This window comes from Rhodococcus sp. DT1 (genome assembly GCF_049844875.1).
Classification (GTDB): domain Bacteria; phylum Actinomycetota; class Actinomycetes; order Mycobacteriales; family Mycobacteriaceae; genus Rhodococcus.
Genome location: NZ_JBNCLW010000002.1, coordinates 55,022 through 112,692 on the forward strand (window position 1 = coordinate 55,022; position 57,671 = coordinate 112,692).

The following is a 57,671-nucleotide window of genomic DNA, read 5'->3' on the forward strand; positions in this document are numbered from 1 at the left end:
GCACTTCGTCCGCGGTGAACTCGTCTGGGGGGAGGAGAGCGAATACCTTTCCCGCGACTTCGGTGTGCCGTTCGTGACCCCACGTCTCGAGTACAACGGCCTGTTCGCCCCACGCTCGGAGGTCGGACCCGCTTTCGACGTTCCGGTCTCGGAGATCATCGACTTCCTGGTCGAAACCGCGCAGTACCTGACTCTGGAGAAGAACGAGTACCTCCAGGAATCACTCGAGATGACGGTTCAGGTCAGCGCATTGCCCCGCCGGATCATCGAGAACACCTTCGCTCGCCCGGGACAGTTCCTCACCAGAGCGGCACTCGAATACCGGCTCGAACGGACCTTCGGGAGTCTCGACGTTCTCGACGGCTGGACCGAACGCACCGACCCGAACGGCAGCGTGAGCCGGGTTCGTGCGTTCCCTCCGCGACTGGTCCACATGATGGCCGGCAACTCTCCGAGCGCCGCGATGACCACGATCGCCGACGCGGCCCTGACGAAAGGCATCAACCTCTTCAAGATGCCGTCTGCCGATCCGTTCACCACCGTGGCCGTGCTGCGCACGATGGCTGATATCGCTCCCGATCATCCCGTGCTCCGTTCGATGTCCGCGGTGTACTGGCGAGGCGGTGACGAGGCCGTCGAAAACGTGCTCTACCGCTCGCAGTACTTCGACAAACTCGTCGCGTGGGGCGGTGGCTCTGCCATCGAGAACGCCGCGAAGTATGTGGGTCCGGGGTTCCAGCTGATCTCGTTCGACCCCAAGGTTTCCATGTCGATCGTCGGACGTGAGGCGTTCGAGTCGGAGGAGACACTGCGTGAGGTGGCCGAACTTGCCGCCCTCGACGCCACGATCTTCAACCAGGATGCGTGTCTCGCGGCCCGCCACATCTGTGTCGAAGGCGACGACGAGCAGGTGGACCGGTTCTGTGCGCTGCTGCACGAGCGACTGGGCGTGGACCGCGATTTCGCGGAAGCATTCGGGCCGAAGCCCGGCGCCGAAATCCGGGACGCGGTCGAGGGCATGCGATTCCTCGAACCCGAATACCGGGTATGGGGGACGTTCGACGGTAGTGGTCTCGTGGTGCGCTCCCCGGAGATGGTGGACTTCCACCCGACCGACAAGACGGTCAACGTCATCCCGGTCGCGGCGATGCGCGAGGCCGCGTCCTACGCCACAGTCGCGACGCAGACCGTCGGCGTCTACCCCGCGTCACGGAAGGCCGAGATCCGCGACCTCCTCGCCACTGCCGGGGTCCAGCGCATCGTGCGACTGGGCAGCGCCCTGAAGGGCAGCATGGGTGGACCCCACGACGGCATGTATCCGCTGCACCGTTTCGTCAACTGGGTGGTGGACGACGATGCCTGAACAGCGGTCGAGCGGGATGGCGCAACGGGTTCTCGGATCCTCGGGTATCCGTGTGAGCGAGTGGTGCCTGGGGACCATGACCTTCGGAACGGAATGGGGATTCGGTGCCGATGAGGCGACCAGTCGCGAGGTCTACGACGAATATCGGGCAGCCGGCGGAAATTTCGTCGACACCGCCAACAATTACACCAACGGTGCGAGCGAAGAGATCCTCGGCCGGTTGATCGCCCCCGAGCGCGATGCCGTGGTCGTGAGCACCAAGTACACACTGCCGACCGACCCGCACGACGCGAACTCCGGCGGGAGCAACCGCAAGAGTCTGCGGCGCAGTGTCGAGACGAGCTTGAGGAGGCTGGGCACCGACTACGTAGACATGCTGTGGGTGCACGCATGGGACCGCTGCACACCGGCGGAGGAAACTCTCCGCGCACTCGACGATCTGGTGCGTTCGGGAAAAGTGCTGGCCCTCGGCATTTCCAACACACCGGCATGGGTTGTCTCCCGGTCGGACGCGATCGCGGAACTCAGAGGATGGACGTCGTTCTGCGCGATGCAGATCGAGTACTCGCTCGTCGCGCGGACGCCGGAGCGGGAATTGCTGCCCATGGCGGACGAACTCGGGCTCGCGGTGAGTGCCTGGAGTCCCCTCGCCCGCGGCGCCCTGGCACGCGAGCACACCGACGAGAGCCTGGCTCGGCTGTCGGGCCGTGTGCGACGCGTGCTCGAGGTGACGCGCTCGATCGGACAGGAACTCGGGCACTCGCCGGCGCAGGTGGCGCTCGCATGGGTGAGGCACCGGGGACCGATGGTCTCGATCGGAGCCCGGACCGTTGCGCAACTGCGGGACAATCTCGGTGCCGCCTCGGTGGTGCTGAACGACGCGCACCTCGCGCAACTCGACGATGCGTCACGGATAACGTTGGGCTACCCGCACGACTTCCTCCATGAGCGCCGTGCGTTGCTCGCCCCGGATGCCTTGCCGCCGTTGGGTGCAACGAGGCAAGATTCGGAGGGCTCTGCGCGACGGCGGCACAGCGGTACCCGCCCGGGCGGACAGCAGACAGCATCGGCGGCGCGATAGCCGCGGCACTCGAAGACGACTGCGTTCTTCGACAACTCCCGGAAGGCAACATCATGGAGACGCTCGACCATTGGATCGGCGGCGCGGCAGTACCACCCGCCGGCGGTGAGTACCTCGCGGTCACCGATCCCGCGACCGGCCGGACCGTACGGCAGGTCGCGCGAGGTGATGCCGCCGACGTGGACGCAGCCGTGCGGGCCGCGGTGAAGGCGACCGCCCGATGGCTGGCCATTCCCGCGCTCTCTCGGGGGCGGCTTCTCGTCGATCTCGCCCGTGCGATGCGGGCCGACGCATCGGTCCTCGCGGCACTCGAGATCAGTGAAACCGGAAAGCCGGAGAAGGTCGCGCTCGCGGAGGTGGAGAATTCCGCGACTTATTTCGAGTTCTACGGCGGGCTCGTCGGCATGCCTGCGGGCGAAACCCTGGATGTGGCGCCCGACCAGCACGTGTTCACCATTCGTGAGCCGTTCGGTGTGATCGGCGTGATCACCCCGTGGAACCTTCCGCTCAACCAGTCCGCACGCGCGTGCGCTCCCGCCCTGGCGGCGGGAAACACGGTGGTTGTCAAGCCTTCCGAGAACACTTCCGCCTCCAGCGTGCGGCTCGCGCAGTTGGCCACCGAAGTGGGCTTCCCCGAGGGCGCCTTCACCGTGGTGCTCGGTACGGGGGCCGAAGCCGGGGCGGCGCTCGTCCATCATCCGGATGTCGCCAAGGTTGCCTTCACCGGTTCGGTGCCCACCGGACGCGTGATCGCCGGTATCGCGGCCGACCGGGTCATCCCGGCCACCCTCGAACTGGGCGGCAAATCCGCGAACATCGTGTTCGCCGACGCCGACATCGATGCGGCGGTGGCGGGAGCGGTGCAGGGTTTCACCGCGAATACGGGGCAGGTGTGCTCGGCCGGAACCCGCCTTCTCGTGCAGCGCGACGTGCACGACGAGGTGGTGACCCGACTGGTGGACGCGGTGTCCCGCATCCGCGTCGGCCACGACATGGGCCCCCTCATCACTCGAGACCAGTTCGAGAAGGTGCAGGAATACTTCAAGATCGCCGAATCGGAAGGTGCGCGTGTAGAAACCGGCGGCACGGTGTCGGCATTCGCCGCCGAATCCGGCGGCTTCTACATCGACCCCACCGTGTACAGCGGAGTAGACAACGCGATGCGCATCGCCCGGGAGGAGATCTTCGGTCCGGTGGTCGTGGTCATCCCGTTCGACACGGCGGACGAGGCGATCGCGATCGCCGACGACTCCGACTACGGGTTGGTCGCGGGCGTATGGACGAGGGACATTTCGCGTGCCCTCACCGTCAGCGGGCGCCTGCGCACCGGCCAGGTCTTCGTCAACACCTGGTCGACCGGGTCGGTGCAGACACCGTTCGGAGGCTGGAAGCACAGCGGGTACGGCCGCGAAAAGGGTGTGGAAGCGCTCCACCACTACGGCCAGGTCAAATGCGTCACAGTCAAACTCGATTCGGCCCGGCTCTGAAGCCGCCGGCCACGAAGGGATCACCGATGTCTCCAGAGGGCACCACCGTGCGGAGCGGCGTCGCCGCAGCACACGAGACGGTCTACAACGCCGGACTCACCGAACGCAGGGATGTGCTGGGCGACGAGTATGTCGATGCGGCGCTGACCCGCAACGCGGGCACGGACGGGGAAGCCCTCCAGGGCTACGTCAGCGAGTTCGTCTGGGGCGGTGTGTGGACTCGCGACGGCTTGGGACGGCGCGACCGGTCCCTCGTCACGGTGTCACTGCTCATCGCGCTCGGGCAGCACACCGAACTTGCGACCCATGTGCGCGCGGGACTCCGGAACGGGCTGACCCGCAGGGAGATATCCGAGGCGGTACTCCACGCCACCGCGTACGTCGGCGCGCCGGCGGGACTCGCCGCGATGCGGGTCGTCCAGGCGACACTCGTGGAACAACTGGGACCGCTCGACGCAGCGGAGTCCGGCACCTCCTCCGCCGAGGAGGCGACAGTATGAGTGCGACGTCGGTACGCCGCCTGGGGCACGTCGGTCTCGGTGCTATGGGCCGCCCGATCGCGCGCAACTTCGCGCGCAGCGTCCGGCCACTGGTGGTACGCGATGCCGACATCGACTCTCAGCAGCGTTTCGTCGACGAGCATTCCGGAGTCAGCGGTGCCGCGGGATTCGCCGACTTCTCCGACTGTGATGCCGTGATCCTGGTCCTGCCGACCAGCGACATCGTGGACGCCGTGGTGCTGGGTGAGGACGGCCTGCTCGCGCATCTCCGTCCGGGCGCCGTGCTGATCGATATGGGCTCGAGCGTGCCCACGCGCACACAACGCCTCGCCCGGATCGCCGGAGAGAAGGGGATTTCGGTCGTCGACGCGCCGGTCAGCGGCGGGGTGGCGAAGGCCGAACAGGCGGCCCTCGCCGTGATGGTCGGTGGTGACACCGCTGTTGTCGACAGGGTCCGCCCGTTGTTGCAGGAGACCGGACAGGAGATCATCCACGTCGGTGCGGTCGGTTCGGGACACGCGGCCAAGGCGCTCAACAACCTGCTGGCCGCGAACAATGTCCTCGTCGCGGCCGAAGCCTTGCTCGTGGGCAGGAAGTTCGGCATCGCGCCGGAAACCCTTCTCGCGGTGCTCAACGCGGGGAGCGGCCGCAATCAGGCCACCGAGACGAAGTACGAGAAGTTCGTGCTGTCGCGGACCTTCGATTCCGGATTCGCCGCCGCGTTGATGCGCAAGGACATCGGCATCGCGCTCGACCTGGCGCACGACCAGGGGATCGAGCCGGTGCTGGGAGAGGCCATCGGCCGAGTCTGGAATGCCGCGGTCGACGCCCTCGAACCGGGGGCAGACCAGACCGCGGTGGTGCGCTACCTCGAACAGGCACACGGCGTTTCGCTGGGAGACGCCGCGGCCGAGCAGAACTAGCGCGCCACGGAGACGGAGTAGGTCGTCAACGCAGGACGGTTCCGCCGTCCACGTTGACGACCTGCCCGTTGATCCAGGACCCGTCGTCGGACATCAGATACGCGACCATGCTCGACACATCGGCAGCTTCCCCGAGGCGGGTGCTGCGCGTGCGCGCGAGCATTCCGGCGAGCAGGTCGGGCGGCGCGCCTTCCCGGATCTCGTCGGTCAGGATCAGGCCCGGTGTCACCGCGTTGGCGCGGATGCCTTCGCGTCCCCACCGCGACGCGACATGGCGTGCGAGAGCGTTGATCCCCGCCTTCGTCGCAGAGTATGCAGGCCGTTGCGGATCACCGGTGAACGAGGCGATCGACGAGGTGTAGACGATGGCACCGCCTCCGCGTTCGAGCAGCAGGGGAACGGTGTGCCGCGTGACGAGCATGTGGCCGCGCAGATTGACGGCGACCGTGCGGTCCCACACGTCGAGGTCGATGCTCACCACGTCGGAATCCTTGGTGACGGCGGACATGTCGCCGGCGTTGATGTGGACCGCGTCGAGTCCGCCGTAACCGTCCACCGTCGACGCTACGAGGGCCCGCACGGAATCGTCGTCGGAGATGTCGAACTGCGCCGCGGTCGCCTCACCGCCTGTTGCGCGGATGGAGGCGGCGGTGCGCTCGGCTCCCTCCGCATCGATGTCGCCGACGACGACCCGGGCGCCTTCCCTGGCGAGGCGATGCGCGGAGTCGGCGCCGAGTCCGGTTGCGGCACCCGCGATCAGTACGACTTTGTCTTTCAATCCGTCCATATGAACATCCCTGCTTTTCGCGTCGGTCCAGAAAACCGGAAACCCGTGAATCCGAACCTACCTAGAGCAAGAACAAAGTTCTAGTGTGTGAGAACAATGTTTCCGTTTCGTCGGCGGGGGCCGGCGGTCGACGAAGAAGGCGAGAGTCCGTGACCGAAACCCAGGAACTGTTGATACCGAGCACCCACGCGCGCGCCCACCCGGACCGGCCCGCGATCGTCATGGCGTCCAGCGGAGAGACCGTGACCTACGCGCAACTCGAGGAGCGTTCGATCCGGTTCGCGCGAGCACTCCGATCCCGGGGACTGCGCCCCGGCGACCACATCGCGATCCTCATGGAGAACAACCGCCCGTTCCTCGAGATCTGCTGGGCAGCACAAAGATCAGGCCTGTACTACACGGCGATCAACCGGCATTTCAGGGCCGGTGAGGTCGAGCACGTGCTGAGCGACTGCGGTGCGGTCGCCCTCGTCAGCAGCGAGGGAATGGCCGAGGTGATCGAGAATCTCGACCTCGGTGCCATTCGGGTGCTCGTGTCGGCGAGCGGGTCGATCCCGGGATTCGAACACTACGGCGACGTGCTTCGCAGCGAGTCGGCCGAACCCCTCGAGGCCGAAATCGAGGGCCGGGAGATGCTGTACTCGGGTGGCACCACGGGCTTTCCGAAGGGCGTGCGCAAACCGTGGCCGGGCACGCCACTCGGTGATCCCTCGTGCGCACCCGTTCTCATCGCCCGTGGTCTTCTGCGCCACGGTCCGCGTCAGGACGTCGTCTATCTCTCGCCCGCTCCGCTGTATCATGCGTCGCCACTGGTCTTCTCGATGTCCTGGCATCGGCTCGGCGGCACTGTCGTCGTGATGGAGAACTTCGACGCGCGCACGTGTCTCGAGTTGATCGAGAAGTACCGGGTCACCGACGCGCAGTTCGTCCCCACCATGTTCGTGCGGTTGCTCAAACTGCCCGACGACATCCGCGCTCGGTACGACACGTCGAGCCTGCGGGAGGTCGTCCACGGTGCTGCCCCCTGCCCCGTCGCCGTCAAGCAGCAGATGATGCAGTGGTGGGGACCGATTATCCACGAGTACTACTCGGGTACAGAGGATGTGGGCGCGTCCGCGATCTCTCCCGAAGAGTGGCTGTCGCATCCCGGTTCGGTGGGCCGGCCGATGCAGGAGTGCCACATCGTGGGCGACGACGGTCGAGAGCTTCCCCCGGGGGAGGTAGGCGTGGTGTATTTCGCGGGCGGTCGAGCGTTCGAGTACCACAACGATCCCGAGAAAACCGCGTCCATCACCAACGAGCAGGGGTGGCGGACATTGGGCGACATGGGATATCTCGACGCCGAGGGCTACCTCTATCTCACCGATCGCCAGGCATTCATGATCATCTCGGGAGGGGTGAACATCTATCCGCAGGAGACAGAGAACCTCCTCGTCGGTCACCCCGCGGTGGTCGACGCCGCCGTGATCGGCGTTCCGGACGACGAAATGGGAGAAGCCGTCAAAGCTGTGGTCCAGTTGGCAGATCCGGCGTCGGCAAGCCCGGAACTCGAGTCCGAGCTCATCGACTTCTGCCGTAACGAGCTGGCTTCCTTCAAATGTCCTCGCACGGTGGACTTCGTCACGGAGCTTCCACGCGACCCCAACGGCAAGTTGTACAAGCGCCGACTACGCGACGGGTACTGGGCGGGACGCGAATCCCACGTCGTCTGACCGGGAGACGGACGCCGGGGCTACGCACCGAGTGCGTCGCCCCGGCGTCCGGGGCCGCGACTTACGTACGCGCGTCGATCGCGGTGTCGAGCACGCCCAGGTCGGCTCCGAGTTCGGCGACGGTCGCACGCACGACGGCAATGTCTTTCGACAGGAACTCGCCGACAGCGCTGCGGAACTCCGCGACGGAACCGCGCATCGCGATGTTGCCCATGACTTTGCACGACGAACTCGCGTGCGGAAGTGCCTCGAAGAGCGATTTCTCGTCGAGGCCGAGCCGGCGGCCGAGTTCTGCCGCCTCCGCCATCAGGCCGATCTCCGCCGCGAACAAGGCATTGTTGACCAGCTTGACCCGCTGGCCACTGCCGCTGGGTCCGACGTGGATGACCGGGTCACCATAACTCTTCAGCACCGGCGTCACGGCAGAGACGGCCTCGTCCGGGCCACCGACGAACAAGGTCAGCGCACCCGCCGCGATGTCGTGCGGTCCACCGCTGACCGCAGCGTCGACGACCGATACCCCGTACGGGGCCGCCTCGGCGGTCAACGTCTCGATGGAACGAGGGCTGATCGTCGTGTGGACGATCAGGGTCGAGCCCTGTGGCATACGAGCGAGCACTCCGTCGTCGAGACATACCTGCCGGACTTGGGCGTCGGTGAAGACGCAGACCGCGACGATGTCGGCGCCGTCGCCGATGTCGGAGATGTCCGCCACCGGCCGGGCCCCGGCCGACTCGAGAGCCGATCGGGTCTCCTCGTTGCGCGCCAGAGCCCGCACGTCGTGGCCGTTCGAGACGAGACGCCCCACCATGGGCAGGCCCATGCGGCCCGCGCCGACGAAATGCACTGTGGTCACCGCGGATACTCCATCATCTCGAGGGTGGCGTCGGCTGCGGTCAGCGCGGCGCCGGGGGTGACGCCGGCTGTGTCGGCGATCTCCGCGATGTGCCGCACATCCTTGCGCAGAAGTTCACCCGCGTGCTGCGCGATACGGTCGAGTGTCCCGCCTGCCGACACCACGCGTCCGAGGGCGAAGCTGTTCGCGGTGCCGTTCGCGACGACCTCACCCAGGCGCGCCGAATCGATCCCGAGGGCCGCACCGAGTTCGAGGGTGCTTGCCGCAGCGGACAGGTTCGCGGTGAACAACAGGTTGTTGAGGAGCTTGGTGACCTGGCCGGCTCCCACTTCGCCGAGATGCACGACAGGGTTGCCGTAGGTCGAGAACACCGGACGGCACTTCTCGACGGTCTCGGCATCGCCTCCGACCATGACGAGCAAAGTGCCTGCGGCCGCGCCCATTCCGCCGCCACTGACCGGCGCGTCGACGACCGAGACGCCGCGTGTGCCGGCGATCTCGGCGAGTTCCCTGCAGGTATCCGGGTGGATCGTGCTGTGGATCGCGATCACGGCGCCTTCACGGAGTCCTTCGAGGAGCCCGTTCTCTCCGGCGACGATCTGCCGGACGTCGTCGTCACCGACCACGCACAGGCACACCAGGTCGCTCACCGCGGCGAGCTTCGCCGGTGACTCGGCGTAGGTGGCGGCAGTGTCGGCGTACGGTTCGAGGGACGCGGGCCGGCGAGCCCACAGTGTGGTCTCGAAACCTGCTTCGACGATACGGCGGGCCATCGGCCCGCCCTGACTTCCGAGCCCGATGAATCCGACACGCATCACCGAACCTCCTTACCGTTCGTGGTGGTCATGACCTGAAATCCGCCGGCCGGGTGCGGCCCTCGATGCACTCCTCGAGGAACGAGATCACGCGACGGTGGTAGGCGGGCGCGGCGTAACCGATGCTCAGGTTGTGCCCACCCGACGGCTCTACCTGCACCTGCACGCGGGGTGCCTCCGTGAACATCGCCGCAACGTCGTCGAGAGCGGACGGGTCGTTGCGCCAGACCTTTTCGTACTCGGCCGCGGTGAAGTGCACCGGTACCCGGACCTCTGCGGCGAGTGCAGGGAAGTTCTCCTGGGGCCAGGACGCCGTCACGACGCCCTCGTACGCCGGGGTGGACGACGCGATCTTCGCGCCGCCGATGATGTCGGCCGGGTAGAGATCGGCCGGGGTCCAGAGCAGTTCGCCGACGCCGCGGGCGTTCGCGTACCGATCCTTGGTGCCGAAGATGTCGGCCGCGAGCGCGTGATGCTCGCGTCCGGTGCCCGACAGTTCGAGGCCGAGGATGTCGCCGTTGCGATCGTCGACTGCCATCCGAATCGTCAACTCGCTGCCGACGGAATGTCCCCAGAGGAACACACCGGCACCGCGCGATCCCGAGCCGAGGAAACCGTCGATCGCCGCAAACGCAAGCTCCACCCGGCGAGCGGGTTCGGACATGCCCTCGTGATGCGGGCGGGAAGACCCGTAACCCGGACGGTCGAGCGCCAGCACGGTGAATCCCTGCGCCACCGCCTCTCTCATCAGCGACAGTTCCGGATGGTCGGGGCAATCCCAGTACACGGACCGGGCGGCACCACCGTGCAGCGCGACGATCACGGCACGGGGTGCATCCGCCTCGATGAGGAGGCCGGACATCGGGATGCCCTCGACATCGACGACGCGAGAGACGGGTGAGACGCCTCCCGCGCCGTCGACGCGGGCCTCCTCGATCGGTGAGGTGCGGGGGTGAGCGGCCATCACGACTCGCTCCGGAGCAGCATCGCGCTGCCCGGGGTGAGCCCGCCGCTGCTGACGACGGCGACACGCGCATCGCGAACCTGCCGGTCGCCCGCGTCGCCGCGCAACTGTGTGACCGCTTCGTGGACGAGACCCATGCCGTGGGTGCGGCCGTGCGAGAGCTGGCCGCCGTGCGTGTTGAGAGGGAGGATGCCGTCGCGCGCGATGTTCTTTCCTCCGTCCAGGAAGTCCTTCGCTTCGCCGATCCCGCAGAAGCCCAGTGCTTCGATCCAGGACAGGGCGTTGAAGCTGAATCCGTCGTACAACTGGGCCACGTCGACGTCCTCCGGACGAAGCGAGGTGCGTGTCCACAGATGCGCTGCGGGCCCGAGGACCTGCGGTTCGTGCGTGAGGGTGCTCTGGTCCCACTCGATGCGCTCGACGATCTGGGTCCCGACCGCTTCGACGCGGATGGCAGGACGGGCGAGGTCGCGCGTCGTTTCGGCCGCGGAGACGATGACCGCGACGGCACCGTCGCACGGGACGTCGCAGTCGTAGAGCCCGAAGGGCGTGGTGACCGGGCGTGCGGACAGATAGTCGTCCATGGTCATCGGGTCGCGATAGATCGCGGTCGGGTTGAGTGCTGCATTCGCCCGCTGGTTCAACGCGATCCAGCCGAGGGTCTCGCGCGTCGTCCCGTAGCGATGGAAATGCCGCTGGGCGTTCTGGGCGAGTGTGTGTGCCGCAGAGCTTGCACCGAAGGGCATCATCCAGCTCGTGGTGCGTCCACCGGACGGGGTGATGTCGCCCGAGCGCATCATTTCGCTGTAGGTCGACTCCCACAACGTCCGGTAGCAGAGCACGTGGCGTGCGAGCCCACTCGCCACGGCGAGCATCGCGGCGATCACCGAGCCGCTGGGACCGGGGGTTTCGAGCCCACCGTTGAACCAGGTGGGGCGCAGGCCGAGCGCGGACTCGAGCGCGCCGATGCCGCCCTCGCCGAACCCGACCAGGGGCCCGGCACCCGGATAGGTCGACAGGCCGTCGATGTCGTCCATCGTCAGGCCGGCATCGGCCACGGCGCGCTCACAGGCTTCGACTGTAAGGGCGATCGGATTGACCATCATGCGGCGTCCGATGTCGGACATGCCGACGCCGCTGATGGCGACTTTGTCCTCGAACTTGTCCTGAGTGACAGGGGGACGGATGTGGAACCGGATCTGGTCCGGTTCGATCTCGTCCGTCGGCAGGGGAGCAGGGGGACCCTGCTCCGCTACCGGGCGGAACAACGGAAGCCAGACGTCACCGTCGGCTTCGAACACGACTTCCATGCGCATGCCGAGCTCGAGTTGCTCGGCATCACATTCCACCGTGTTGGTCGTGAGCCGCACCCGGGGGTCTTCCTCGAGTGCGACCTGCGCGATGACGAACGGCGTAGGGAGCCCGGGCAGACCGAAGCGGTGGTTGACCGTGAATCCGATGAGGGTGGCGTAACCCGAGACGACGCGCACCCCCATCTGTTTCCCCCGGCAGTAGCGGCAGATCGGCTGAGGAGGATGGATGAGAGCCGAGCACGACTCGCATTCCTGTATCCGCAGCAGGCCGTCCGCGCCTGATTTCCAGAAGAACTTGTTTTCCAGGGTCAGCTGGGGGAGGGGACGTCCGGAGGCTTTCGCCGGCGTGTCCTGTGTCCCTGCGTTCCCTGATTCCTGATCGACCACCGCTGTGTCAGCCACTTACCCGAGCATCCTTACTTCTTTGCCGTGATGGGTGCTGCGAGTTCCTGTTCGTCGATCAGGACCTGCAGCTTTTCCAGGGTCGCGTCGAGTCCGGGGCCGATCCGCTTGCCCGGCGTGAACGTTGCGGGCAGATGCCGCATGCCCTGGATGACTCCGATCGAGTCGTAGTGAACCGTGTTCTCCGCATCGCATGTGTAATCCGGCATGCGATCGAACACGGCGATCAACATCCGCTTGAACACCGTCCGTGCCAGGTTCGACCCGATGCAACGGTGCACACCCAGTCCGAAACTGAAGTGGCGGTTGCCCTTACGCTCGATGTCCACCGAGTTGGGCTCGTCGAACAGGGCCGGATCGCGGTTGGCCATCGCCCACGACAGCCAGACACGTTCGCCTTCTTTGACCTGCGCACCGCTGAACTCGCAGTCCGCAGAGAAGGTTCGTCCGTCACCGGGCGTCGGAGAGAAGTAGCGCAGGAACTCCTCGGTGGCGCTGTCGAGCAGGGCGTCGCGTTCGTCGCTGAGACGAGTGCGCTCGGTGGGGTTCTCGCCGAGCCATTCGAGTGCGTGCGCGGTCAGCGCGGTGGTGGTGTCGAAGCCGCCGCCGATGAGCAGGCTGAGGATGCCCAGCAACTCCATGTCGTCGGGCTTCTCGCCGAGCACCTCGACGTCGGCGATCGCGTTGATCAGGCCCGGGCGCGGTTTCTCCCGGATCTCGAACAGGTTGGTGAGCAGGTCGATACCCATGTTGCGGTGAAGCTCACCGATGCGTGCGATGTCGGGGGAATCCGGCGGGGTGTAGATGGCCGCGTGGACCGGCTCGCAGTAGACCTCCCACTTCTTGATCGGGATTCCGAGCATCGCCAGCGTGATGACGGCAGGCACGACGTTCGCGAGGTCGTCGACGAAATCGATTCGGCCGCTCTCGATCTTCTCGTCGAGGCTGGCCTGCACGACCTCGTCGATGATCGGGATCCACTTCTGGATCGCAGCAGGGGAGAGATACGGGTTGAGGAGTGCCCGGAATTCGCGGTGTTCCGGGTCGTCCATTTCGAGAATTCCGCCGCGCACGCCGGAGGCGCGCTCGGCGGTCGGGATCATGATGCCCTTGTACCCGCGACGAACGCCCTTGATGTCGTGGTCGTTCGACACATTGGGTGAACGGACGATGTTGAACACCTCGTCGCTACCCGCGGCGACCCAGTGGCCTCCGTGGGTGTCCGACCATGCCATGGGGCACTTCGACTGCATTTCCTCCGTGATCGGCAGGAAGTTCTCGCGGTACTCGGCGGCGTGCCGGTCGAAATTGAAGACCGGGGTGCGGTGGGAATTGTCGGCAACGACGTCGTCGACACTCATGGTTTCCTCTCTGACGCTTCGATGGACGGACTGTTCGAAACGTTGATGGTCAGGAGATCTGGATTGCCTGCTCGGGGCACGACCGCGCGGCTTCCCGCACGTTCTCCTCGAGGTGGGCGGGTACTTCCTCGACGACGGCTGTGGCATGACCGTCGATTTCGCTCAGTTCGAATACCTCCGGTGCCGCCATGGCGCACAGGGTGTGCCCTTGGCAGCGCTCGGGATCGACCTTCACCTTCACGATATTTCCTCCCGGTTGCGGTTGAAATTGGTTGGCGCCCGGATATTCCCACGACCACCGGGGAAAGTCCCGCGCACTGTGACGGTCAGATGTGGAAGTCGTACCACTTCAGGTACCCGCCACCGTCGACGCGCATCTGCATGCCCGTGACGTAGCGCGACTCGTCGGACGCGAGGAAGAGCACCATGTTGCTGGAGTCCTCGGGCTCGATGTACGGAATCGGCATGGCCTGCTGGACACCGAACACAGGCTCGGCGTCCGCGCGGGTCGGGTGCTCGAGGTCCGGGCGGAACGACCGGTACATGGGCTCGCTCTGCAGCATCTCGGTGTTGCAGTTCGTGGGATGCAGTGCGTTGACACGGATCTTGCGGGGTGCCAGATGGGTCGCCAGTTCGTGAACCAGCTGGGCGATGGCACGCTTGGAGAAGACGTACGCGACGCCGCCGAGATCCTTGCCGGGTACGTCGACCTTGGCTATGTCCATCAGGGCGGCGGTGGAACCGGTGGCGATGATGGAGCCGCCCTCGGTGAGATGCGGAAGCGCGGCGTGGATCGCGTTGAGCGTGCCGACCAGGTTGGTGTCGACGACATCGGCCCACGCCTGGGTCTGCGGCTCGCCCTTCATGCCGGCGACACCGGCCTGCGCGACGACGATGTCGACCTTGCCGAACTCGGCCAGCCCCTGCTCCAGGGCGGCTTTCACCTGCGCGGCCTCACGCACGTCGGCCTGGACGGCGACGATGCGCCGGCCTTCCTTCTCGACGAGCCGGACGGTCTCTTCGAGATCTTCCGGGGTCGCCATGGCGTACCCCATCGAATCGATGTTCCGGCAGATGTCGACAGCGATGATGTCGGCGCCTTCGGATGCGAGTTTGACTGCGTGACTACGGCCTTGACCACGAGCTGCGCCGGTGATAAACGCGACCTTGCCTTCAACACGTCCCACGGGAGAATCCTTTCGGAGGGGTATCGGCCGGGAGGATTCCGGCCGAGCGGAACCGGCACCTCGAGGGGCCGGAGTGGGTGTTCTAGGTGTTGCGTCCGCCGTTGACCCCGAGGATCTGCCCGGTGATGTAGCCGGCCTCTTCCGAGATCAGGAAGGAACATGCGGCGGCGATGTCCTCGGGGCGTCCTGCCCGCCGGACCGGTGTGCGCTGGATGTGGTCTTCGATGGTTCCGCCGAGCAGCCCCTTCTCCTCGGAGCGGCGCAGCATCGGAGTGTCCACGAAGCCCGGCGGTACGGCATTGACGGTGATGCCGCTGGGCCCGTATTCGAGCGCGAGGGATTTCGTGAGGCCGTTGACCGCTGCCTTGGACGAGACGTAGGCGGACATGAACTGCTGGCCCGACTGCGCGCTCGACGACGAGATGTTGACGATGCGTCCCCATCCGGCCTCGATCATGTCGGGCAACGCGGCCTGGACGCAGTGGAACACGCCTCCGAGATTCACCGCGACGACCTTCTGCCAGGTGTCGTAGTCGATGTTCTGAAAGCGCTTGTACAGCTCGAGTCCCGCGCCGTTGACGAGGATCGTGACGGGTCCGAGTTCCGCGCGGATCTCGGCGAACGCGGCCTCGACCTGCTCACGGTCGGACACGTCGACCTTGTACTCGAACTCGTCCCCGGTGGGGTTGAGATCGAGTACGGCGACCCGATGGCCGTCCTTGCGCAAGCGTTCGGCGATGGCGCGCCCGATTCCGGAACTGCCTCCGGTGACGACGGCTGTCCTCATGCCCATGCCTCGTCCCCGACGATGGTGGTGCGGCGCATCAGGCGCTCGGACGACGGATCGTAGGGAAGGGCGCGGTGCAGCATTCCGGTGTTGTCCCACACCACGAGGTCACCGACGGCCCATTCGTGCGAATAGCAGAAGCGTTCCTGCGTCGTCCACGCGAGCAGTTCGTCGAGGAGTTCGCGGCTTTCTTCGGGGCGCATCCCGACGATGTGATCGGCGGTGGCTCCGATGACCAGTGACCGCCGGCCGTCGCGACGTTCCCACACGAGTGAGGACTCGTGGGGTTTCAGTGCGCGCCACCGGGCGACCATCTCTTCCGGCGGGTCCGGATGGACGAGACGCTGAGCGGCTTCGAAGCTGTGCACGACGCGCAACCCCTCGTAGCGCTTCTTCTCCTGCTCGGGGAGATTCTCGTAGGCCGCGTACGTGCTGGCGAATTCGGTGCCACCGCCGACCATCGCCACGTGCCGGGCCGTGAGGGTGGTGGCTTTGGCGGGCACCTCGTTGGTGGTGTCGTCGATGTGCCAGTGGAACGTGCCCTTGAGGTACTCGGCCGACGGAGTCTTGGCCGGGTCCAGCGAGACGGTGAAGATCTCCTGTCCCGGTGCCGGTGTCACGACCTTGCCGAGCTTGCGGCTGAAGGCCAGCTGGGCGTCGTCGTCGAGGTTCAGCCCCCGGACCAGCAGGACGCCCCTCCACTTGAGTGCTTCGAGCAGCTGCGCAACGACGGTGTCGTCGTCGAGGCTGTCCAAGCCGGTCACTTCTACGCCCAGCGACGGACTGAGGGCTGTAGTCTGAATCACAAGAATCTCCCTTCCGGATGCGAGAACCATACTCTCGCGCAATTGCAGGTCGCAAGACCCGGACGAACGCCGCCACGACGGCGAATCCGAGTTGGGGCTCGTGGCGCAAATCACTTTCGGTCTATCTTCGCGGCTGGCCGGTTGCTAGAGTTCTCCCTCACAGAGTCAATAATTCTCATTGAAGAGAATGATGTTTTCATCCATGTGAGGAGACGGAATGTCAGTGCAGGACAACGGGTCGACCGCTGTGGCCGACGGCGCAACCTCGAACGGTGTGACGAAGCGCCTGCTCATCGACGGCGAGCTGGTCACCACCGATCGCACGTTCGCGTCCTACAACCCGGCGACCGGCGACATCGTCGGCCATGCTCCCGACGCCGGGGTGGAGGAAGCGGAAGCCGCCATCAAGGCAGCGCGTCGCGCATTCGACACGACCACGTGGTCGACCGATGTCGAATTCCGCGCCAAGTGCCTCGACCAGCTGTACCAAGCCCTGCGCGACAACGTCGAGGAGCTGCGCGAGCTGACCATCGCCGAGGTGGGTGCGCCGCGCATCCTGACCCACGGCAACCAGCTCGATGCCCCGATCGAGATCGTGAAGTACTACGCCGAACTCCTCCGGAACACACCGTTCACGGAAGAACTCGGCGAGGTCGAGTTCCGTGGACAGCCCCACCGTCGCTGGGTCGAGAAGGAAGCCGCCGGCGTCGTCGCGGCGATCGTCGCCTACAACTACCCGACACAGCTCGCGATGGCGAAGCTGCCGGCCGCGCTCGCCGCAGGCTGCACGGTGGTGCTCAAGGGCGCACCCGACACCCCGCTCGTCACGCAGGCACTCGCCGAGGTCATTGCCAACCACACCGACATCCCCGCGGGCGTGGTGAACATCCTGTCGTCGTCGCAGATCGCTCCCGGCGAATTGATGACCACCCACCCGGACGTCGACGTGGTCACCTTCACCGGCTCGACGCCGGTCGGCAAGAAGATCATGGCGGCGGCAGCCGACTCCCTCAAGCGGGTCTTCCTCGAACTCGGCGGCAAATCGGCACTCATCGTCCTCGACGACGCGGACGTCGCGACCGCCGCCCAGTTCGCGGCCTTCAGCATCTGCTCGCACGCGGGCCAGGGCTGTGCCCTCACCACTCGCCTGCTCGTGCCGCGGTCGAAGCACGACGAGATCGTCGCGCACGTCGCCGGTGTCATGCAGCACGTGCCGTTCGGTGATCCGTCGGACCCGAAGATCTACATGGGCCCGGTCATCAGCGAGAAGCAGCGCGAAAAGATCGACGCCATGGTCAAGCGCGCCGTCGACGAGGGCGCGACCCTCGTCACCGGCGGCGAGAAGGTGGATCCGGGCTGGTTCTACAAGCCGACCCTGCTCGCAAACGTGGACCCCGACAGCGAGATCGCGCAGGAAGAGGTGTTCGGACCGGTCCTGGCTGTCATCCCGTTCGACGACGACGACCACGCCGTCGAGATCGCCAACAACTCCAAGTACGGACTTTCCGGTGGCGTGCTCAGCGCGGACGACGAGCGAGGCATCGCCATCGGGCGTCGCATCCGGACCGGCACCTTCAGTGTCAACGGCGGCAACTACTTCAGCCCCGACGTCCCGTTCGGCGGTTACAAGCAGTCCGGTATCGGTCGCGAGATGGGCGCCGCGGGCCTGGCCGAGTTCCAGCAGCTGAAGGCATTCTCGGTGGTGGTCAAGTGAGGCCGCTCGAAGGAGTCCGTGTCGTCGAGGTCGCGATGTACGGCTTCGTCCCCTCGGCGGGCGCGGTGCTCGCCGAATGGGGCGCCGACGTCATCAAGATCGAGCATGCGGTCACCGGCGACCCGCAGCGCGGCCTCCGTCAGACCGGCACCATGCGCGTCGAGGGCGACCCGAACCCGAACGTCGAGCACGCCAACCGAGGCAAGCGCAGTCTCGGACTGGACATCTCGATTCCCGAAGGCCGCGAAGTGCTGCTCGACCTCGTACGCGGCGCCGACGTCTTCCTCACGAGTTTCCTGCCGAGGGTACGTACCAAGCTGAGCATCGATGTCGACGACATCCGTGCGGTGAACCCGAAGATCGTCTACGCGCGCGGCAGCGCACTCGGGCCTCGCGGTATCGAATCCGACAAGGGTGGCTACGACATGACGGCCTTCTGGGCCCGCGCCGGTGTCGCCGCGACCCTCACCCCGGCCGGAACGGAAGGGATGATCGCTCCTCCCGGACCCGCGTTCGGCGACACCATCTCCGGCACCAACCTCGCCGGTGGGATCGCCGCAGCGCTGTTCAAGCGTGAACGAACGGGTGAGCCGTCCGTGGTCGACGTCTCGCTCCTGAGCAGCGGCGTGTGGGCCATGGGCCACACGATCGCGCTGTCGGCGCACCTCGGCGTGCACATGGAGGCGCCGAAGGCCGGCGGGCACGGATCACCGCGTAACCCGTTGTCCGGTGTGTACGGGACGGCCGACGGCCGGTACGTGTCGTTCGTGATGCTCCAGCCCGGTCGCTTCTGGGCCGACGTGTGCCGGCACATCGACCGGCCGGACCTGATCGACGATCCGCGCTTCGCGAATGCGGAGGCGATCGGTGAGAACACCGCCGAGGCGGTCGCGATCCTCCGTGAGGTCATCGGCAGCAAGCCGCTCAGCGACTGGACTCAGCGTTTCGGCACCCTGTCGGGGCCGTGGGCGCCGATCCAGGACTCGCTCCAGGTGGTGAGCGACCCCCAGGTCCGGGCGAACGAGTACCTCATCAAGGCAGGGGAACTCGAACTCGTATCCAATCCCGTGCAGTTCGACGTCGCCGCTCCCGAAAGTGGCCCGGCGCCCGAGTTCGCTGCCCAGACCGAGGAGATTCTCCTCGAACTCGGGCTGGACTGGGAACGCATCATCGAACTCAAGACCGCGGGCGCAGTCACCTAGTTCGCAAGGAGGGATCATGCCCTACATCGCTTCGATCGGAACGTATCTGCCCTGCTGGGGATCGTCGGACAGCAGGGTCGCCGGTGACGACGAGGATGCCGTCACCCTCGCCGTCGAGGCCGGTCGTGCCGCACTCGAAGCGGGCGGATCCGCCGAGTACGTGGTCGTCGTGAGCCGGGACCTGCCGCTGATGGAGAGCAGCAACGCGGCGGTCCTGCTCGCGGGGCTCGGACTCGACCCCGAGCTCGAGGTGACCGAGCGTCTCGGTGGCGCACCGGCCGCACTCGACGCTCTGGGATCGGCTCGCCCCCGCACGCTCGTGATCGGCGTCGATATCGAACCTGCCGGGGCCGCAGCGGTACTGACGTCCGATCGCGGTCTGCAGGTTCGCACGGCTGCACGGGTCTCGCGCAGCCTGCCGGTGCGGACACGGAGTGCGTCCGGCGACATCCACGACTACGGCGATCCGCGGCTGCTCGCGAAGCGCGGCTACCTCGCCTCGCTGTCGACGGCGTGGGTGGAGTCCCCCGCGATCGTGGCCGGGGTGACGTCGTCGGAAACCGGCCGTCTCGCGGCGACGCGGAGGCTGGACCTGCCCACCACAGGGGCGAGTTCGGGTCTGTTCGCCCTCGCGGCCATGGCCGAAGCCGGCATCCCCGGGCCACTGGTCGGCGTGGAGCAGGCAAGCCTGTCGGGGCTGACGGTCGCCGACGGGGCGGTACAGGTGAACCGGCGGGAACGGCCGCCTCGGCCGAGACCGGCCTCCATCAGTACCGCCGAAGGGGAGATTCCGATATCCCTGGCCGCGTACGAACGAGCATTCGAGGCGAAAGTCCGCTGGGAGGCAGGTCGTTTCGCGGACAGTGAGACTCTCGACTTTCCGCCCCGCTACCGCGTCGACGCCGACGGAACGCTGAACACCGGGTATCTACTCGTCGATCTTCCCCGGACCGGGACGGTGTACACCGAGGTCACCGTGCACATCCCGGTTCCGGGCCTGAGTACGCCCTATTCGCTGGTCGTCGTCGAACTCGACGACGTCGGAGTCCGCGCGCTGGTGCGGGTTACCGGAGCCGAAGCCGGCACGGCCGACATCGGTGACCGCGGCAGGCTGGTGTTGCGCCGGGTCGCTGTGCGGTCGGGCGTCCCGGATTACGGCTATGCGTTCGAGCCCGACGATGTCGGTACGGATGCGGAGGAGGCGGCATGAGAAACGTCGCAATCGTCGGCGCAGGAATGACCCCGTTCGCCGAGCACTTTGCGCTGGGTATGCGGGATCTGCTCCCGATGGCGTACTCCGAATGCGCCGCGAGCGTCGACAAGGGGATCGACAAGTCCGACCTGCAGGCCGCGTGGTTCGGCTCGATGGGCACCACGGACGGATTTCCGTCCGGCATCCTGGCGGACACGCTCGGGTTGCCGGAACTGCCGGTCACGCGCGTCGAGAATTCCTGTGCCACCGGGCACGACACGATCCGCAACGCGATGTTCGGGATCGCCTCGGGGGCGTACGACATCGCCCTCGTCATGGGTGCCGACAAGATCCGTGAGACGGCGTCGAAGGGCATGTTGTGGGAATGGGAGGCGATGACCCGGGACATGGCGTGGGACTACCCACTGGGTCTCGCCCAAGCGGGCTTCGCACTCCACGTCCGGCGCTACCTGTACGAGTCCCCTGCCACCCGTGAGCACATGGCGATGGTGGCGGTGAAGAACCATCGCAACGGATTGACCAATCCGAAGGCCTGCCGGCGATTCGAACTGACTGTGGAAGAAGTGCTCGCCGCGGACACCACGGTCACGCCGTTCGGGGTCTACGACTGCGCGCCTCAGAGCGACGGTGCCGCCGCGCTCATCCTCGTCGCGGACGACGTGGTCGATCGCTTCACGGACCGTCCTGTGTGGATCCGCGGTACCGGACTCGGCCTCGACTCCGTGATGCACCAGCACAAAGGGGATCTCACCACGCTGCCGGCGACTCGGCGTGCCGCGAAGCAGGCGTTCGCCGCGGCCGGGCTCGGTCCGGCGGACGTGGACGTCGCGGAGGTCCACGACTACTTCACCGGCATCGAACTCATCAGTTACGAGGATCTCGGTTTCGCGGAGAAATTCGAAGCGTTCAAGTTGCTGGAGTCCGGGGCCACCGATATCGGCGGTTCCCTTCCCGTGAACCCCAGTGGGGGTCTCAATACGAAGGGTCACCCACCCGGCGCGTCGGGGGTGGCGCAGTGTGTCGAACTCTTCGAGCAACTACGGGGACAGGCCGTCAATCAGGTCGATGGAGCGCGAATCGGACTTGCGCACAATGTCGGAGGTCCGACAGCGGTTGCCGCCGTGACGATTCTGGAGGGGCCCGCAACTCGATAATCTCTGCCACCCGGACAGCCCGCGCCCACGCCACGTGGGTGTGGGCTGTTCGACGTTGCACGACTGTCTCGCTTCGACGTGTGTCGGCCGAATATGTTGCAGCACTGCAAGATTGCCGTTCTGTATTCTTTGCACACCATTCACCTTTCTAGTGAATCCGTATTGCCGTGCTCACAAACAAGACTTAATGTGTGGGTCATCACATGGAGTGCTCGGGTGGGTCTTGTTCTGTGTCGCCGCGTCCCACGGCTCCGGCAGCACGATGAAAGTTGAGTGTGGATGATTCTCACGATTTCGAAGAAAGTGGGCCGCAGCCTGCTGGTCGTCCTTCTGGTGACGATCGCGGTTGTCGCACTGCTCGGTCTTGCTCCGGGATCTGTCGCACAGGTCATCCTGGGCGAGAATGCAACACCCGAGGCTGTCGCCGCGATGGACGCCAAGCTCGGCCTCGACCAGCCGTTCTGGGCGCAGTACACGGGATGGCTCGCCGATGCGGTGCGCGGTGATCTCGGAACATCGCCGCTGACAGGGCAATCGGTCAGCGAGGCCATCGGTGAGCGACTTCCGGTGACGCTGCAACTCGCCGCTATGGGCTTGATCATCGCTCTCCTCGTCGCGCTCGTCATGGGCGTGGTTTCGGCGTCGCGCCCGGGTAGCAAGGTGGACCGCGGGATGAACGCGCTGTCGGCGGTCTTCCTGTCGGTGCCGGCCTTCATCGCCGGCCCGGTACTGATCTACTTCCTCGCGATTCAGCTCAACATCTTCCCGGTGATGGGATGGTCCCGGATCGAGGAAGGACTCGGTGAGAACCTGCGTGGCGCTCTGCTGCCGGCGCTGGCGATCGCGCTCACGGAGATCGCGGCATTCCACCGTCTGCTCCGCACCGATCTCATCGGCACGCTGCGTGAGGATTTCGTCGCCGCGGCCCGAGCCAAGGGAATGCCGTCCTGGTACGTGATGTTCCGGCACGCGCTGCGCCCCTCGTCCTTCTCGCTGATCACCGTCGCGGGCATCAACCTCGGCCGCCTCATCGGAGGCACGGTCATCGTCGAAACATTGTTCGGGCTCCCGGGTCTGGGGCAACTCGTTGCGTCGTCCATCACGTCGCGTGACGTGATCATGGTCCAGGGCATCGTGGTGTTCATCGCGGTCGTCTACGTGGGAATCAACACCCTTGTCGATCTCAGCTACCAAGTGATCGACCCGCGGGTCAGGAAGGTGGTCGGAGCATGACCCAGGTCGCGTTGGAGAAGAAGGACGAGGGGCGCCCCGTCGACGAGGTAGCCACGAAACTTCCGGATGTACCCGCGGTCAAGAAGACCCGGTCGATTCTGGTGTACCTGTCGATCGCGTGGCTGGTGATCATCATCGGTGCGGCGGTCTTCGCCGGACTCCTGCCCCTCGCTCCGTACAACATCCCGATCGGTCCGCCCCGCACGCCACCCGGCTTCGGTTCGCTGGACACGCTCCTCGGAACCGACACGCTCGGACGGTCCCTGCTCTCGCGCGTCGTCTACGGCGCCCAGGTGTCGCTCGTGATCGGTGCCGTCGCCGGCACAGTCGGCTTCGTCGTCGGCTCGCTGTTCGGGATGATCGCGGGATACTTCGGCAAGCGTGTCGACGCCGTGATCTCGCTCGTCGCCGACGCCATGCTCGCGTTTCCGCCGCTCATCCTGCTTCTCGCCCTGGCGTCGATCCTGACTCCGAGCGTCCAGACGATGCTCTTCGGGCTCGGCTTGCTGGCGATTCCGTCGTTCATCCGGTTGTCCCGAGCGAACACCCTGGCGTGGTCCTCACGCGAATTCGTCAGAGCGGCAAAGAACATGGGTGCGGGGAACGGGCGCATTCTCTTTCGGGAGATCATGCCGAACGTTCTCGCCCCGCTGGCGTCGTACATGCCGATCGTGATCGCTGCCCTGATCGTCGCCGAGGGTTCTCTGAGCTTCCTCGGGCTGGGCATTCCACCACCCCAGCCCAGTTGGGGCGGCATGATCAACGACGGTAAGGACGCCATCGCGACGTCCCCGCACCTCGTCTTCGTGCCTGCCCTCGTCATCTTCTTCACGGTGTTCGCTCTCAATCAGGTAGGCGACCACCTCCGCACCAAGTACGACCGGACGCTGCACGACTGAGTTGGCCTCGAACCGGTTGTATTCGAACATTTTCCACATGAGAGGTCGAGAATGATACGACACAGACGTCTGGTGGCCGCGTTCGCGGCCGCATGCTCTGCCGCACTGGTGCTGGGGGCATGTGGGAGCGGCGATTCCGCTTCCGCTTCCAACGCCGCCCAGAGCACCGTGGACGCGGGCGACCCCGTAGCCGGTGGTACCGGACGCATCCTGCAGATGGGTGAACCGCGCTCGCTCGACCCCGCGGCGCTGTCCAACACCTGGGCCCACCAGCCCACTCTCGGCAATGCCCTCTACGGCACGTTGATGGTCACGGCCAACGACACGCTCGAACTCGAGTACAAGATGGCGACCGACTTCTCGACTGCCGACGGCGGAAAGACCTTCACGCTGGCGTTGCGGCCCGACCTCGCGTTCAGCGACGGTAGCCCGCTCGACGCCGCGGCCGTGAAGTTCAATTGGGACCGGCTCAAGGAACCCGCACTGGGATCCACAACGATCCGGCAGGCTGTGCAGATCGAATCGACCGAGGTGGTCGACCCGACGACGATGCGTGTGACGATGGTCGAGCCGAACCCCCAGTTCGGCCAGGCGCTCGTTGCCGGCGCACTCAACTGGATCGCATCCCCGGCCGCACTCGAGAAGGGCGCTGCGGCATTCGACGAGAATCCCGTCGGAGCAGGACCTTTCAAGCTCGTGAGCTGGACGCGTCAGGACTCGATCGAGCTCGAGAAGAACGCCGGGTACTGGGACGCACCGAAGCCCTATCTCGACAAGCTTGTGATTCGCACCGTGGCCGACGCCAACCAGCGTTCCAACGCGATGACCACCGGTGGGGCCGACCTCACCACGGAGACGAGCTGGACCAACATCAACAAGGCCGAGGCCGCCGGCCTGCAGTACCTTGTCGCGTCGACCGGTGGTGGCCAGTTCGCCGGTATGAATCAACGCCGCGCACCGTTCGACGACGCCCGGGCACGACGTGCCGTGTCGCTCGCTGTCGATCTCGACGCCGTGAACACCGTGGTCTACAACGGTGAGGGCGAAGTGCCGAAGACCTTGTTCCCCGAGGATTCCCCGTACTACGCCGATATCCCCTTGAGCACGACGGATGCCGCCGAGGCACAGCGTCTCTTCGATGAGCTCGCCGCGGAGGGCAAGCCGGTGTCGTTCACCTTCCTGTCCTACCCGACAAGCGAGAGTCGCGTGCTGGGTGAGGCAATCCAGGCTCAGCTCAGTGCATTCCAGAATGTGGAGATGAAGGTCGAGGTAGCCGATTTCCCCGCGGTGACAGCACGTGCGGGTGCCCGCGACTTCGACATGCTCGTCTCGTCCACGATCACCCAGGATCCGGATTACGCGCTGACCATGGCGTTCGACTCGCAGTCGAGCGGAAACTTCATGGGCGTGAACAATCCGGAACTCGACGCCGCGCTCGAGCGCGGCAGGTTCGGCCAGACCGCCGAGGAGCGCAAAGCGGCGTACGACGAGGCACAGCAGATCATCGCCGACACGGTGGTGGGTCTCTGGTACGTCCGGGCGTTGCCGTCGGTGACCTTCGGCAAGAACCTGCACGGCGCACAGATTTACACACTCGGGTCTCCTCTTCCCGAAGAGTTCTGGATCAGTAACTAGCCGACACGAGGAAAGGGCCGGCTCGCCGTGAATGCTCAGCCGCTTCTCGAAGTGAGAAATCTACGTGCCTACATCGGTACGCCGCGTGGCACCGTCCGTGCAGTGGACGACGTGTCGCTCGACCTGGATTCCGGACAGGCGCTGGGTATCGTCGGCGAGTCCGGCTCCGGCAAATCGGTGATGGCCCGCGCGATCATGGGGCTCATGCCTCCGCGTTCGGGTCGATCCGGCCACGTGACATTCAGGGGCCGTGACCTGCTGTCCCTGACGAAGAAGGAGAAGCTGGAGATCTGGGGAAACCAGATCGCCATGGTTTTCCAGGACCCGGGGCGTTCGCTCAACCCGGTGGTCAAGGTCGAGCGTCAGCTCACCGAGGGGATGCGGCGGCATCTCGGGGTGAGCCGGTCCGAAGCGCGGACCCGAGCGTTGAAGCTTCTCGAAGAAGTAGGCGTTCCGGACCCCGAACGACGGCTGGGCAACTATCCCCACGAGATGTCCGGCGGTATGCGCCAGCGCGTGATGCTCGCGATCGCGCTGGCATGTGAACCGGATCTTCTCATCGCGGACGAGCCGACCACCGCCCTCGACGTCACCGTGCAACGGCAGATCCTGGACCTGCTCCGCCGCGTCCAACGCGACCGGGACATGTCGATGATGCTCATCAGCCACGACCTCGCCGTCGTCGCCGGTCGCACGGACCGCGTGGCGGTGATGTACGCGGGACGGCTCGCGGAGGTGGGATCCACCCGAGAGGTGTTCGATGCGCCGATGCATCGCTACACCCACGCGCTCCTGGGGGCGACACCGACGATCGATCACGAGCGGCACGCACCGCTGCGCCTGATCGAGGGGTCGCTGCCCGATCCCACCGATCCGCCTCAGGGGTGCCGATTCGCGCCGCGCTGCACCCATGTTGCGGACGAGTGCACCGTCGCGCCGATCGGTCTCGAATCGGTCGGTATCGACCATGAGGTCGCATGTCTGCGTCCCGTCGTTCCGGCGGTCGGCGCTGTATCCGGAGGTGAATCGCATGGCGGGTAGTGGTACCGCTCATCTGCGGGGCGAAGAGGCCCTGCTCAGTGTTCAGGATCTCGTGGTGGAGTACCCGACGGATGCCGGCACCGTGCAGGCGGTGTCGAAGATCAGCTTCGACGTACTGCCCGGCGAGACGCTGGGAATCGTCGGCGAATCCGGATGCGGCAAGTCGACGACCGGCCGCGCCGTCCTCCGGCTCGACCGGGTGACGTCGGGGCGAATCCGCTTCGGAGAAGAGTGGATCGAGGGTGCGAGCGAAAAGCACATGCGTTCGCTCCGCCGGGATATGCAGATGATCTTCCAGGACCCGGTGTCCTCGCTCAATCCCCGCCGCGCCGTCAAGGACATCGTGGTCGAGGGGATGACCATTGCGGGCGCGTCGTCCGAGTCACGCGAGAAGGCCTCGGCGTCGGTTCTCGAGCAGGTCGGTCTCCCGGGCGACCGATTCGCGAACGTGCTCCCACGGCAGTTGTCCGGGGGACAGGCGCAGCGCGTGGCGATCGCGCGGGCGCTCGCGCTCGAGCCGAGGCTCCTCATTTGCGATGAACCTGTGTCGGCCCTGGACGTTTCGGTGCAAGCGCAGATCCTCAACCTCATCGAGGAACTGAAGACGAAGTTCGCTCTGACGGTGGTGTTCATCGCCCACGATCTCGGGGTCGTACGCACCGTCAGCGACAACGTGATGGTCATGTACCTCGGCAAGGTGTGTGAATTCGGTGATTCGATCGAGATCTACGATGATCCCGCTCATCCGTACACGCGTGCCCTACTCGATTCGGTTCCCCTGACCGATCCCGAGAAAGCGTTTGCAGGGCCGGCTCTGGCGGGCGACGTACCGTCGCCCCTTGCGCCTCCGACGGGATGCCGGTTCAGGACCCGCTGCCCGAAGGCCCAGGATCGTTGCGCCGAGGAAGAACCCGAGATGCGGGAGGTACGGCCGGGACAGTTTGCGGCGTGCCACTTCCCGTTGCCGTCGGTCACGGGACGGAAGAACCTTTTCGAGACGGTGGAGTCCGAACCTGCCGAGACGGAAGCCGTGGAGATCGAAACGGGGGACACCGAAACGGGCGACACCGAACTGGTGAACGCCGATGGGTGACGGTGGTTCCCGGGGCACCGGGCGCCCGTGAATGCCGTAGTGCCGGCCGTCCGGACCGGTCCGACCATCTGGGTGCTGGTCTTTGCCGGAATCGTCACTACCCTGATGTCCACGTTGGTGATTCCGCTCCTCGTCGACTTGCCGGAACTACTCGGAACAAGTCCCGCGAATGCGTCCTGGGTCGTCACGGTGACCTTGTTGTCCGGAGCGGTCGCCACCCCCGTGACCGGCCGGCTGGGCGACATGTACGGCGCACGACGGATCCTGCTGCTGTGCACGGTGCCGCTGATCCTCGGGTCGTTCCTGTGTGCGATGTCGTCGAGCCTGGCACCCATGCTCGTCGGACGCGCACTGCAGGGCGCAGGATTCGGCATCGTTCCGCTCGGTATCAGCGCACTGCGCTCGCTGGTCCCTCCCGAGCGCCTGGGATCGGCGATCGCACTGATGAGTTCGTCGCTGGGCATCGGCGGAGCACTCGGACTTCCGGTCGCCGCAATCGTCGCGCAGACCACGAGCTGGCGAATGTTGTTCTGGGGAGTCGGAATCCTCAGCGTGGTGATGGCGATCCTCATCGCATGGGTCGTACGGGACACACCGGCGAACGAGCACAGGGGCAAGTTCGACGGATTCGGCGCGTTCGGTCTGTCGGTGGCACTGGTATGCCTGTTGCTCGCGGTGTCCAAAGGCGGTGACTGGGGATGGACCGCGGGACTGACCTTGACGCTGCTCGCGGTGTCCATCGTGGTGCTTCTCGGCTGGGGACGTTGGGAGCTTCGAGCCGACAGTCCTCTGGTGGACCTCCGGGTGGCGATGGGCAACCGGGTGCTCGTGACCAATATCGTCACCATCCTGATCGGCTTCTCGATGTACTTCCAGGCCTTGCTCGTCCCTCAGATCCGGGTGCTGCCCGAGTCCACGGGATACGGCCTAGGGCAATCGATGATCGTCATGGGACTCTGGTGTGCGCCCGCCGGCCTGCTGATGATGGTGATCTCACCACTGGGCGCACGCCTCACGACCGCGCGTGGTCCCCGGACGACGCTCTGCACCGGTTGCCTGATGATGGCCGCGGCATACGGTTCGTCGCTGTTCATGATGGGATCGACCTGGGGACTGCTGGTGATCACCTGTTGCATCGCTGCGGGAATCGGGCTGGCCTACGGTGCAATTCCGACTCTGCTCATGGGAGCGGTGCCGCTGACGGAGGTCTCGTCCGCGAACAGCGTCAACACGTTGCTGCGTTCGCTGGGCAGTACGGTATCCGCAGCGGTCGCAGGAGTTGTCCTGGCACAGATGAGCATCATGTTCGCAGGCAACACGATTCCCACCGAGAACGGATTCCTCGTGGGCATGCTGATCGGTGGCGCCGCGGCACTTCTCGCGGCGCTCGCCACCGTGGCGATCCGCGGAGCGCAACCCGGCGGTACGGAGACCCCGGTTCCCGGCATCGCGGCACAGTCGCCGGCCGATGCCTCGTCGCGCTCCGCGGTCACCGGCCCGGGGACAGCGTCCGCACGGTGAGTGCGTCGAGCAGAGGAACTTGTCAGGCAGAGGGACTTGTCAGGCAGAGAGCTTACTGAGGGGATGCTCCGACGATACGCGACGCGGTCGCGCCCGGTCGCCGGACCGGATATCGATCGTGCTGAGGCGGTCGTCGCAGATCCGGACGAGGTCCGTGAGGACCTGCGGGTCGAGCCGGTTCCAGCGGTGTTTGGTCAGGAGCCTGCGTAGCCGATGGAAATAGTCCTCGGGGGATATCCCGAAGGTGACGAAGATGTCTTCGTCGGGCCCGCCGTTCCAGTGGCGCCACTTTACGGCGAAGGCGAGTAGTGCAGCTTCATCGGTCATCGCGCCGTCTCCTTCTATTGTGGGGGTGTGGATGCACTGCGCATCAACGCAATTGGTCCTTCATGACTTTGCCCGTCGCGTTCAGTGGCAGGGCTTCGAGATACTCGATGGCCCGAGGGGCCTTGAACCCGGCCATTCGCGCCCGGCTCCAGGCGAGCAACTCCTCCGGCGGTACCGGATTCGCCGACACGACGAATGCCTTTGCGACCTGTCCGAGGCGCTCATCCGGGATACCGATCACGGCGACCTGGTCGACGGCCGGGTGTTCGAGCAGGAACCCCTCGATTTCCGCGGGATATGCATTGAAGCCACCGACTATGAACATGTCTTTCTTTCGGCCGACGATCCGCAGGCGGCCGTCGTCGTCCAGCGTCCCGAGATCTCCGGTATGCAACCAGCCTTCGAGGTCGACAGCTTCCGAGGTTGCCTCCGGATCGTCGAAATAGCCCTGCATGACATTGTAGCCACGGATGAGCACTTCTCCGTCGTCCGCAATGCGGACTTCTATTCCCTCACAAGGAATCCCGACCGTGGTGGCGATTTGTTCGAAAGTGTCGCCGGGCCGGGACGCCGTGGCCGTACCGGCTTCGCTCAGCCCGTACCCGGTCATGATGGTTCGAAACGGCAGTTCGTTGCTGATACGCCGGATCAGATCGACGGGGATGTCTGCCGACCCGGTCACCGCTGCACGCAACGACGAGAGGTCCCGTGTGCCCTGTGCGGCCAGAAGGGACTGGTAGAGCGTCGGTGGGCCCGGAAGTACGGTGACCCGTTCGCGTTCGACCAGTTCGAGAACTCTGTCGACATCGAGAACGGGCACCGGGAGTACGGTGGCGCCCCGGATCATCGACGCGATCAGGCCGGCTTTGTAGCCGAACATGTGGAAGAAGGGGTTGACGACCATATATTTGTCGCCCTTGCGGAGATCGGCGAGGTCGCACCACTCCGAGAACATCCGGAGAGTCTGGGTGTGGTTCATCATGACGCCCTTGGGACGTCCGGTGGTTCCCGAGGTGTACATGATGTCGGCGATATCGTTGCCGCTCAGCCTGCGGGCGAAGGGATTTCCGCTCTCCAGGAATCCCGACCTCATATCGAACGTAGGCACTCCTGCCGGCGTCCGGAATTCGGTACCGAGGAAGCCGTTCTGGACGAGCACGACCTTCGCTCCGCTTCGGCGGATGATGTCGCCGGCCTCATCCTCTTTGTAGCGCGTGTTGACGGGGACGAGGATTCCGCCCGCCGCGAGCAGCCCGAAGGCCGCGACGATCCATTCTGCGGAGTTGGGGGCCCAGATCGCTACCCGGTCACCCTTGTCGATGCCGGCCGCGGCGAATGCTCCTGCGGCCCGGCGGATGCGGGCGGTGAGCTCGGTGAAGGTGAGCCGGAGGTCCCCGTCGACGACCGCTTCGGCATCGCCGAAGCGGTCGTCCGTGCTGAGGACCATCTCGGGGATGGTCCGCCAGGTCATACCTTCAGCAGCCTCGCGAGATTGCCACCCATGACCAGCTTCTGATCCTCGAGGGGAAGATGCTGGATGTGGTCGATGTAGCTGGTCGGCTCGGCCAGTCCCTCGGGGTGGGGGTAGTCGGACCCGAAGAGCACGCGCTCGGCACCGATGAGGGCCGTCAGCTTGCTGAAGTCCTCTTCCCAGAACGGGCTGACGTGGATGCTCTTCTTGATCGCTGCGACCGGGTCCTGCATGCCGAAGCCCTCGGGGGCCTTCTTGTAGACGTCGGCGAGGGTCTGCAGCACGTGCGGCAGCCAGGACGCGCCGTTCTCGATGACTGCGATCCGCAGCTCGGGGAATCGGAACAGTGCACCGTGGCAGACCCACGACGCCACGGCATCCTGAATCGGACGCCATTCGCTGACCATGCGGAACGCGTTCGTGACGAACGGGAGCATTTCTTCGCCCGTGCCGTCCCACTCCTGGTTGTACCGTGCGTAGCCACTGTCGGACGAGTGCTGGGTGACCAGGACGTCGAGTTCGACGACGCGCTTCCAGAACGGATCGAACTCCGGGAGCGCGAACGAGCGCGGACCCTTGTAGCCGGGAACCGGTGCGGGCCGGACGAGGATCGCCTTCGCGCCGCGCTCGACACACCACTCGAGCTCTTCGATCGCCTTGTCGACGATCGGCAGGCTGATGACCGGGACGGTGAAGATGCGGTCCTTGTAGTTGAATCCCCAGGTCTCGTACAGCCACTGGTTGAGTGAGTGGACGACCGCGTGGATCAGCTCGGGGTTGTCGCGCATGCGCTCTTCGACGAGGCTGGCCAGCGTCGGGAACATCAGAGTGCGGTCGATCTGGAGTTCGTCCATGAGCTCGAGACGCGCAGCGGGTTCACGGAAGGCGTCGATCGACTTCATCGGCTTGCCGAAGATCTCCCGCTTGCTCTTGCCCTCGGGATTGCCGTTCTTGAAGTAGTCCTCCATCGCTCCGGGACGAGCGACCACCTCGAAGGTGGGGTTGGGGATGTACTCGCTGATCTGATTGCGGATCGCGATCTTCGTGCGGCCGTCGACCTGCACGTACTTGATGGCGCCCTTGTACTTCTCCGGGAGGAACTTGGTGAGGGCTTCCTCGGTCTCGTACAGGTGGTTGTCCGCATCGAACAGCGGATACGGCAATTCTTTCGGTGACATAGATCCTCCTTCTCCTGTTGTGAGAATACTATTCTCTTCCGCGGGAGGCCGCAATATCCCCGCGCACCCGGAACTTCTGGATCTTGCCGCTCGCGGTGCGGGGGAACTCCGTCACTTCGTGCAGTTCCTCGGGCCACTTCTGCTTCGCGATACCCGAGGCCCGGAAGTGTTCGCGCAACTCGTCGAGCGTGGGCATCGCGTGCCCCGGATGAAGCCTCAGTACGGCCGCAGCATGTTCACCCAGGCGCTCGTCGGGGGCGGAGACGACCGCGGCCTCCGCAACCGACGGAAGCGTGAGCAGTACTTCTTCCACCTCGAGGGCGCTGATGTTCTCGCCGCCCCGGATGATGAAGTCGGCCTTACGGTCGGTGATCGTCAGGAAGCCGTCGTCGTCCAGCACCCCGATGTCGCCCGTGTGGTACCACCCGTCCTCGTCGAACATGCGGGCAGTGAGTTCGGGGTCGGTGTAGCCCATGCAGAGATCCGGTCCGCGGCTCAGGATCTCGCCGTCCTCGGTGAGGCGGATCTCGACTCCCGGTGAGACGCAGCCGTCGGTGAAGAGCCGCTTGTCGACGGGATGGGTCACCAGCGAACTCGTGATCGACGGATGCTCGGTGCTCCCGTACGCCCGGAACACGGTGATCCCGAGCGAGTCGAGCCGGCGGGTCACCGCGGCCGGAACTGTCGAGCCGCCGAGACCGGCGTACTTCATGTACTTCAGGTGCCGGCCGGGATCGAAGTCCGGGTGATCGAGGAGGCTGGTGACGAAATAGGTCGCGCCGCCGCCGATGACCAGGCCGTCGCTCTCCATGAGTTCGATTGCGCGAGCGGGGTTCCACACGTCGAGCAGGTTGATGGGGGAGTTGTCGAGCAGAGGGATCAGGAAGGCATTGACCATGCCGATGAAGTGCCCCACCGGTGCGCCTGTGAGCTGCGTGCCCCGGTCGGCGGGATAGCGGGCGGCGAGTTGCCGCGTCTCGAATCCGAGGGTGCGGTGGCTGTGGACCACGCCTTTGGGATCACTCGTGGTGCCGGAGGTGAAGGCGAGCAGTGCCGGCGCCGCGGGGTCGGTGGGGAGAACGCCTTCGAAGGGTTCGGCGTCGAGCAGGTCGTCGAAATCGCGCCCGACCACGCCGACGATCGGGATGTCGGCGCAGAGGTCGGGCTGGTACTCGGTGTACCCGAACCGCTCGGCGCACACGAAGACCTTGGGCGAGGACTCGCGCAGGATGAACCCGAGTTCCTTGCGGCCGTAGAAGTGCACGATCGGCACCACGGTCGCGCCGAGGAAGGACGTCGCCCAGAAGACGGCGGCCGCTTCCATCCAGTTCGGCAACTGGAACGCCACCACGTCACCGGGGCCGACGCCGCGCCGGCGCAGGCCTGCAGCGAGACGACGCGCGACGATTTCGACCTCACCGACTGTTCCCGACCAGGGCCGCACGTCGGAGTGGACCCGGAACTCGATGTCCGGGGCGGCCTTCAGGCCACGAGCCAGCATGTCGCCGATGGTCTCGCGTGTCCACCACCCTTCGTGCTCGTAGCGTTCGACCAATTCGGGGGGCAACTGCCGCATCGTGGGAGCTCCAAGGTCAAGGGGTGAGACCGCTCTGCCGCGCGTCGCAGCGCTCGGAGTCGGCTTCGGTCATATGCGAGCATGTTATTCTCCGATTTCCAGAATTCCAATATCAATTTGGAGAACAGAGCTATGGTCGATCTCGAACTCGAAGACGGACTGGCGATTGTCACGATCGATCGCCCCCACGCCCGCAACGCGATTGCGCCCGAGACCATGGACCAGCTCGAGAAGGTTCTCGACGCCGCTGCCGACGCGCGTGCGCTGGTCATTCGAGGTGCGGGCGACAAGGCTTTCGTATCGGGCGGTGATCTCAAGGAACTGGCAAAACTGCGCACCCATGAGGAGGCCGCCGAGATGGCGCGCCAGATGCGGGCGATCTGTGATCGGATCGCGGAGTTCCCCGCGCCCGTCGTTGCGGCACTGAACGGGCATGCGCTCGGCGGGGGTGCCGAGGTCGCGGTGGCCGCGGATATCCGGGTCGCCGCCGACGACATCAGGATCGGGTTCAATCAGTCCACGCTCGCGATCATGCCCGCGTGGGGTGGGGCAGAACGGCTCGCGTCGCTCGTGGGCAGGGGCAGAGCTCTGATGCTGGCGGGTTCCGGCACCATCCTCCGTGCCGAAGAAGCCGAGCGAGTGGGACTCGTCGATCGTGTCCTCCCGCGCGAGACGTTCGACGAAGGGTGGCGCGCGCTCGGCCGCGCGCTCGCCAACGACTCGTCCGCGTCGATCAAACGAGTGATGAACGGGGCGACTCCGGCCGAAGCCGTCGACGCCTTCGCTCGCCTGTGGGTAGCCGACGCGCACTGGGAAGCAGCCGAAAAAGTGATGAATCGGGCGCGCTGAAACCTCTTGGACGCGTGACCTCGGTCACTTTTCGGCCGAAACCTCCGAGACCTCGCGAACCGACTGAGGTTTGTGTGACTGGAGAGATCTCTTTTTCGTAACCTGAGCCACTTTTTACAACGATCGTGTCAAGACGCCGCGCCGGAAATCCGTAAAATCGGCGCTATCGTGATGATCTCGTAATCAGTTCGTTATCAGGGGACGACCAAGAGGGATCGCAGCTTTGTCACACACTTCGGAACACCTCGACCACGCCACCCGTGCATCCCACGGCCTCACCACGGCCGCACGTGTCGGCCGTTGGGCAGCCGTGGTCCTCGTGACCGGTGCCGTCACCGCCGGCGGAACCACAGCGGCGAACGCCGCGGGCGGACCGTCCCGCCTGGAGACCGGCCCGGCATGGACGGGCATCGCGACGACCGCACTGTCCACCGCACCCCAGGTCCTGACTGTCCCCGGGTTCGAGTCCACCGACTACGCCGAGAAGTTGCGGCGTGCGTCGGAGCGTGACGCACAGCGGATCGCCGACGAAGCCGCCGCCCTGCAGGCCGAGGCCGATCGTATCGCGCACGAGGAAGCCGATCGGCTCGCCCGCGAGGCAGCCGAACAGGCCGCACGCGAAGAGGCTGCGCGTCGCCCCGCACTGGCGTTCCCCGCCGCGGGCACTCTCACCTCCGGCTTCGGCGCGCGGTGGGGCACCAACCACAACGGCATCGACATCGCCAACTCGATCGGTACCCCCATCGTGTCGGTGACCGACGGTGTCGTGATCGAGACCGGCCCGGCCACGGGATTCGGACTGTGGGTTCGCATCGCTCAGGACGACGGAACGATCGGAGTGTTCGGGCACATCGACCAGTCCCTGGTCTCGGTCGGTCAGCACGTGCGTGCCGGCGACGTGATCGCGACGATGGGTAACCGCGGCCAGTCCACCGGACCGCACCTCCACTACGAAGTGTGGCTGCCCAACGGCGTCAAGACCGACCCCATCCCGTGGTTCCACGCGCGCGGCGTCCCGGTGCCCAGCTCGCACCTCGGCTGACGACACCACGAAAGCCCCCATGTTCGGAAAGAACATGGGGGCTTTCGCGTATCGATCACCAGATTTTCACGCGCTCCGACGGGTCGAGGTAGAGGCCGTCGCCTTCCCGCACGTCGAACGCCCGGTAGAACTCGTCGATGTTCCGGACGACCCCGTTGCACCGGAACTCGGGCGGCGAATGCGGATCGACGGCGAGTCGGCGGAGCGCCTCTTCGTCGCGGACCTTGGTGCGCCACACCTGAGCCCAGCCGAAGAACACGCGCTGCAGTCCGGTCAGCCCGTCGATGACGGGCGCAGGGCGGCCGTCGAGTGCGATCGCGTACGCCTTCAGGGCGATCGAGAGGCCGCCGAGATCGCCGATGTTCTCGCCGATCGTGAACTTCCCGTTGACGTGATGTCCGGGCAATGCCTTCGGCTCGAACGTGTCGTACTGCGCGATCAGTTGTGCGGTGCGCTTACCGAATTCCTCACGATCCGAGTCGGTCCACCAATTCTCGAGGTTTCCGTCCCCGTCGTACTTGGCACCCTGGTCGTCGAATCCGTGTCCGATCTCGTGCCCGATCACCGCACCGATCCCGCCGTAGTTCGCGGCGTCGTCGGCGTGGAGATCGAAGAACGGGGGCTGCAGAATCGCTGCCGGGAAGACGATCTCGTTCATTCCCGGGTTGTAGTAGGCATTGACCGTCTGCGGGGTCATGAACCACTCGTCACGATCGACCGGACCGCCGAGCTTGGCGAGATCGCGGTCGTACTCCGCGGCATACCCGCTGCGGTAGTTGCCGACGAGGTCGTCGGCAGCGATGGACACCGCCGAATAGTCCCGCCACCTGTCCGGATACCCGACCTTGGGGGTGAACTTGTCGAGCTTGCGCAGTGCCGCCCGGCGGGTCTCCGGGCTCATCCACTCGAGGTCGGTGATGCTCTGCCGGTACGCCTCTGTGAGGTTGTCGACGAGCACCTGCATCCGGGTCTTCGCCTCGGCAGGGAAATGCCGCTCGACGTAGATCTTTCCGACGGCCTCACCGAGCAGGTCCTGCACCAGCGACACGCCGCGCTTCCACCGGGCGCGGATCTCCTGAGCGCCGGTGAGTTCGCGTCCGTAGAACGCGAAGTTCTCGTCGACGATTGCCGAGAAAAGGTACGGGGCACGTGCCCGAAGCACCCGCCATGCCGCCCACGCCTTCCAGTCGTCGAGCGACTGGTCGGTCCACAACTGCGTGAACACCTCGAGGAAACTGGGCTGCCGCACGACGATCTCGGACCATTGCCCGGCGGTCGCACCGGTGGCCGTGATCCAGTCTGTCCACTCGAACCCGGGCAGATCGGCGATCAACGATTCGAGCGTGACCAGGTTGTAGGTCAGGTCGGCGTCGCGGCGTGTGACGACATCCCAGTGCCCGGCAGCAAGCGCGGTCTCCAGAGCGACCACCCGCGCAGGGTCGTGGTCGAGGCCGGCGAGGGTGAACATACGGCCGATGTGCCCGGTGTACGAGTCGCGGATGGCGGCGTACCGCTCCTCCCGGTAGTACGACTCGTCGGGAAGGCCGAGTCCGCCCTGCGCGACGTGGATCAGATAACGCTGCGAGTTCTTCGAGTCGGTGTCCACGTAGTGCGCGAGCGCCCCGCTGACACCGACTCGCTGAAGTTCGCCGAGGACCGACGCGAGTGCAGCGCGATCGGGCGCGCCCGCGATCGCAGCGAGTTCCGCGGAGATCGGAGCCATGCCCGCGGCCTCGATCGAATCGATATCCATGAAACTCGCAAACAGGTCACCGATCTTCTGCGCATCGGTGCCGGGTTCGGCGCTCGACGCCGCAGCCTCCTCGATGATCGACCGGACGTCGACCTCGGCTTTGTCGGCGAGCGTGCGGAACGCGCCGTCGAGAGCGCGATCGGCCGGAATCTCGTGTTCGGCGAGCCATCGCCCGCTGACGTGCTCGAACAGGTCGTCCTGGGGCCGGACGTGCTCGTCGACATGTTCGAGATCGATGCCGGAGCGGATCTCCGAATGTGGCGCGATGGTCATGGGCTCCATCCTTACACCGATTCCCCGGGAGGTGCAGACGCCCACCCGAACGCGGAGAACCTCCACGCCCGTGGTGCGCGGCTCCTACGATCGTGCGGGGGACAGCGGTTCGCGACGGTAGCGCTAGGAGCACGGGTGGCATGACCGAGAACGACATACCGGCCACGCAGATGGTGGTCGACCCGCGCTTCATGCCGGTCGCGGATCAGTTCTTCCGGATGTTCTTTTCGCCCGGTCAAGGTGGCGGTGCACTGACGTGTTACCTGCACGGCGAATGCGTTCTCGACATCTGGGCCGGGTGGGCCGCCCGCGACAAGCGGTGGAAACGGGACACGGTGGTGCTGTCCTTCTCGACGGGGAAGGGAGTCGCGAGCACGGTTCTCCACCGCCTCGCCGAGCGAGGGCTCGTCAAGTACGACAGCCCCGTGGCGCAGTACTGGCCGGAGTTCGCCGCCGCGGGCAAGGACGCCATCACCGTTCGCGAGCTGATGTCCCACCGCGCCGGGCTGCACAAGGCGCGGGGACTCGTTCCGGGGCGCTTCGGGTTGCTCGACTCCGAGGCCGTCGCTGCTGCGCTCGCCGCCGCGCCGCCGGACCCGCGTCGCTTGGCCGGACCCGGCTATCACGCCGTCACCTACGGAAACCTCGTTGCGGAGGTAGCGGCGCGCGCGTCCGGGAAATCGTTCGAGGAACTCGTCCGCACCGAAATTGCCGAGCCGCTCGGAATGGATGAGTTCTGGTACCGGGTGCCGCAGGACCAGCGTCATCGCATCGCGCGAGTCTTCCCCAAGATCAATTTTCTGCCCGCCCCGTGGGCCACCGCAGGCGCGGTACTCGCCAGGACACCCGGTCTGCGTGGACTCGCCGAGGCCGGCATGGCCGAGGGATTCGACGAGTTGATGCGAAGCCCCCGGGCGCACGATTCCGTGATGCCGGGCTGGAACGGCGTTTTCACCGCCCGGGCGCTGGCCCGGATGTACGCGGCCCTCGCCTGCGGCGGGGCGATCGACGATGTCCGCTTCCTGGAGGAAGACACCGTCCGGCAGTTGACCGAGGTTCAGACCCGAGGCCGCGATTACGTACTCGGAATCCGGGCCAACTGGCGTCTCGGGTATCACCCGGGCTGGGTTGCCTCGAGGCATCAGCCGCTCCGATCCGTGGGTCACTACGGCTTCGGCGGGTCCGGGGCCTTCGCCGATCCCGAGACGGGACTGTCGGTCGCGTTCGTCACGAATCGGCTGGGTAACACGTTCACGACAATCTCCGACGGGCGTTTCCCCCGCCTCGGCGCGACAGCCGTGGCGGCGGCACGCCGAGCCGGGTGATCACACGGTCCCGGTCCTGGCGACGCCGTACCGCCTAGACGCCGGGGAAGAGCTGAGCGTTCGCGCGGGCACGCACATACACGGTGCCGTCCGCACCGCAGATCACCGTCTCGATCGAGGCGAGGCGGCGCCCGGCGCGGGTTACCTCCGACTTGATCTGCACGGCAGGGCCCGGTGCGGCAGGGGAACGCAGATAGTCGGCACTGATCTGGAGAAGCCGGTATCGGCCGCCGACGCCGGTGAGGGTCTGTGCGGCCAGACCGGACACGATCTCCGCCATCGACATGAGCACGCCGCCGTGGACGGAGGCGATCGGATTGGCCATCCATGCGAGCGGGACGATCTCGCCCTGCACCGTGCCGTGCTCGACGGCGGTGAGGGTCAGTCCCAGTAGTTCCGCCAACGGGCCACGGGGCAAGGTCTCCGCGGCGATACCGGCGACGATCTCGAGACCACCCAGTTCGGCGAGTACGCCGGGGTCCGCGCACGGCCCGGGCTCGGTGCCGGTGGCAGCGGCGTGAGTGACATCCGGCGCGCGAAGTGCGTCGGACGGTGCGCGTCCCACCACGATCGACCGTCCGGTCAGGTGCATCACGGGGTTGCCGTCGTCGTCGAACAGGGTCGCTTCTGCCAGTCCGGTGGTGTCGTCGAAGTAGACGCTGCGGCCACGTCCCGAGACTGCCCCCGTGACGGGGAACGGGTGGGCCGTCGACGCGGTGATCTGGGACATCACGGACTGTGGTCGTTCACCGGTGGCGTGCAACCGCGCGACTGCGACAGCCGCACCCACGGACACGTCGGTGAGCACACCGACCGAGCCGATGGTCGTCTGTCCACGGTGGTCGAGGTAGCGGGGACCGACGGGCTGCGATACCGCTATCTCGTTGTCGCCTGTGATCGACAGGCCGATGCCTGTGAACGTGGTGGGTCGGTCGAGCGGGAACGGCGCCGCGTCGGTGATCATGTCCCCTTCTCTATCAGGGGCACCGATCACCGGGTGTCTCGGGTAGCCGCTGCGCGCGGTCGGGGCACGGTGCGGAAATGTGTCTCAGCTTCGGGTCGTCGGGAACGCCGGCAGGCCGAACCGGGCAAACAGGGCGGTGGTGTCATCGGCGAAGAAGGCCGTGGCATGCGCGACTTTCCCGCCGACAATGTCGAGAACCTGGAGCTGAAAAGGGCGGTGCACGCCGTCCTCCCCGCGCATGTAGAGCCCGAGCGCAGGCTGACCGTTTGCGGTTGTGGGCAGCATGACCTGGTCGCCGGGGCCCTTCGCCGGACAATTGAGCTTGATGAGGGTGACGATGGCGTCGGCGCCCTGGTACCAGCCGTCGAACGGCGGCATCTCCCAGATCGCGTCCTTCGTGAGCATGTCGACGAGCGAGTCGATGTCGTACTTCTCGAACCCTTCGACCCACCGCTCCACGAGGGCCTTGGCCTCCGCGCTCTCGGGTTCGGTCGGCCGATCGGACGTGACCTGAGCATCTTTCAACTGCGCGCGGGCACGCTGGAGCAGACTGTTGACCGCGGCTGTCGACGTGTCGAGCGCCGTGGCAACCTCGGCCGCGCGCCACTGCAGGACATCGCGCAGCAGGAGCACCGCGCGTTGCCGTGCGGACAGATGCTGCAGCGCCGCGACGAAGGCGAGCCGGATCGAATCGCGCGACGCGACGATCGTTGCCGGATCGGACGGATCGTCGGTCCGCCCGTCGTCGGTGTAGGTGCCGGGGATGGGTTCGAGCCAGGGAACCTCTTGGCGGACCACGAGATCGTCTGCGGGGTCGGAGCTGGGCGCACCGAGACCGGTGGGCAGCGGACGGCGTTTCCGACCCTCGAGCGCAGTGAGACAGACGTTGGTCGCGATGCGGTGCAACCATGTGCGCAGCGACGAGCGACCGCCGAAATTGTCGTACCCGCGCCATGCTCGGAGATACGTTTCCTGCACGAGGTCTTCGGCATCGTGGAGCGACCCGCTCATGCGGTAACAATGGGCGAGAAGCTCGCGCCGGAACGGCTCGGCCAGCCCCATGAAATCGGTCTCGTCGGCGACAGCGCCGGGGGGACCGGGGAGAAGTTGTTCTGCCATACCGCACCCACTCCGATTCGTCGGCCCGAACGACTACCCGTCAAAGGGTAGTCGTGGGTACCGACACAGAACACCCTGAGAAATACCCTGAGAAATACCCCGAGAACTCACGTTCGAGCGTTCGTGCCTCTCGATCCTGGGCACCTCTCCGGGTACCGTGCTCACAGCCGCGCCGTCGGGTGCGCGCGTCGGTGAAGGAGTGGGGGCACGCGGTGCAGGATCACACACTGCGCGACCAGGCATCGGAGGTGACCGTGGGGGAGGCGCACCCCTCGCCTCGCGGACCCGTGGGGCCGTGTTCGGGCGGCCCGTCACCCGAGGCCCTGCGGGTCGACCGGCCACCGCTCGACCGATTCGGGCTCGCCGAACTCGGCCGCGCCGTGGTGGTGGGCGTCGTTCTCGTGACGTTCGTGCTGTGGGCGGTACTGCGCTGGGTTGTCCGTCCGCGTGGCCGCGGCGTTGTCGCTGCTGCCGCGCACGGCACGGTCGACGCGTTCGAGCACCTCGGGCCCACTTTCGTGAAGCTCGGCCAGCTGGTCGCCTCGTCGCCGGGGCTGTTCCCGGTCGCTCTCGCGGATGCCTGCCTGCGGATGCTGGACGACGTCCCCACCTTTCCGTCCGCCGAAGCGCGCGCGGTCATCGAAGCGGATCTCGGCCACCCGATCGACGAGATGTTCCTGTCGTTCGAGGACGTGCCGCTCGCCGCGGCTTCCGTCGCGCAGGTACACGGCTGCGTGCTGCGCGACGGACGACGTGCTGTGGTGAAGGTGCAGCGACCGGGGATCGCGCATCGTATGCTCGTCGACCTCCGTGCCGCGTATGTCGGCGCACGAATGTTGCAGGTATTCGAGTTCTTTCGCATCGCGAACACCCCCGCGATCATCCGCGACCTCTACAACGCGACCATGACCGAACTCAACGCCACGGTCGAGGCGGACCGGCAGGACCGGTTCCGGCGCAACATCGCGGCCTTCGGCGACAACAGATTCGTGACGGTCCCCGAGGTGTACTGGGACTGGTGCGGCCCGCGTGTGATCTGCATGGAACGGCTCAGCGGCCGACCGCTCGACCGTGTCGTCCCGGGGCAGGACGGTATCGACACCGCGCTGCTCGTGCGACGGGGAGTGAAGGTGTGGATCGAGGCGGTGCTGTGCCACGGGCCTTTCCACGGGGACGTGCACGCGGGAAATCTCTGGCTCCTCGACGACGGCCGGGTCGCACTGCTCGACTTCGGGATCGTCGGCGAGTTGCCCGAGAAATGGCGCGAGTTGCTCCGCTCGCTGTTCCGGGCCGCACTGCTCGAGGGAGATTTCACCGAGGTGGCCCGCAGTGTGCGGGCGCTGGGTGTCGCGGCGGATCTCGACCTCGACGATGTGGAGGTGGGCCGGCAAGTGGCCGACACCTTCGGGCCGCTGCTCGGCCGGGACATGGGGGAGTTGCGTCTGAGCGAGTTGATAGGCGCTCTCGTGTCGCTCGGCCGCAAATGGAACACCTCGAGCCCCGAGGAACTCGTCCTCTTCGGAAAACAACTCGGGTACTTCGAGCGGTACGCCACGGCGCTCGCGCCCGGATGGGTCCTGGGCCGGGATCCGTTCGTGTTCCGCAACGTCTTCCCCGACGAGGTTCGCATACGAATTGCCGAATCGGGCATGAGCCTGCCCGACTGACCGGACACCGCTCGGGGCCTTTACAGTCGCGTGCCGTGTCCGTAGTTTAACGATCGTTCGACCAAATCACGGTTCGGGCCACCTCGGCGACGGAAGGACCACGACCCCTATGACGACAGCGCAGGACGTCGTACTCAGTGAGCGCAACGGAAACGTCGTCACGTGGACGATCAACCTTCCCGATGCCCGCAACCCGATCTCGGGAGACGACGTCGTCGAGCGCCTCGTGTATCTGGTCGACGAAGCGAACAACGACATCGAGACCCGCGTGGTGGTCCTCACCGGTGCCGGAAGCGCCTTCTCCGCGGGCGGCAACGTCAAGGACATGGACGAGCGCGCCGGAATGTTCGCGGGCGCGCCGCACGCGCTCCGGGAGGGTTACCGCCGCGGCATCCAGCGGCTGCCCAAAGCGATCTACCACTGCGAGGTACCGATCATCGCTGCCGTCAACGGCCCGGCCGTCGGCGCGGGGTGCGACCTGGCGATGATGTGCGACATGCGAATTGCCTCCACGAAGGCGTTCTTCGCCGAAAGTTTTGTCAAGCTCGGCATCATCCCCGGTGACGGCGGCGCGTGGCTGCTGCCCCGCGCGGTCGGTGCTGCCCGCGCCGCCGAAATGGCGTTCACCGGAGATCGCGTGGACGCCGCGACCGCACTCGAATGGGGCATGGTGTCGCAGGTCGTCGAACCCGAAGAACTGCTCGGGGCGGCGAACGCACTGGCCGCTCGGGTCGCGGTCAATCCGCCGAACGCGCTGCGCATGACGAAAAAGCTTCTCCGCGAGGGCCAGCGCGTGGACCTCGATACCCTGCTCGAACTCTCTGCCTCCCTGCAAGCACTGTCACACCACACCCAAGACCACCGTGAGGCCCTCTCCGCGTTCCTCGAACGCCGCCCGGGCAACTTCACGGGTAACTGACCCGCCTCAGCGCCGTTCGAAGGACGCACCATGCAACGCACGATCATGACCGAAGAGCACGAGCAATTCCGGAAGATGTTGCGGGACTTCATCGAAAAGGAAGTCGTTCCGCACCGCGAGGAGTGGGACGAACTCGGACGTCCCCCGCGCGAATTCTTCACCCGGCTCGGTGAACTCGGCGTTCTGGGCATCCAGGTACCCGAGGAGTTCGGTGGGGGCGGAGAATCGAGCTTCGTCTACAACACCATCGTGTTCGAAGAGGTGGCCCGCGCCGGAGTCTCGTTCGGCTCGTATACCGTTCATGCGTGCCTGATCCTGCCGTACCTCCTCGAGTACGCCACCGAGGAGCAGAAGAAGCGCTGGCTTCCGGGCTTCGCGGACGGCTCGATCATGACGGCCATCGCAATGACCGAACCGGGTACCGGCTCCGACCTCGCCAACATCGCGACCACCGCAAAGTTGTCGGACGACGGCTCGCACTACATCGTCAACGGAGCGAAGACCTTCATCACGGGCGGGGTGACAGCCGACCTGATCCTCACGGTGTGCCGGACTTCGCCGTTCGACCCGGAGAACCGTCGAGGGGGACTGTCGATCATCGCCGTGCCCACCGACACCGAAGGATTCTCCGTCGGGCGCAAACTCGACAAGATCGGCCTGCACCAGCAGGACACGGCCGAACTGTCGTACAACGACGTTCGCGTTCCCGTCGAAAACCTTCTCGGCGAGGAGGGTGCCGGCTTCGGATACCTCACCCACAACCTGCCGCAGGAGCGATTGAGTATCGCGCTCAACCAGGTCGGATTCGCCGAAGCCGCGATTGCCCACGCACTCGCGTACACCAGGGACCGCAAAGTTTTCGGGAAGCCGGTCGCCGCGTTCCAGAACACCAAATTCGTCCTCGCCGAGTGCTCCGCGGAGACCCAGGCCGCCCGCGTCTACGTCGACCACTGTCTCGAACTTCTCGACCGCAAGGAACTGAGCGTCGCCGATGCCGCTCGTGCAAAACTGTTCTGCACCGAGGTCGCCGGGCGCGTGATCGACAAGTGTCTCCAATTGCACGGCGGCTACGGGTACATCACCGAGTACCCCATCGCCCGCCTGTACGCGGACACCCGCGTCACCCGAATCTACGGCGGCACCAGCGAAGTGATGAAGACGATCATCTCGAAGGATCTGGGGCTCTAGGGATGTATCCGGGCCGATACGCAGCCGCGGAACCGGATCGGCCCGCCGTGCACGAGGTCGCGACGGGCCGGACGATCACCTACCGTCAGCTCGAGGACTCATCGGTCCGGTTCGCGCATTGGCTCCGCGCCCACGGTGTCGGAGCCGGCGATCATATCGCCGTGTTGTCGGTCAACGACGCCTCGGTATTCGAACTGTACTGGGGAGCATTGCGATCCGGGGCATACATCACGTTCGTCAACTCGCATCTGTCCGCCGCGGAGGCCGGGTACATCGTCGACGACTGTGACGCAACGGTACTGGCGGTCTCGGCGCCACTCGCAACACTCGCCGAAGAGATCGTCGCGCTCACGCCCAAAGTGGCGCACCGGCTCGCCTTCTCCGGTCCGATCACGGGGCACCTCGTGTACGAGGACGAAATTGCGGGATTGCCCACCGAACCACCGGCGGATCAGCCGCGTGGCAGCGACATGCTGTATTCCTCGGGTACCACCGGGAGGCCGAAGGGAATCAAGCCTCCGCTCACCGGCGCCCGGATCGAGGACGAGCCCGGTCCGCCGCTCCTGAAGACGGTGCGCGGCTTCGGCTTCGGCGAAGACTCGGTGTACCTCTCGCCTGCGCCGATCTACCACTCGGCACCCTTGCGCTACAGCGTGTCGACCCAGGCGCTCGGGGGGACCGTAGTGCTCATGGAACGGTTCGAACCGGAACTCGCACTCGACTGCATCGAGCGCTATCGAGTCACCCACAGTCAATGGGTTCCCACTCATTTCGTGCGGCTGCTGAAACTCCCACGCGAGGTGCGTGACCGGTACGACCTGTCGTCGATGCGGTATGCGCTCCACTCCGCGGCGCCGTGCCCGGTCGAGGTCAAACAGGAACTCATGCGGTGGTGGGGTGAGATCGTGTACGAGTACTATTCCGCGACCGAGGCGATCGGCAGTACGGTGGTCACCCCGCAGGAGTGGCTCCGTAAACCCGGATGTGTCGGCCGGACCGGGGGACCGGGCACTCTGGGCCTCGCCCGGATCTGCGACGAAGCCGGTCGGGTGCTCCCGGCAGGAGAGATCGGGACGGTGTACTTCGAGCGCCGGGACTTCTCCTTCGAATACCACAAAGACCCGGTCAAGACCGCGTCCGCCCGACACCCGTTCCGGGAATCCTGGTTTACAACAGGTGATCTCGGATACCTGGACGACGACGATGTCCTGTTCCTCACCGGTCGGGAGAACTTCACGATCATCTCGGGCGGCGTCAATATCTATCCGCAGGAAGTCGAGAGCGTTCTGGCGCTGCACCCCCTCGTTCACGACGTCGCGGTCGTAGGCGTGCCCGATGCCGATCTCGGCGAGCGCGTCGAGGCGTTCGTGCAGCTTTCGGACGTGGTGGACAGTGACGATCCGGAGCGCGAGATCCTCGAGTTCTGCCGGGAACGATTGTCTCGCTTCAAGTGCCCGAGGCAGGTTCGCGTCGTGGGCGGGCTTCCGCGCACACCGACCGGAAAGATGGTCAAAGGTGAACTCCGCGACCTCATCGCGAGGTACGGCGACTCCGGGGTCCCGTCGTGAGAGCACCGTCGGCGAAGCAACGGATATTCATCGAAGCCGGCCGGAGGGAGTTCGTTCGGAACGGGTACGGCTCGTCGTCGATTCGCACGATCGCGCACGAGGCCGGTGTCAGCCTGTCGGCGCTGTACTACCACTACAAGAACAAACAGGAGTTGCTTCTCGCCACGCTGATGGACGGTGTGGACACGTACGACGCCGTGTGCGATGCCGAACTCGCCGAGTCCGGTGACGATGCGACAGAGCAACTGCGCGCTTTCGTGCGGGGTAACGTCGCGTTCCGTACGCAGTTTCCCGATCATGCCCGGATGATCGCCACCGAGGTGCGTAACCTCGAACCGGAAGGCGCGCGACTGTACGAGGAACGACGACGGGCCGGGCGACGCCGGATCCGGGACATCATCGACGCCGGAATCGAGGAGGGTGTGTTCACGACCCGCTACCCCGACGACTGCCGCCGGTCGATCCTGGCGATGACGTCCGCGATCGCGAACTGGTACGACCCCACAGGTCCGGATACACCGCAGGTGATCGCGGAACGATACGCGGAACTGTCCTTGAATCTGCTGTGCCCGGGCGGTGTTCCGGTGCCGGCGAGCAATGGAAGAGATGGACGATGAGCACACGATTGGTGCCGAAAGCCGGACCCGAGGATGCCGCACTGTCCGAACTGCGCGCACGCGTCCGGGCGTTCCTGAAGGAACAGGTCGACGCGGGGACGTTCACGCCCGGTGTCGACACGTGGCTGACGCGGTGGAACACCGAGTTCTCCCGCAGCCTTGCCGCGCAGGGATGGGTCGGCATGACCATTCCGGTCGAGTACGGGGGCCACGGCCGGACGTTCATGGAGCGGTTCGTCGTCACGGAGGAACTTCTTGCGGTCGGTGCTCCGGTGGCGGCGCACTGGGTGGCCGACCGCCAGGCGGCGCCGTCGTTGCTGAAATACGGCACGGAGGAACAGAAGCAGCGGTTTCTCCCCGGGATCGCAGCGGGTGAGATCTGCTGGGCCATCGGCATGTCCGAGCCCGACTCGGGTTCCGACCTCGCCGGTGTCAAGACGAAAGCGACGCAGGTCGACGGCGGCTGGAAGCTCAGCGGAACCAAACTGTGGACCTCGGGCGCCCACCACGCCGATGCGTTCTTCGCGCTGGCGCGCTCCGCCCCGCTCGACCCTGCCCACCGCCACGACGGTCTGAGCCAGTTCATCGTCCTGCTCGACTCCCCCGGCGTGACGATCCGGCCGATCATGTCGATGTCCGGCGACCACCACTTCAACGAGGTGCTCCTCGACGACGTCTTCGTCCCCGACGATCTCGTGCTCGGGACGGTCGGCGCAGGCTGGGAACAGGTGACGAGCGAACTCGGGTACGAACGGAGCGGGCCGGAACGGTTCCTGTCCACCTTCGGTGTGCTGGACGGTCTCGTACGGTCCGTTGCCGACTGTGTTCTCGAGCCCGACACCAGGATCGGTGCCACGATCGCGCGCATGGTGGGCCTGCACCACATGTCCACCGCGGTGTCGGAATCACTCGAGCGTGGTGAGAATGCGGAACTCGCGGCGTCGGTGGTCAAGGTGCTGGGTACCAAGACGGAGGGAGATCTCGCCGACCTCGCCGACGAGATCGCGGGCTACACCGCATCCGACGACCAGCTCCGCCGGCTCGTCCGGGCCGGCGTCATGCAACGGCCGGGCTTCACGCTGCGCGGCGGAACCAGCGAGATCCTGCGCGGGGTCATCGCACGAGGATTGGGAATGCGATGACGGAGTCCCCCGAATTGCGCGATTTCGCGCAGATGCTCTCCGAGGTGTTCACCGCCGGGGACGACCACCGCATCGGAGAGGTCGTCGAATTCGACCGCCCGCTGTGGCAGACCCTCGGCGAACTCGGTCTCGACCGATTGACCGGGAGCGAAACCGACGGTGGCAGCGGCGCGGGCTGGGCCGAGGCGGCGCTGCTTCTCGGTGCCGCGGGTGCTTCCGCGGCCGCGGTACCGGTGGGAGAGAACGACTTGCTCGCAGGGTGGTTGCTCGAACAGGCCGGTCTCGGTGTCGGTCCGGCGGTCCGCACGGCAGCCGTACTCGACGAGAACGGGAGCGCCCGGCACGTGCCGTGGGCACGGTTCGCCGACACGGTCGTCGTACTGTGGCCGGACGCCGACGCGTCCTGGCGGGTCGCGGAGGTTGCCCGCGCTGACCTCGAACTGACCGAATCGGTGAACCTGGCGAGCGAACCACGCGACCACATCCAGGTGGAGACCTCCGAGTTGTCCGGTATCGAGGTACCCCGGACACTCGTCGAGGAGTTCCGGTATCGAGGCGCACTCATCCGGGTCCTCGCGTCGGTCGGTGCGATGGACAGAATCCTCGAACTCGTCGTCGAGCACACCAGCGCGCGCGTGCAATTCGGCCGCGCCATCGGAAAGTTCCAGGCGGTCCAGGCGCTGGTCGCCGACCTCGCCGCGGAATCAGCGCTCGCCCGTGCCGCCACCGATGCCGCTGTCGACGCTGTGGTCGACCACGGATTCGACAGCGCCCGGACCCGGTTCGCCATTGCTGCCGCGGCGTCGTGCAGCGGACACGCGGCAGCGGTGATCGTGCGGAACGCGCATCAGGCTCTGGGCGCGATCGGCTTCACGATGGAGCACGAACTGCACCGCCACGCAAACCGAATCCTCTCCTGGCGCAGTGAGTTCGGAACGGTGGCGTCCTGGGACGCGGAGATCCTGTGCACTGCGGTCGGCTCGGACGAACTCTGGCCGCTCGTCACCGACGGTCCCACCGGCTGACGCGTGGCCCCACGAAAGGACGTCCCCGTGACGAAGAATCGACCGGACCCGTCACACGCGGGGGCAGCGGCCGAACTGCCGCTCGAAGGGCTGACGGTGGTGAGCCTCGAGCAGGCCGTCGCGGCACCTCTCGCTACCCGGCACCTGGCGGATCTGGGCGCCCGGGTGGTGAAGGTCGAACGGGTGGGCGACGGCGATTTCGCGCGCGACTACGACAGTGCGGTGCTAGGCCTCGCCGCGCATTTCGTCTGGCTCAACCGCGGCAAGGAGTCGTTCGCGGTGGATCTGAAGTCCCCGGCCGGTATCGACGCCGTCACGTCACTGATCGCCGGTGCGGACGTGTTCCTCCAGAATCTCGCGCCCGGCGCCGCCGAACGTCTCGGACTCGGCGCCGACATGCTCCGGGCCGGCCACCCGGAACTGGTCGTGGTGAACATGTCCGGGTACGGCGCCGAGGGGCCGATGCGCGACCGTAAGGCCTATGACCTGCTGGTCCAATCGGAGACCGGCCTGTGCTCGATCACGGGGACGCCCGAGACGGCTGTGAAGACGGGAATCCCGACGTCGGACATCGCGGCCGGAATGTACGCGTTGACCGCGATCCAGGCGGCTCTGCTGCGCAGGCATCGCACGGGGGTCGGCGCGACGATCGACGTGTCGATGTTCGATGCGACGGCGGAGTGGCTGGGCTACCCGATGTACCTGCAGATGTACCAGGACCGGCAGGTTCCCCGCATGGGCCTGGCGCACACGTCGATTGCCCCTTACGACAAGTACCCCACGTCGGACGGCGAGATCCTCATCGGTGTGCAGAACGACCGCGGGTGGCGGACGTTGGTGACCGAGGTGCTGGGAATGCCCGAACTGGCACACGATCCGAGGTATTCCACGAACGTCGAACGTGTACGCCGCCGCCACGAGGTCGACAAACTGGTCGGTGACGCGACGAGCTGTTTCGCGAGCGCCGACCTGGACGAGAAGCTCGCGGCGGCCGGCATTCCCGCGGCTCAGCTGCGGGACCTGCGCGGACTCATCGAACACCCGCAGGTCACCGCCCGGGATCGATGGCGTGAGGTGGAAACCGAAGCGGGCGTGGTGCGAGGGCTCCTGCCGCCGATGAACTTCCGGGATGTCGAGCTGCCGATGCGCCCGGTCCCCGCACTCGGCCAGCACACCGACACGGTTCTCGCCGGACTCGGGCTGACGGACGAACAGATCAGGGGGCTGCGCGACGCGGGGATCGTCGGCTGACGGTGCCTGAGCCGTCAGCCGACGTTCGTGACAGGGATCAGCGCACCCGTGACGGGCGAACCCGCGTCGGAGATCAGGAACTCGATCACCTTGGCGACGTCGGCCGGCTGCGACCACTTGCTGGTATCGGCGTCGGGCATCGCCGCGCGGTTGGCGGGTGTGTCGATCACGACGGGCAGCAAGGCGTTGACCCGGATGTGGTCTTCGCGGTACTCGAGTGCCATCGTCTCGACGAGAGCGGAGACGGCGGCCTTCGACGCGATGTAGGACGCGCCGCCCGGGAACGGGCTGCGCGTCGCGGCGGTGGAGATGCAGACGATCGATCCACCGCCGCGACGGATCAGGTGGGGCAGCGCTGCCTGGCTGACCGCGTACGCGGTCCGCAGGTTGAGGTCGAGCTGGGAGTCGAGGACCTCGATGGGTGTCTCGTGGACCTTCGGACCCGAGGCGAATCCACCGACGAGGTTGACGACGCCGAACAGCGGCGCGTCCGGATCTTCCCCGGCCACCGCCAGCGCATCTTCGAGTTGCTGGTCGTCGGTGAGGTTCGCCTGCACGAGATGCAGGTTGGGGTGGGTACCGACGCGGCTGAGTTCTTCGCGCACGAGCCAGGGCACCACCACTCGCCACCCGGTATCGAGCAGGTGTTTCGTCACGGCTGCTCCGAGACCGCCGGTGCCGCCACTGACCAATACGGTGCGAGTCATGCCACCGCCCCTTCCTGACAGGTTCGCTCGGTCGCCATGAGGCTCCGAAGTACTCTCGGCATCGGTCGCCGAGGTGATGAGAGCCACACTATCGCAAACGGAAATGGAATTCTCCAAATTTTTCCGGCGAATGGGATCGGCATCGGCCCGGCCCCCGTACGAAGATCGTCACGGGCCGGAGTTCCGGCCCGACCGCCACGAAGGGACCCACCCGTGACCGACATCGAAGCGAACTTCCTCCACGTCGGAGAACTGCGCGCCTACCTGGCCCGTCCCGCCGGAGGCAGCACCGGCGCGATGCTGCTCCTGCCGATGATCACCGGTATCGGCGCCCAGGTCCGCGAATACGCCGAGGACATCGCGCGCGCCGGGGCCACGGCGCTCGTGTGGGACCCGTGGCACGGGCCGAGCGCCGACGACACCCCGCACGACCGGCTCGCCGAGATGATGGGCCGACTCGACGACGAGGCGTCCCTCGCCGAGATGGGAACGCTGCTGGACTATGCCGTCGACGAGCTGGGCGTGTCGAAGATCGGCGTGATCGGGTGGTGCCTCGGGGGACGTCTCGCGCTGCTCCTCGCCGCACGCGACGAGCGGCCCGCCGCTGTGGTCGCGTACCACCCCTCCATCTGGGACTCGGCTCCGCCGAACCACACCCTCGACGCGGTCGACCAGGCCTCGACGATCACCGCGCCGGTCATGGTGCTGCACGCCGGCGCCGACACCGTGATGTCCGCAGAGATCTTCCGCGACCTGCAGCAGGCGCTCCAGCAGCGCCGAACCGGGGCAACCATCATCCATGTCTATCCCGGTGCCGAACACGGCTTCAGCGTGCGGTCACGGCACGGCAATCAGGTCAATGCGGACGCCTACGCGCTCTCCTGGCCGCAGGTCCTGCGCTTCGTCGCCGATACCACGCTCGGCTGAGCCGCGCGGTCGGCCGACGCACGGTTCGGGGCGGCACGGACGAGAAAGTTCCGGGAACGGGTTGCGGAAATGCGCCGGAGGACGACCATGGAGCACACCCGACCCCCAGCGCACGCCGGGGGAAGAAGGAGCCGACCGTATGACGTCGAGACCGACCGCGAGGAAGTTGGAACAAGTCGTCATCCGCATCGCGGGTGACTCCGGCGACGGGATGCAACTCGCCGGTGACAGATTCACCGCCGAGGCCGCCGCGTTCGGCAACGACCTCGCCACCCAGCCCAACTTCCCCGCCGAGATTCGCGCACCCCAGGGCACACTGCACGGCGTCTCGAGCTTCCAGATCCAGATCGCCGACTACGACGTCCTCACCGCGGGGGACCGGCCCGACGTGCTCGTCGCGATGAATCCGGCTGCCCTGAAGTCCAACCTCGGCGACCTGCCTGCGGGTGGGATCCTCATCGTCAACAGCGACGAGTTCACCAGGCGCAATCTGAGCAAGGTCGGCTACGACGCCAACCCGCTCGAGACCGACCTCGTCGAGCCGTTCGTGGTTCACGCGATCCCCATGAGCACCCTCACCGCGGGCGCGGTCGAGCCGTCCGGTGTGGGGAAGAAGGACGCCCACCGCGCCAAGAACATGTTCGCGCTCGGAGTGTTGTCGTGGATGTACGGGCGTCCACTGGCCCCCGTCGAGGACTTCCTCGAGCGCAAGTTCGCCGCGAAGCCGGACATCGCGCAGGCCAATGTCCTGGCGCTGCGCGCGGGATGGAACTACGGCGAGACCACCGAGGCGTTCGCCACCACCTACGAGGTGGGCAAAGCCGCGTTACCGCCCGGGCGATACCGGCAGATCACCGGAAACACCGCGCTTGCGTACGGCCTCGTCTCGGCCGGACGGTCCGCGGGGATGGACGTGTTCCTCGGGACCTATCCGATCACCCCGGCGTCCGACATCCTGCACGAACTGAGCAAACTCAAGCGGTTCGGTGTGCACACCTTCCAGGCCGAGGACGAGATCGCGGGGATCGGTGCTGCGATCGGCGCGTCGTACGGCGGTTCTCTCGGGGTGACGAGTACGTCGGGACCGGGTCTTGCTCTGAAGTCGGAAGCCATCGGACTGGCCGTGATGACCGAACTGCCGTTGATCGTCATCGACGTGCAGCGCGGTGGGCCCTCGACGGGCCTGCCCACCAAGACCGAGCAGGCCGACCTGCTCCAGGCGATCTTCGGCCGCAACGGGGAATCTCCGGTCGCCGTCGTCGCGCCGCAGTCCCCGTCCGACTGCTTCGAGGCGGCACGGGAAGCAGCGCGCATCGCCGTCACCTACCGGACACCGGTGCTGCTGCTGTCCGACGGCGCCATCGCGAACGGGTCCGAGCCGTGGCGCATTCCCGACGCCGCGGACCTCCCCGCGATCGAACCCGGATTTGCGACACCGCCGGGGGAGGAAGGCCCCGGTCATCTGCCCTACGCGCGGGATCCGGAGACGCTTGCCCGAGACTGGGCGATCCCGGGTACCCCGGGGCGGGAACACCGCATCGGCGGTCTCGAGAAGGCCAACGGCACCGGCGACATCTCGTACCACCACACCAATCACGAACTGATGACCCGGGTTCGGGTCGCCCGCATCGCGGGTATCGCCGTACCCGATCTCGAGGTCGACGATCCTGGCGACGACGCGGACATCCTGGTCCTCGGCTGGGGTTCGTCGTACGGACCTATCGGGGAGGCCGTCCGCCGGGCACGTCGCGGGGGCCGTCCGGTCGCGCGGGCACACCTTCGTCATCTCAACCCGATGCCCGCGAACCTCGGTGACGTGCTCGCCCGGTACCGGCGGGTACTGGTACCGGAGATGAACCTCGGTCAGCTGTCCATGTTGCTTCGGGCACGGTACGACGCGGACATCCAGCCGGTGACCAAAGTTGCCGGCATGGCGTTCCTCGCCGACGAACTCCACGAGGCGCTGCTCGACGAGTTCGAGGACGGACTGCGCAGCGCCGAATCCGCAAAGACCCCAGCCGCGGTGGCGGCAGCCGTGACACGCTGACGCGCCACCGAAGATCGGAGATCCGACAGATGACGGGAACGATGCACAACGGCACGGCCCACGAGACCGGCGCGGTCGGCAGGGATCTGGGTCTCAGTGGCCTCGCCCATGTACCCCGCACCGACGTGCCACAGAAGGCGAAGGACTTCACCACCGACCAGGAGGTCCGGTGGTGTCCCGGATGCGGCGACTACGTCATCCTCGCGACCGTGCGCAGCATGCTGCCGCAGTTGGGGCTCGCGAGGGAGAACATCGTCTTCGTGTCGGGTATCGGATGTTCGTCGAGGTTCCCGTACTACCTCGACACCTACGGCGTGCATTCCATCCACGGCCGCGCGCCGACACTGGCCACCGGACTGGCCGTCACCCGGCCCGACCTGTCGGTGTGGGTGGTCACCGGTGACGGCGACGCGCTGTCGATCGGCGGCAACCACCTGATCCACGCGTTACGCCGCAATGTGAACATGCGGATCCTGTTGTTCAACAACAGGATCTACGGACTGACCAAGGGGCAGTACTCACCGACCTCCGAGGTCGGCAAGGTCACCAAGTCCACACCGATGGGCTCGGTCGACGCCCCGTTCAACACGATGTCGCTGGCACTCGGAGCGGACGCGAGTTTCGTTGCCCGCGCGCTGGATTCGGACCGGGAGGGATTGACGGAGGTGCTGCGCGCCGCGGCGCATCACCGGGGCGCGGCGTTCGTCGAGATTTTGCAGGACTGCCCGATCTTCAACGACGGTTCGTTCGACGTGCTCCGGAAGGACGGCGCCGGCTCCCGGTTGATCCACGTGCGGCACGGCGAACCGATCATCTTCGGAACCGACGACGAACTGTGCGTCGTGCGCCGCGGTTTCGGTCTGCGGGTGGCGCAGCGCGCCGAGGTGGACCCCGGCGACATCGTGGTCCACGATGCGCACACCGAGGACCTCGAGTACGCCTACGCCCTGTCGCGACTGTCGGACCAGAACCTCGAGTACACGGTTACCGGAATAGTGCGAGCAGGACAGCGGCCGGCATACGACGACGGTGCGCGCGACCAGGTGGCGCGGGCGAAAGCCGAAGCGCCGGCAGACCTCCAGCAACTCCTCGACGGTCCCCACACCTGGACCGTGTCCTGACGACCTGACGACTCCCCGCGCCTTCCGGCGTCATCCGTGCACGACACGGCCGCCGATGACGGTGGTGCGCACCGCTGATGACGACGGCGCCGAGAGAACGTCGGCGAGAGGAGCGTGGAGGAGCACTACATCTCCGGGTTGCCCGATCCGGATCGTCCTCGGATTCCCGCCCGGATCGTCTGCGGCCGAGAGGAACCCGGCGAGCGCCTGGGAAGGATCGAGAATCTCGGAGTGGCTGAGGACCGCACCCGACTCCGTCGTCCGTGTCGTGGCGGCTGCGATGATGGCCCACGGGTCGAGCGGCCCGTACGGGGCGTCGCTCGACAGCGCGAGAGGTACGCCCGCGTCGAGCAGGCTGCGGCATCGATACAGGTCGCCGCGGTCCCGGGGATCCACGTCGCGCAGGTAGCTGTCGCCACGATCGGAGAGGAACCCGGGCTGCGACACGACCCGCACGCCGAGCCGGCGCAGATCGTCGATCGATTCGGGGGGTATGAGAGCGCCGTGCTCGATCCGGTCGCCGGGACGGGCACCCACCTCGGTGAAGGCGGCGAGCAGGATTGCGAACGCTTCTCTGCTCACACAGTGCACCGCGACCCCGCGTCCGGCGGCGTGCACGTCCCGGATCGTCTCGGCGAGCACGTCGAGGTCGGGGAGCCCGGAATCCGCGAGCACGATCTTGTAGGGACCGGTGGTCAGAGTGCCGCTGGGGGAGACGAATCCGGACGGTGCACCGAGAAGATGCAGGCGCTGAGGGAGCGCACCGCCACCGTGCGCGCCCACCAGAGCCGCGAGCGAACTCGGTGACAGGTCCGGTGTCGCGTCGGTGAGACCGGTGATCCCGTACGCCGCGAGCTGAGCGCCGATCGCGTCGAGCGGGGGTGGCGCGGTCGGCGGCAACCGGTCGCGTAGCCACGTATCGGCCCGCCACACGCGTCCCGTCGGGCGCCCGTCGCCGTACCGTTCGACGCCGGGATGGTCGGCGGCGTCGAGTCCGGCGAGCGCCGCGGCCGCGGAGTTCAGGACCCAGAGCGCGCCGCTGCGATGCTGCACCCGCACAGGGCGCCGCGCGTGCATCCGGTCGAGAGCCTCGGAATCGAGCTCCCCCGCTACGGATTCGAAGTATCCGACTCCACGGACCGAGTCACCCGGTGCCGTCCGCAGCACTCGTGCGAGGTCGTCGGGGGTACGAACATGCGGGGGTCCGCAGCGCACCGACGACCGTTCGGCAGCCGTTGCGTGCAGGTGGATGTGGTGGTCGTGCAGGCCCGGTACGAGTGCTCCGCCGGCGCCGTCGATCACGTCGATGTTCCCGGTCGGTTCGAGTCCGACCCCCACCTCGGCGATCACCCCGTCCCGGATCACCACTGCCGAACCGGGAACGCCGCCGAGTTCGACATCGCGCAGCATCAGCGGCGTCATCGCCGGATCCCCAGTTCGCCCAGTAGCTGTGCGGTGTCCCGTCCCGAGCGAGCGGCTTCCCCGTGCGGTTCGCGTGGGCGCGGTGGGACGATCTCCACGGGGGCCGGACCCGTGTCCACCCACCACCGGCCGCCGCGCCGATATGCCTGCGGTGCAGGAGAATGCGATGCGTTCAGAGTCGCCGCGACGACGGCCGACATCGACACGTCCCACAGCACACCGGACCCGTCTGCGGGGGCCGACAGTGCAAGGGTTGCGGCGGTCAGGCCGGTGAGGGGATCGGCCAGCGCATCGCCCACGAAGACCGGACCGTGAGCGTCGTGGGCGAGCAATCCGGCGCTCGCGGCGACATCGTCACCGAAGCCGACGCGCATCGACCCGCGACCGTGCGCGGTGATCGACACCCACGTGCCGCCGCGCGCCACCACTGTTTCGGCGTCGAGCCCGAAACCGGCGAGGGCGCGGGGACGCGACGCCTCGACGACGATGTCCGCAGCATCGACCAGGGCAGCCAGTTCCCGGCGTTGCCGGTCGTCGGACGGGTCCAGCACCACCGACTCGTGGCCGCCGTGCAGCAAGCGATAGAACTCGTAGTTGCCGCGTCGTGCTCCGTCGGGCCGGTCGGGCGTCTCGACCTTCACGACGCGCGCCCCCGCCAGTCCCAGCACGTGAGCGCACAGCGGACCGGCCCACAGAGCGCTGAAATCGACGACGAGCAGTCCGTCGACCTGCCGTGGTTCCAGTGGTACGGGCGGCGTACCGGTGGGCGGCGTCACCGGTCCGGCGGCGATGCCGAGCAGTTCCGCGCGGTCGGCGAGTTCGGCGCCGGTGTGGCCGGCGACCCACGCCGTGACGGCGGGCCACGGATCGTCGGCTACGTCGGCGCCGACGAGGGCGCCCAGGAGCAGGGGGTCGCCGGGACGTGCGCACGACACCGCTGCCCAGCCGTCTGCGGTGGGCAACAGCCGGCACGCTCCGCCCACCGACGTGGCGCCGGCCCTGCGGGCGCCGGTGAACGCGGCACGCTCGGACAGCAGGTGGGCGCCGTCCAGTTGTACCGATCCGGCGGTCGCGGACGCGATCCGTGCCGTCAGTTCCCTCGCCGTGGTTGCCGCCCGGCCCGGTGGGATCAAGGGAGGGCCGT

General features: G+C 66.4%; 50 protein-coding genes (2 of these 50 running past the window's edge). 30 read left to right on the forward strand and 20 right to left on the reverse strand.

The window, feature by feature from the left end; all coding sequences use genetic code 11:
- The 5 genes in view from ACLQ3J_RS04590 to ACLQ3J_RS04610 are tightly spaced (at most 53 nt apart) and all read left to right on the forward strand, a layout consistent with a single transcriptional unit that may run on beyond the window.
- Positions 1 to 1,363, forward strand: partial view of an acyl-CoA reductase gene (locus ACLQ3J_RS04590; RefSeq protein ID WP_422425076.1) — the 3' portion only. The gene continues 47 nt to the left of window position 1, outside the view; 1,363 of the gene's 1,410 nt are visible here — the last part of the coding sequence; its start codon lies beyond the left edge, outside the window; the stop codon is at positions 1,361 to 1,363.
- Positions 1,356 to 2,444 carry an aldo/keto reductase gene (locus ACLQ3J_RS04595; protein ID WP_378529009.1) on the forward strand — a complete coding sequence of 363 codons (1,089 nt, stop codon included), beginning with the start codon at positions 1,356 to 1,358 and terminating at the stop codon, positions 2,442 to 2,444. The genes ACLQ3J_RS04590 and ACLQ3J_RS04595 overlap by 8 nt, the downstream gene beginning before the upstream one ends.
- A 53-nt stretch (positions 2,445 to 2,497) precedes the next feature.
- A complete protein-coding gene (locus ACLQ3J_RS04600; RefSeq protein WP_378529008.1) occupies positions 2,498 to 3,931 on the forward strand; it encodes an aldehyde dehydrogenase family protein in 1,434 nt (477 codons plus the stop codon).
- Positions 3,932 to 3,957: 26 nt separating this feature from the next.
- Positions 3,958 to 4,431: a carboxymuconolactone decarboxylase family protein gene (locus tag ACLQ3J_RS04605; protein ID WP_425902325.1), complete on the forward strand. Its 474-nt coding sequence runs from the start codon at positions 3,958 to 3,960 to the stop codon at positions 4,429 to 4,431.
- A complete protein-coding gene (locus ACLQ3J_RS04610) occupies positions 4,428 to 5,354 on the forward strand; it encodes an NAD(P)-dependent oxidoreductase (protein ID WP_422425079.1) in 927 nt (308 codons plus the stop codon). Before ACLQ3J_RS04605 ends, ACLQ3J_RS04610 begins: the two co-directional genes overlap by 4 nt.
- Before the next feature lie 25 nt (positions 5,355 to 5,379).
- Here ACLQ3J_RS04610 and ACLQ3J_RS04615 read toward each other — a convergent pair whose 3' ends face one another.
- On the reverse strand, positions 5,380 to 6,141 hold the full coding sequence (locus tag ACLQ3J_RS04615) for an SDR family NAD(P)-dependent oxidoreductase (RefSeq protein ID WP_169622038.1): 762 nt from the start codon (positions 6,139 to 6,141) through the stop codon (positions 5,380 to 5,382).
- A gap of 149 nt (positions 6,142 to 6,290) precedes the next feature.
- On the opposite strand from ACLQ3J_RS04615, the gene ACLQ3J_RS04620 reads away from it, so the two are divergent.
- Complete coding sequence (locus ACLQ3J_RS04620) at positions 6,291 to 7,853, forward strand: acyl-CoA synthetase (protein ID WP_378529006.1); 1,563 nt, start codon at positions 6,291 to 6,293, stop codon at positions 7,851 to 7,853.
- Between the two features lie 61 nt (positions 7,854 to 7,914).
- Here the strand turns inward: ACLQ3J_RS04620 and ACLQ3J_RS04625 are convergent, their stop codons facing one another.
- From ACLQ3J_RS04625 to ACLQ3J_RS04665, 9 genes are all read right to left on the reverse strand, one after another.
- Positions 7,915 to 8,709: an NAD(P)-dependent oxidoreductase gene (locus tag ACLQ3J_RS04625; RefSeq protein ID WP_169622039.1), complete on the reverse strand. Its 795-nt coding sequence runs from the start codon at positions 8,707 to 8,709 to the stop codon at positions 7,915 to 7,917.
- Complete coding sequence (locus ACLQ3J_RS04630; protein WP_169651535.1) at positions 8,706 to 9,524, reverse strand: NAD(P)-dependent oxidoreductase; 819 nt, start codon at positions 9,522 to 9,524, stop codon at positions 8,706 to 8,708. Before ACLQ3J_RS04630 ends, ACLQ3J_RS04625 begins: the two co-directional genes overlap by 4 nt.
- Positions 9,525 to 9,552: 28 nt before the next feature.
- Positions 9,553 to 10,488 (reverse strand): alpha/beta hydrolase, encoded by a 936-nt coding sequence (locus ACLQ3J_RS04635; RefSeq protein ID WP_425902328.1) that lies wholly within the window; start codon positions 10,486 to 10,488, stop codon positions 9,553 to 9,555.
- A complete protein-coding gene (locus ACLQ3J_RS04640) occupies positions 10,488 to 12,188 on the reverse strand; it encodes a thiolase C-terminal domain-containing protein (protein WP_425902737.1) in 1,701 nt (566 codons plus the stop codon). Before ACLQ3J_RS04640 ends, ACLQ3J_RS04635 begins: the two co-directional genes overlap by 1 nt.
- Positions 12,189 to 12,217: 29 nt before the next feature.
- Entirely contained in the window at positions 12,218 to 13,564 is a 1,347-nt protein-coding gene (locus ACLQ3J_RS04645; protein ID WP_425902329.1) for a cytochrome P450, read from the reverse strand.
- Between the two features lie 49 nt (positions 13,565 to 13,613).
- Complete coding sequence (locus tag ACLQ3J_RS04650; protein ID WP_169622043.1) at positions 13,614 to 13,805, reverse strand: ferredoxin; 192 nt, start codon at positions 13,803 to 13,805, stop codon at positions 13,614 to 13,616.
- A gap of 85 nt (positions 13,806 to 13,890) precedes the next feature.
- Positions 13,891 to 14,751 (reverse strand): mycofactocin-coupled SDR family oxidoreductase, encoded by an 861-nt coding sequence (locus ACLQ3J_RS04655; protein WP_425902330.1) that lies wholly within the window; start codon positions 14,749 to 14,751, stop codon positions 13,891 to 13,893.
- An 82-nt stretch (positions 14,752 to 14,833) separates the two neighbouring features.
- On the reverse strand, positions 14,834 to 15,538 hold the full coding sequence (locus tag ACLQ3J_RS04660) for an SDR family NAD(P)-dependent oxidoreductase (protein ID WP_169622191.1): 705 nt from the start codon (positions 15,536 to 15,538) through the stop codon (positions 14,834 to 14,836).
- The gene (locus tag ACLQ3J_RS04665; RefSeq protein ID WP_169622045.1) at positions 15,535 to 16,344 is read right to left on the reverse strand and encodes a TauD/TfdA dioxygenase family protein; all 810 of its coding nucleotides are present in this window, start codon (positions 16,342 to 16,344) and stop codon (positions 15,535 to 15,537) included. The genes ACLQ3J_RS04660 and ACLQ3J_RS04665 overlap by 4 nt, the downstream gene beginning before the upstream one ends.
- 217 nt (positions 16,345 to 16,561) lie before the next feature.
- Here ACLQ3J_RS04665 and ACLQ3J_RS04670 point away from each other — a divergent pair, with 217 nt between their 5' ends.
- From ACLQ3J_RS04670 to ACLQ3J_RS04715, 10 genes are all read left to right on the forward strand, one after another.
- Entirely contained in the window at positions 16,562 to 18,058 is a 1,497-nt protein-coding gene (locus ACLQ3J_RS04670; protein ID WP_169622046.1) for an aldehyde dehydrogenase family protein, read from the forward strand.
- Complete coding sequence (locus ACLQ3J_RS04675) at positions 18,055 to 19,260, forward strand: CoA transferase (RefSeq protein ID WP_169651531.1); 1,206 nt, start codon at positions 18,055 to 18,057, stop codon at positions 19,258 to 19,260. Before ACLQ3J_RS04670 ends, ACLQ3J_RS04675 begins: the two co-directional genes overlap by 4 nt.
- A 16-nt stretch (positions 19,261 to 19,276) precedes the next feature.
- On the forward strand, positions 19,277 to 20,470 hold the full coding sequence (locus ACLQ3J_RS04680; RefSeq protein WP_425902332.1) for an OB-fold domain-containing protein: 1,194 nt from the start codon (positions 19,277 to 19,279) through the stop codon (positions 20,468 to 20,470).
- Positions 20,467 to 21,627 carry a thiolase C-terminal domain-containing protein gene (locus ACLQ3J_RS04685; RefSeq protein WP_425902333.1) on the forward strand — a complete coding sequence of 387 codons (1,161 nt, stop codon included), beginning with the start codon at positions 20,467 to 20,469 and terminating at the stop codon, positions 21,625 to 21,627. The genes ACLQ3J_RS04680 and ACLQ3J_RS04685 overlap by 4 nt, the downstream gene beginning before the upstream one ends.
- Before the next feature lie 279 nt (positions 21,628 to 21,906).
- The gene (locus tag ACLQ3J_RS04690; protein ID WP_169622050.1) at positions 21,907 to 22,860 is read left to right on the forward strand and encodes an ABC transporter permease; all 954 of its coding nucleotides are present in this window, start codon (positions 21,907 to 21,909) and stop codon (positions 22,858 to 22,860) included.
- Positions 22,857 to 23,759, forward strand: a complete 903-nt coding sequence (locus ACLQ3J_RS04695; protein WP_296550712.1) for an ABC transporter permease — start codon at positions 22,857 to 22,859, stop codon at positions 23,757 to 23,759. Before ACLQ3J_RS04690 ends, ACLQ3J_RS04695 begins: the two co-directional genes overlap by 4 nt.
- Positions 23,760 to 23,810: 51 nt before the next feature.
- A complete protein-coding gene (locus tag ACLQ3J_RS04700) occupies positions 23,811 to 25,394 on the forward strand; it encodes an ABC transporter substrate-binding protein (protein WP_425902335.1) in 1,584 nt (527 codons plus the stop codon).
- Positions 25,395 to 25,496: 102 nt separating this feature from the next.
- Complete coding sequence (locus ACLQ3J_RS04705; RefSeq protein ID WP_296550713.1) at positions 25,497 to 26,435, forward strand: ABC transporter ATP-binding protein; 939 nt, start codon at positions 25,497 to 25,499, stop codon at positions 26,433 to 26,435.
- A complete protein-coding gene (locus ACLQ3J_RS04710) occupies positions 26,425 to 27,528 on the forward strand; it encodes an ABC transporter ATP-binding protein (protein ID WP_425902337.1) in 1,104 nt (367 codons plus the stop codon). Before ACLQ3J_RS04705 ends, ACLQ3J_RS04710 begins: the two co-directional genes overlap by 11 nt.
- 27 nt (positions 27,529 to 27,555) lie before the next feature.
- Positions 27,556 to 29,049, forward strand: coding sequence for an MFS transporter (locus ACLQ3J_RS04715; protein WP_296550715.1), 1,494 nt, complete (start codon positions 27,556 to 27,558; stop codon positions 29,047 to 29,049).
- A gap of 39 nt (positions 29,050 to 29,088) precedes the next feature.
- Here the strand turns inward: ACLQ3J_RS04715 and ACLQ3J_RS04720 are convergent, their stop codons facing one another.
- The 4 genes from ACLQ3J_RS04720 to ACLQ3J_RS04735 are packed head-to-tail and all read right to left on the reverse strand — an operon-like array spanning position 29,089 to position 33,601.
- Positions 29,089 to 29,376 (reverse strand): DUF3263 domain-containing protein, encoded by a 288-nt coding sequence (locus ACLQ3J_RS04720; RefSeq protein ID WP_169622056.1) that lies wholly within the window; start codon positions 29,374 to 29,376, stop codon positions 29,089 to 29,091.
- A gap of 43 nt (positions 29,377 to 29,419) precedes the next feature.
- Positions 29,420 to 30,847 (reverse strand): FadD3 family acyl-CoA ligase, encoded by a 1,428-nt coding sequence (locus ACLQ3J_RS04725; RefSeq protein ID WP_425902339.1) that lies wholly within the window; start codon positions 30,845 to 30,847, stop codon positions 29,420 to 29,422.
- Complete coding sequence (locus ACLQ3J_RS04730) at positions 30,844 to 32,025, reverse strand: amidohydrolase family protein (protein ID WP_169622058.1); 1,182 nt, start codon at positions 32,023 to 32,025, stop codon at positions 30,844 to 30,846. The genes ACLQ3J_RS04725 and ACLQ3J_RS04730 overlap by 4 nt, the downstream gene beginning before the upstream one ends.
- Before the next feature lie 28 nt (positions 32,026 to 32,053).
- A complete protein-coding gene (locus ACLQ3J_RS04735) occupies positions 32,054 to 33,601 on the reverse strand; it encodes an AMP-binding protein (RefSeq protein ID WP_169622059.1) in 1,548 nt (515 codons plus the stop codon).
- A gap of 132 nt (positions 33,602 to 33,733) precedes the next feature.
- Between ACLQ3J_RS04735 and ACLQ3J_RS04740 the strand changes: the two genes are divergently transcribed.
- Positions 33,734 to 34,450 (forward strand): enoyl-CoA hydratase/isomerase family protein, encoded by a 717-nt coding sequence (locus ACLQ3J_RS04740; protein ID WP_425902340.1) that lies wholly within the window; start codon positions 33,734 to 33,736, stop codon positions 34,448 to 34,450.
- A 223-nt stretch (positions 34,451 to 34,673) separates the two neighbouring features.
- Positions 34,674 to 35,492 carry a M23 family metallopeptidase gene (locus ACLQ3J_RS04745; RefSeq protein WP_169622061.1) on the forward strand — a complete coding sequence of 273 codons (819 nt, stop codon included), beginning with the start codon at positions 34,674 to 34,676 and terminating at the stop codon, positions 35,490 to 35,492.
- Positions 35,493 to 35,547: 55 nt separating this feature from the next.
- On the opposite strand, the gene ACLQ3J_RS04750 is transcribed toward ACLQ3J_RS04745, so the two are convergent.
- Positions 35,548 to 37,518 carry a M13 family metallopeptidase gene (locus ACLQ3J_RS04750; protein WP_378528177.1) on the reverse strand — a complete coding sequence of 657 codons (1,971 nt, stop codon included), beginning with the start codon at positions 37,516 to 37,518 and terminating at the stop codon, positions 35,548 to 35,550.
- Positions 37,519 to 37,658: 140 nt separating this feature from the next.
- On the opposite strand from ACLQ3J_RS04750, the gene ACLQ3J_RS04755 reads away from it, so the two are divergent.
- Positions 37,659 to 38,843, forward strand: a complete 1,185-nt coding sequence (locus ACLQ3J_RS04755; protein ID WP_422424916.1) for a serine hydrolase domain-containing protein — start codon at positions 37,659 to 37,661, stop codon at positions 38,841 to 38,843.
- 34 nt (positions 38,844 to 38,877) lie between these two features.
- Here the strand turns inward: ACLQ3J_RS04755 and ACLQ3J_RS04760 are convergent, their stop codons facing one another.
- Both ACLQ3J_RS04760 and ACLQ3J_RS04765 read right to left on the reverse strand, forming a co-directional pair.
- Entirely contained in the window at positions 38,878 to 39,807 is a 930-nt protein-coding gene (locus ACLQ3J_RS04760) for a PaaI family thioesterase (RefSeq protein ID WP_425902341.1), read from the reverse strand.
- 84 nt (positions 39,808 to 39,891) lie between these two features.
- Positions 39,892 to 40,926, reverse strand: a complete 1,035-nt coding sequence (locus ACLQ3J_RS04765) for a sigma-70 family RNA polymerase sigma factor (RefSeq protein ID WP_169622065.1) — start codon at positions 40,924 to 40,926, stop codon at positions 39,892 to 39,894.
- Positions 40,927 to 41,174: 248 nt separating this feature from the next.
- On the opposite strand from ACLQ3J_RS04765, the gene ACLQ3J_RS04770 reads away from it, so the two are divergent.
- From ACLQ3J_RS04770 to ACLQ3J_RS04805, 8 genes are all read left to right on the forward strand, one after another.
- Positions 41,175 to 42,593 carry an ABC1 kinase family protein gene (locus ACLQ3J_RS04770; RefSeq protein ID WP_296550748.1) on the forward strand — a complete coding sequence of 473 codons (1,419 nt, stop codon included), beginning with the start codon at positions 41,175 to 41,177 and terminating at the stop codon, positions 42,591 to 42,593.
- A 109-nt stretch (positions 42,594 to 42,702) separates the two neighbouring features.
- Positions 42,703 to 43,512, forward strand: coding sequence for a crotonase/enoyl-CoA hydratase family protein (locus ACLQ3J_RS04775; protein WP_169651522.1), 810 nt, complete (start codon positions 42,703 to 42,705; stop codon positions 43,510 to 43,512).
- A gap of 30 nt (positions 43,513 to 43,542) precedes the next feature.
- Positions 43,543 to 44,700, forward strand: a complete 1,158-nt coding sequence (locus ACLQ3J_RS04780; protein WP_169651521.1) for an acyl-CoA dehydrogenase family protein — start codon at positions 43,543 to 43,545, stop codon at positions 44,698 to 44,700.
- Between the two features lie 2 nt (positions 44,701 to 44,702).
- Entirely contained in the window at positions 44,703 to 46,268 is a 1,566-nt protein-coding gene (locus ACLQ3J_RS04785; protein WP_425902343.1) for an AMP-binding protein, read from the forward strand.
- Positions 46,265 to 46,885, forward strand: a complete 621-nt coding sequence (locus ACLQ3J_RS04790) for a TetR/AcrR family transcriptional regulator (protein WP_169651520.1) — start codon at positions 46,265 to 46,267, stop codon at positions 46,883 to 46,885. Before ACLQ3J_RS04785 ends, ACLQ3J_RS04790 begins: the two co-directional genes overlap by 4 nt.
- Positions 46,882 to 48,027 (forward strand): acyl-CoA dehydrogenase family protein, encoded by a 1,146-nt coding sequence (locus ACLQ3J_RS04795; protein ID WP_169651519.1) that lies wholly within the window; start codon positions 46,882 to 46,884, stop codon positions 48,025 to 48,027. The genes ACLQ3J_RS04790 and ACLQ3J_RS04795 overlap by 4 nt, the downstream gene beginning before the upstream one ends.
- A complete protein-coding gene (locus ACLQ3J_RS04800; protein ID WP_296550721.1) occupies positions 48,024 to 49,052 on the forward strand; it encodes an acyl-CoA dehydrogenase family protein in 1,029 nt (342 codons plus the stop codon). The genes ACLQ3J_RS04795 and ACLQ3J_RS04800 overlap by 4 nt, the downstream gene beginning before the upstream one ends.
- A gap of 27 nt (positions 49,053 to 49,079) precedes the next feature.
- Positions 49,080 to 50,303 carry a CaiB/BaiF CoA transferase family protein gene (locus tag ACLQ3J_RS04805; RefSeq protein WP_296550722.1) on the forward strand — a complete coding sequence of 408 codons (1,224 nt, stop codon included), beginning with the start codon at positions 49,080 to 49,082 and terminating at the stop codon, positions 50,301 to 50,303.
- 14 nt (positions 50,304 to 50,317) lie between these two features.
- Here the strand turns inward: ACLQ3J_RS04805 and ACLQ3J_RS04810 are convergent, their stop codons facing one another.
- On the reverse strand, positions 50,318 to 51,010 hold the full coding sequence (locus tag ACLQ3J_RS04810) for an SDR family NAD(P)-dependent oxidoreductase (protein WP_169622098.1): 693 nt from the start codon (positions 51,008 to 51,010) through the stop codon (positions 50,318 to 50,320).
- A gap of 213 nt (positions 51,011 to 51,223) precedes the next feature.
- Here ACLQ3J_RS04810 and ACLQ3J_RS04815 point away from each other — a divergent pair, with 213 nt between their 5' ends.
- From ACLQ3J_RS04815 to ACLQ3J_RS04825, 3 genes are all read left to right on the forward strand, one after another.
- Positions 51,224 to 51,937, forward strand: a complete 714-nt coding sequence (locus ACLQ3J_RS04815; protein WP_346765189.1) for a dienelactone hydrolase family protein — start codon at positions 51,224 to 51,226, stop codon at positions 51,935 to 51,937.
- A 139-nt stretch (positions 51,938 to 52,076) separates the two neighbouring features.
- Positions 52,077 to 53,984 (forward strand): 2-oxoacid:acceptor oxidoreductase subunit alpha, encoded by a 1,908-nt coding sequence (locus tag ACLQ3J_RS04820; protein ID WP_425902344.1) that lies wholly within the window; start codon positions 52,077 to 52,079, stop codon positions 53,982 to 53,984.
- A 29-nt stretch (positions 53,985 to 54,013) separates the two neighbouring features.
- The gene (locus tag ACLQ3J_RS04825) at positions 54,014 to 55,105 is read left to right on the forward strand and encodes a 2-oxoacid:ferredoxin oxidoreductase subunit beta (RefSeq protein WP_169651499.1); all 1,092 of its coding nucleotides are present in this window, start codon (positions 54,014 to 54,016) and stop codon (positions 55,103 to 55,105) included.
- 30 nt (positions 55,106 to 55,135) lie between these two features.
- Here the strand turns inward: ACLQ3J_RS04825 and ACLQ3J_RS04830 are convergent, their stop codons facing one another.
- Positions 55,136 to 56,527, reverse strand: a complete 1,392-nt coding sequence (locus ACLQ3J_RS04830) for an amidohydrolase family protein (RefSeq protein ID WP_425902345.1) — start codon at positions 56,525 to 56,527, stop codon at positions 55,136 to 55,138.
- Positions 56,524 to 57,671: the 3' portion of a CoA transferase gene (locus tag ACLQ3J_RS04835; RefSeq protein ID WP_425902346.1), read on the reverse strand. Its footprint extends 76 nt past the window's final position; the window shows 1,148 of its 1,224 coding nt (coding positions 77-1,224); its start codon lies beyond the right edge, outside the window; it ends in the stop codon at positions 56,524 to 56,526. The genes ACLQ3J_RS04830 and ACLQ3J_RS04835 overlap by 4 nt, the downstream gene beginning before the upstream one ends.

Coding starts and splice junctions, on each gene's coding strand:
- ACLQ3J_RS04720 (WP_169622056.1), bottom strand. CDS start 29,376: ATGACCGATGAAGCTGCACTACTCGCCTTCGCCGTAAAGTGGCGCCAC.
- ACLQ3J_RS04610 (WP_422425079.1), top strand. CDS start 4,428: ATGAGTGCGACGTCGGTACGCCGCCTGGGGCACGTCGGTCTCGGTGCT.
- ACLQ3J_RS04765 (WP_169622065.1), bottom strand. CDS start 40,926: ATGGCAGAACAACTTCTCCCCGGTCCCCCCGGCGCTGTCGCCGACGAG.
- ACLQ3J_RS04780 (WP_169651521.1), top strand. CDS start 43,543: ATGCAACGCACGATCATGACCGAAGAGCACGAGCAATTCCGGAAGATG.
- ACLQ3J_RS04810 (WP_169622098.1), bottom strand. CDS start 51,010: ATGACTCGCACCGTATTGGTCAGTGGCGGCACCGGCGGTCTCGGAGCA.
- ACLQ3J_RS04730 (WP_169622058.1), bottom strand. CDS start 32,025: ATGTCACCGAAAGAATTGCCGTATCCGCTGTTCGATGCGGACAACCAC.
- ACLQ3J_RS04660 (WP_169622191.1), bottom strand. CDS start 15,538: ATGAGGACAGCCGTCGTCACCGGAGGCAGTTCCGGAATCGGGCGCGCC.
- ACLQ3J_RS04605 (WP_425902325.1), top strand. CDS start 3,958: ATGTCTCCAGAGGGCACCACCGTGCGGAGCGGCGTCGCCGCAGCACAC.
- ACLQ3J_RS04600 (WP_378529008.1), top strand. CDS start 2,498: ATGGAGACGCTCGACCATTGGATCGGCGGCGCGGCAGTACCACCCGCC.
- ACLQ3J_RS04760 (WP_425902341.1), bottom strand. CDS start 39,807: ATGATCACCGACGCGGCGCCGTTCCCGCTCGACCGACCCACCACGTTC.
- ACLQ3J_RS04595 (WP_378529009.1), top strand. CDS start 1,356: ATGCCTGAACAGCGGTCGAGCGGGATGGCGCAACGGGTTCTCGGATCC.
- ACLQ3J_RS04750 (WP_378528177.1), bottom strand. CDS start 37,518: ATGACCATCGCGCCACATTCGGAGATCCGCTCCGGCATCGATCTCGAA.
- ACLQ3J_RS04800 (WP_296550721.1), top strand. CDS start 48,024: ATGACGGAGTCCCCCGAATTGCGCGATTTCGCGCAGATGCTCTCCGAG.
- ACLQ3J_RS04690 (WP_169622050.1), top strand. CDS start 21,907: ATGATTCTCACGATTTCGAAGAAAGTGGGCCGCAGCCTGCTGGTCGTC.
- ACLQ3J_RS04615 (WP_169622038.1), bottom strand. CDS start 6,141: ATGGACGGATTGAAAGACAAAGTCGTACTGATCGCGGGTGCCGCAACC.
- ACLQ3J_RS04785 (WP_425902343.1), top strand. CDS start 44,703: ATGTATCCGGGCCGATACGCAGCCGCGGAACCGGATCGGCCCGCCGTG.
- ACLQ3J_RS04685 (WP_425902333.1), top strand. CDS start 20,467: ATGAGAAACGTCGCAATCGTCGGCGCAGGAATGACCCCGTTCGCCGAG.
- ACLQ3J_RS04795 (WP_169651519.1), top strand. CDS start 46,882: ATGAGCACACGATTGGTGCCGAAAGCCGGACCCGAGGATGCCGCACTG.
- ACLQ3J_RS04740 (WP_425902340.1), top strand. CDS start 33,734: ATGGTCGATCTCGAACTCGAAGACGGACTGGCGATTGTCACGATCGAT.
- ACLQ3J_RS04695 (WP_296550712.1), top strand. CDS start 22,857: ATGACCCAGGTCGCGTTGGAGAAGAAGGACGAGGGGCGCCCCGTCGAC.
- ACLQ3J_RS04830 (WP_425902345.1), bottom strand. CDS start 56,527: ATGACGCCGCTGATGCTGCGCGATGTCGAACTCGGCGGCGTTCCCGGT.
- ACLQ3J_RS04755 (WP_422424916.1), top strand. CDS start 37,659: ATGACCGAGAACGACATACCGGCCACGCAGATGGTGGTCGACCCGCGC.
- ACLQ3J_RS04645 (WP_425902329.1), bottom strand. CDS start 13,564: ATGAGTGTCGACGACGTCGTTGCCGACAATTCCCACCGCACCCCGGTC.
- ACLQ3J_RS04700 (WP_425902335.1), top strand. CDS start 23,811: ATGATACGACACAGACGTCTGGTGGCCGCGTTCGCGGCCGCATGCTCT.
- ACLQ3J_RS04710 (WP_425902337.1), top strand. CDS start 26,425: ATGGCGGGTAGTGGTACCGCTCATCTGCGGGGCGAAGAGGCCCTGCTC.
- ACLQ3J_RS04735 (WP_169622059.1), bottom strand. CDS start 33,601: ATGCGGCAGTTGCCCCCCGAATTGGTCGAACGCTACGAGCACGAAGGG.
- ACLQ3J_RS04825 (WP_169651499.1), top strand. CDS start 54,014: ATGACGGGAACGATGCACAACGGCACGGCCCACGAGACCGGCGCGGTC.
- ACLQ3J_RS04725 (WP_425902339.1), bottom strand. CDS start 30,847: ATGACCTGGCGGACCATCCCCGAGATGGTCCTCAGCACGGACGACCGC.
- ACLQ3J_RS04630 (WP_169651535.1), bottom strand. CDS start 9,524: ATGCGTGTCGGATTCATCGGGCTCGGAAGTCAGGGCGGGCCGATGGCC.
- ACLQ3J_RS04820 (WP_425902344.1), top strand. CDS start 52,077: ATGACGTCGAGACCGACCGCGAGGAAGTTGGAACAAGTCGTCATCCGC.
- ACLQ3J_RS04680 (WP_425902332.1), top strand. CDS start 19,277: ATGCCCTACATCGCTTCGATCGGAACGTATCTGCCCTGCTGGGGATCG.
- ACLQ3J_RS04775 (WP_169651522.1), top strand. CDS start 42,703: ATGACGACAGCGCAGGACGTCGTACTCAGTGAGCGCAACGGAAACGTC.
- ACLQ3J_RS04670 (WP_169622046.1), top strand. CDS start 16,562: ATGTCAGTGCAGGACAACGGGTCGACCGCTGTGGCCGACGGCGCAACC.
- ACLQ3J_RS04635 (WP_425902328.1), bottom strand. CDS start 10,488: ATGGCCGCTCACCCCCGCACCTCACCGATCGAGGAGGCCCGCGTCGAC.